We start from the raw sequence: 54,965 nt of genomic DNA on the forward strand, positions 1-54,965 counted from the left end.
GCCGCCCCACCACGGCGAAGCCCTGCCCGTTGTATGTGCCTGCGGTGCCGATTTGGATGGGGCTGAAATCTTGCAATAATGCGCTGTCGCGCCCCGTGTCTTTTAGCGTGCCGTCTTGCAACACGAGCATGCTGTCGCAATAGCTGCATACAACGGTGATGGCGGTGGGGCTGTAAACTTGGACGGGTGCGCCGCAGCTGGGGCAGCCGGTGTGGAAAAATGGCTCAGACATGATGCAATGGATGGGATGGCAATGGGGAAATCATAGCATAAAGGCAGCCTGAAAACGTGTCGGATGCGGGTTGCCACTGCGCGGGTTTTCAGGCTGCCTTGCGGGCGGACAAGGGCTGCGATGCGTTTAGCGAGTTGCGCGCATGGCGTTGGCGTTGAACAAAGGCAGCCTGAAAACGCCCAACCGTATTTTCAGGCTGCCCGATGGGCTGCAATCAATAGTCTGCAATCAACACCGCTGCGCCAGCTCAACCGCTTTGCCGATGTACGCATCAGGCGTGAGCGCCAACAATTCGGCTTTCGCGCCATCGGGAATCGCCAAGCCGTTGACAAACTGGCGCAAGGTTTCGGGCGTGATGCCGTCTTTGCCGCGCGTGAGCGCTTTGAGCTGCTCGTAGGCTTGCGGCACGGCGTAGCGGCGCATCACGGTTTGAATCGGCTCGGCAAGCAGCTCCCAAGTGGCGTTGAGGTCTGCCAACATGGCGGCGGGGTTGGCTTCCAGTTTGTTCAAACCGCGCAGGTGCGCCGCCCAGCCCAACAGCGCGTAGCCCGCGCCCACGCCCATGTTGCGCAGCACGGTGCTGTCGGTTAAATCGCGTTGCCAGCGGGATACGGGCAGTTTCTCGGCAAGAAAACCGAGTACGGCGTTTGCCATGCCGAGGTTGCCCTCAGAATTTTCAAAATCAATCGGGTTCACTTTGTGCGGCATGGTGGATGAGCCAACCTCGCCCGCTTTCACTTTTTGTTTAAAGTAACCCATTGATATGTAACCCCAAATATCGCGGTTAAAATCAATCAAAATGGTGTTGATGCGGCTGACGGTTTGAAACAGCTCCGCCATGTAGTCGTGCGGTTCAATTTGGATGGTGTAGGGGTTAAAGGTCAAACCCAATGATTTTTCTACGAATTTTTGGCAATGCTGTTCCCAGTCCACATCGGGGTAGGCAACCAAATGGGCGTTGTAATTGCCGACTGCGCCGTTGATTTTGCCCAAAAATTCCTGCGCGGCAAGCTGCTGGATTTGGCGTTGCAAACGCGCCAGCACGTTGGCGATTTCTTTGCCCATCGTGGTGGGCGTGGCGGGCTGCCCGTGCGTGCGCGACATCATGGGCACGGCGGCCAGCGCGTGCGCCATCTGTTGCAGCTTGGCGGCGATTTCGCGCAATTGGGGCAGCAGCACTTCATCGCGCGCTTGGCGCAGCATCAGCGCGTGCGACAGGTTGTTGATGTCTTCGCTGGTGCAGGCAAAGTGGATGAATTCGCCCACGGCGTGCACTTCGGCGTTGTGCGCGAAGCGTTGTTTGAGCCAGTATTCAATCGCTTTCACGTCGTGGTTGGTGGTGGCTTCGATGGCTTTGACTTCGGCGGCGTTGCTCAGCGAAAAGCCGTTGATTACGCTGTCTATTTCGGCAAGCGTGGTGGCGGAAAACGGGGCGACTTCGCCGATTTTCGGCTCGGCAGCAAGAGCTTTGAGCCATTCCAGTTCCACGCGCACGCGCGCTTTCATTAAGCCGTATTCGGAAAAGATGGGGCGCAGCGGGTCGGTGGTAGCGGCGTAGCGTCCGTCTAGCGGGGAAAGGGCGGATAGGGGGTTTATCATGTTGAATCCTTGTTGATAAGGGGAAAGGCGTTTCAGGCTGCCTCAATCTAACCATAGCCAAAGGCAGCCTGAATTGGGGTTTTCAGGCTGCCTTTGGTGGATTTATTTGTTTGCTGATGCAGCCGATGCGCCGGCTACACCGCTTGCGCCGCTGGCTTGGTTAGACGGCGCGCCAAACCATTGGGTGTGGATTTTGTCGTATGTGCCGTCTGATTTGATTTGAGCAAGCCCTTTGTTGATGGCTTCGCGCAAGCCGTCGCTGCGCCCTTTTTTGAACACAAAGCCGTAATGCTCTTGGATAAACGACGGGTCCACCACCACGTTTAACTTGGCATCGGGGTGCTGCTTCACATAAAACGCCACCACGCTGCTGTCGCCCACCACGGCATCCACGCCGCCTGTTTCCAGCTCTTTAAACGCCAAAGGCATGGTTTCAAAGCGTTTGATTTTGGTGCTGTCTTTGCCTTGCAATTTTTGCAAAATCAAATCGCCCGATGTGGCAGCCTGAACCGATGCGGTGCGGTTTTTCAAATCAGCAAAACTTTTCACCGCATTGCTGTTTTTGTTTTCCGTGATAATCATCTGCGTGGCAGTAAAATAGGGGTCGGAAAAATCAAGCTGTTGTTTTCGCTCGTCATTGATGGTGATGCTCGCCAGCCCCACATCGCTGTCGCCCTTGTCCACATTGGCAAACAAGCCCTCAAACGGCGTGTTCACAAATTCCAGCTTCACATTTTGCGATTTGGCCGCAGCATCCAAAATATCATGCGAAAAACCCACCACATGGTCGTTGTCCATGTATTCCATCGGCGGATAAGACGCATCGGTGGCAACAATATATGTTTTGCTCACATCCAAACCTGCGCTGCTGGCGGCAGAGGCGCCGGCGTTGCTGCTTGCGCCGCCATTGCCGCCCGAACACGCCGCGAGCAAAAAGGCAGAGCATAACGTTGCTGTAAGAATATGTTTTTTAAACATGATGTTATCCTTGTGTTGAAATTTCCATGCCGCCGCAAACACCACATCAGGCAGCCTGAAAAAGGTTTAGGTAGAGGTTTAAAAAAAACGTTAAAAAAACAAAAAACGGTTTGCAAATCACCAAGCCGAAGCCGCCGAAGCATCCGAAGCCGCATCCAAACTGCCCGGTTCGCTCGCCGCACCTGCCGTAGAGGCATCGTCCGCAGGCGCAGTCATGCCCTTTTCTTGCGAAGCCGCCCGCCGCGCCGCCCGCTCTTCCGCCTGCGCTTCCGAATCGGGAATCACGCCCGTATCCGAAGCCATCGGCGGTTCAACCGACTGCATCGCCGCCTGTTCGCGCCGATTCACGCCATACGACAGCAACACAATCGCTACCGCCAGCGCAAAGCTGATTGCCACCACCCGCCGCATATTAAACGGCTTGGGCGCAGGCGGCTGCCCGTTTTCAGGCTGCCCTTGCTGTTGCTGCTCCTGCGGCGCAGGATACGGGCGATGCGGTTTTTTCTGATGACGACTCATGTAGTTTCCAAATAAAGCGCGCCAATCAAACAACCGCGCGACAACATATGCCATTATATACAAACTCGCCGCAGATTTCTTAACAAAAACACACAATCCGCATGCCGCATTTCAGGCAGCCTGAAAATACAGTAAAATGGCGCGTTTTCAAATTTCCCACCATTGAACCATCATGCTCACCTTCCAACAAATCATCTTCAAACTGCAACAATACTGGGCCAACCAAGGCTGCGCTATCATCCAACCCTTCGACATGGAAGTAGGCGCGGGTACGTCCCACCCCGCCACCTGCCTGCGCGCGCTCGGCCCCGAGCCGTGGAACGTTGCCTATGTGCAGCCCAGCCGCCGCCCCAAAGACGGCCGCTACGGCGACAACCCCAACCGCCTGCAACACTATTACCAGTTCCAAGTCGCACTCAAACCCGCGCCCGCCGACATCCAAGACCTGTATCTAGGCAGCCTGAAAGAGCTGGGCATCGACCCCACCGTGCACGACATCCGTTTCGTTGAAGACGACTGGGAAAACCCTACGCTCGGCGCATGGGGTTTAGGCTGGGAAGTATGGCTCAACGGCATGGAAGTAACCCAGTTCACCTATTTCCAACAAGTCGGTGGCATAGATTGCACGCCCGTGCTTGGCGAAATTACCTATGGCATTGAACGCCTTGCCATGTATCTGCAAGGCGTGGAAAACGTTTACGATTTGATGTGGACAACCACCCCCGCAGGCGACACGCTGACCTACGGCGACGTGTACCACCAAAACGAAGTCGAACAATCTACCTACAACTTTGAATACAGCGACGCGGCTTGGCTGCTCGAACAGTTTAACGGCTACGAAGCCCAAGCCAAACGCCTGCTCGCGCTCGAAGATGCATCGCTCGCGCTGCCCGCCTACGAATTGGTGCTCAAAGCCGGCCACACCTTCAACCTGCTGGACGCACGCGGTGCCATCTCCGTAACCGAACGCGCCACCTACATCGGGCGTATCCGCGCCTTGAGCCGCCAAGTGGCGCAAGAATTTGTCGCCAGCCGCGAAGCGTTGGGTTATCCGCTGCTGAAACAGGGCAAATAATGCTTGCCCGTACCAAGCAAACCGCGCGCAAGCCCCAAGGCAGCCTGAAAACAATAATGCGCTCAGTAACCATCAACGCGCAAAACATCGCCTCCCAAAAAGCAACAATAGGCAGCCTGAAAACCTGTTTGCGCTTGCGGTGAAACCTTCGGTTTTCAGGCTGCCTCCCCCATACCAACCCAAAGAAACACACATGATAGAAAAACTCACCTTTGGACTATTCTCCAAAAAAGACACCCAAAGTTTCATGCGCTTGCTGCGCTACATCAAACCCTACAAAGCCCGCATCATCTTCGCGCTGTTGGGCATCGTAGGCGTGGCCGCCACCGAAAGCTACCTTGCCGCCTTTATCGCCCCCCTGGTCAACCAAGGCTTTGCCATGCCCTCCGCTCCGCCCGCGCTGAACCCCGACACAGGCATCCTCACCACGCTCGCCAACTGGAAAGACCAGTTCAACTATCTGATTTGGGGCACGGCGGAAAAAGTGTGGATTGTGCCCGTGTTCTTCATCATCTTGGTGTTGATTCGCGGCGTTTGCCGCTTTGCCAGCACCTATTTGCTCACATGGGTTTCCGTGATGGCCATCAGCACGTTGCGCCGCGATATGTTCAACAAAATGCTGCTGCTGCCCACCGATTTTTTCAAAAAAACCCCATCGGGCACGGTGTTAATGAGCATTGTGCAAATGACCGAAGGCTCCATCAGCAACGCCAGCAATGTGTTTATCGTGCTCACGCGCGACACCATGATTGTGCTTGGCTTGGTATGCGTGTTGCTGTATCTCAACTGGCAGTTGAGCTTGGTGGTCGCCCTGATGTTTCCCGTACTTTCGCTGCTGTCGCGCTATTACCGCAATCGCCTCAAAAGCATCATTGCCAGCGCGCAACTTTCCATCGGCACGCTGAACAACGTGGTCAACGAAGTGCACCAAGGGCATCAGGTGGTCAAACTGTTCGGCGGGCAACAACAAGCCGCCGGCCGCTTTGCCGATGTGAATAACACCATCGTGCGGCTGGGCAAAAAAATCACCCAAGCCACCGCCGCGCGTTCGCCGTTTAGCGAACTCATCGCCTCGCTCGCCCTTGCCGTGGTGATTTTTATTGCCCTGTGGCAAAGCCAAAACGGCGTAACCACCATTGGCGAATTTATGGCGTTTATCGTTGCCATGCTGCAAATGCTCAGCCCCATCAAAAATTTAGCCAATATCAGCATCCCCATGCAAAGTATGTTTATCGCATCCGATGCCGTGTGCGATTTTTTGGATGAACCCACCGAACAAGACACAGGCAGCAAAACGCTCAACCACGTTTCAGGCAGCCTGAAATTTGAAAACATCGATGTGCAATACAACCAAGAAACGCGCAAAGCGCTAGACAACTTCAACCTAGAAATCCAAGCGGGCGAGCGCGTTGCCCTTGTGGGGCGGTCGGGCAGCGGCAAAACCACCGTGGTTAATTTGCTGCCGCGCTTCGTTATCCCCAGCCAAGGCAACGTGCTGATTGACGGCGAAAACATCAACAATTTAACCCTTGCCAACCTGCGCGAACAGTTCGCCCTTGTGTCGCAAGACGTTTTCCTCTTTGAAGGCAGCCTGAAAGACAACGTGCAATACAGCCGCCCCAACGCCAGTGAAGAAGAAATCCTCGCCGCGCTCAAAGCTGCCAACCTCGCCGAACTCGTTGCCAACCATCCCGATGGCTTAAACCAACCCATCGGCGCAAACGGCAGCCTGCTATCAGGTGGGCAACGCCAGCGCGTTTCCATCGCCCGTGCCATCCTAAAAGATGCGCCTATTTTGCTGCTCGACGAAGCCACCAGCGCGCTAGACAACGAATCCGAACACCTTGTGCAAGAAGCACTAGAACGCCTGATGCACGGGCGCACCAGCATCATCGTTGCCCACCGCCTCACCACCATTGAAAACGCCGACCGCATCATTGTGATGGATGAAGGGCATATTATTGAACAAGGCACCCACCAAGAATTGCTAGAAAAACAAGGCTATTATGCGGCGTTGAACAATATGCCCAAGCTGCACAACCATAAGGCAGCCTGAAAACTGTGTTACCTCAATCTTCCCAAAGAAAGCAAAACATGACCCAAACCCTCCTCATCGAACTCCTAACCGAAGAACTCCCCCCAAAAGCCCTCAACAACTTGGGCAACCACTTTGCCCAATCCATTGCCGAAGGCTTGGAAAAAGCGCAACTGATTGACGGCGCAACGCAATACACCGCCTACGCTTCGCCGCGCCGCCTTGCGGTTTCGGTGGCAAATGTGAAGCCTGTGCAGGCAGACCAACACGTTGTGCGCAAAGGCGTTTCCGTGGCGGCGGGCATGAAAGACGGCGTGCCCACCAAGGCTTTGGAAGGTTTCGCCCGCTCGTGCGGTGTGGAAATCGGCAGCCTGAAAATCATCCACGATGGCAAGCAAGATGTGTACGCGCACGAATTTACCCAAGCGGGGCAAACGCTTGCCGCGCTTTTGGGCGAAATCATCAACACCGCCATTAAGAAACTGCCCATCCCAAAAGTGATGCGCTGGGGCAGCAGCACGCACACATTTGTGCGCCCTGTGCACGGCTTGGTGGCGTTGCATGGCGCGGATGTCGTGCCTGTGAACGTGTTGGGTTTGGACAGCGGACGGCAAACTTTGGGGCACCGTTTCCTGTCGCAGGGCGTGATTATATTCGCACAAGCGGATGATTATGCGCAACAAATCGCCGAGCAGGGCAAAGTGATTGCTTCGTTTGCCGAACGTCGCGCCGCGATTAAAACCGGGCTGGACAAGGTTTCAGGCAGCCTGAACGCCCGCGTTGCCGCCGATGATGCGCTGCTGGACGAAGTAACCGCGCTGGTGGAATACCCCGTTGTTTTGCAAGCGGAATTTGAAGCGCATTTCCTTGCCGTGCCGCAAGAATGCTTGATTTTGACCATGCAGCAAAACCAAAAATATTTCCCGCTGCTGGATAAAAACGGCAAGCTGATGAACCGCTTTTTGCTGGTGTCCAATTTGGAAACGGCAGACCCGAGCCACATCATCCACGGCAACGAGCGCGTGCTGCGCGCGCGGTTGAGCGATGCCGAATTTTTCTACAAGCAAGACCAAAAAGCCACGCTGGAAAGCCGCCTGCCAAAACTGGAACACATTGTTTATCATAATAAAATTGGCAGCCAAGCCCAGCGCATTGACCGCTTGCAAACCATCGCTGCCCACATCGCCGAGCAACTGGGCGCAGACCGTGCCACCGCCGAACGCGCCGCGCGGCTTGCCAAAGCCGATTTGGTTACCGAAATGGTGGGCGAATTCCCCGAATTGCAAGGCACGATGGGCAAATATTATGCCGTGCTGGATGGCGAGCAGCCTGAAATCGCCGCCGCGATTGAGCAGCACTACCAGCCGCGTTTTGCCGGCGACAAGCTGCCCGAAAGCCCGATTGCCACCGCTGTTGCGCTGGCGGATAAGCTGGAAACGCTGGTGGGTATTTGGGGCATCGGGCTGATTCCCACGGGCGACAAAGACCCCTACGCGCTGCGCCGCGCGGCGTTGGGCGTGTTGCGGATGCTGATGAACAGTCCCTTGTCTATCAACGACTTGCTCCGCACCGTTGCCGCGCAGTTCCCGCAAGATTTGCTGGCGGCGGATACCGTTGCCGAAGTGGCTGATTTTATGCAGGCGCGCTTGGCGGTGCTGCTGCAAAACGATTATGCGCAAGACACCGTTGCCGCCGTGTTGGCGCAGCGTCCCGACCGTTTGGATGACTTGGTGGATAAATTGCAAGCCGTTGAATCGTTTAAAAAATTGCCCGAAGCCGCCGCACTCGCTGCTGCCAACAAGCGCGTGCATAATCTGTTGAAAAAAGCCGATGCCGAGCTGGGCGCGGTGAACGAAAACCTGTTGCAGGAAGACGCAGAACACGCCCTGTTTGCCGCCACGCAAGCCCTGCGCCCCACCGTGCAAGCCGCGTTGGCGAAACACGATTTTCAGGCTGCCTTAACCGCGCTCTCGGCGGTAAAACCGCAAGTGGATGCGTTTTTTGATAATGTGATGGTGATGGCGGATGATGCCGCTGTGAAGCAGAACCGTTTGAATTTGTTGAACGAATTGTCGCAACTGATGAACGCGGTGGCGGATATTTCGCTTTTGGGCGAATGATGCCCGCTCGGCAATGTTTTCAGGCTGCCTCCATGCGCACCCGCAAGGCAGCCTGAAACAAACACCTCCAAAGGCAGCCTGAAATCTCTTTTTTCAGGCTGCCTGTTTTTGTTTACAATCCGGCATTCGCAACCCAAGGCAGCCTGAAAATGCACTACGACCACATCTCCTTTCACGCCGAAGCCCCCGACTACCCCGGCGACCTGCCCGAGCGCAACGCCGCCCACCACATCGGCTTTTACTACGCATGGGCGGTCTCGCAAAATCTCCACAGCCCCGCCGCCGCGCGCCTGCCGCAATTTCACGACTTGCAAATCGGCTTGATTTCGGGCACAGAATTTGTGCTAGAACAGCTCAACGGCGGCATAGACGACGGCTGCTTCAACGCCCTCGGCAACCGCTTCACCCAGTTTTACTACGCCGACGAAGAAGAAGGCTACGGCGCATTTCTCGCCGACTACTTCGCCGCGCTCGGCATCCGAAACCAAGCCCAGTTCTACCACACCCACGACACCCCCGAAAACCAAGCCAAGCTCAACGCCACTTTTCAGGCTGCCTATGAAATCTGGTTAGGCAGCCTGAAATCCTAAATCATGCCCCGCTCCATCCAATGCCCCCAATGCCACAGCCCCAGCTACCGCCATATTCAAGGCGATCAACACCAATGCAACCACTGCGGCAGCACCTTCATCATCCCCCACACCCCCGCGCCTGCGCCCGCATCCCTGCCCGAACCGCCGCGCGCCAAGCTCAAAGACTTCATCATCATCCTAGCCATCCTGCTTGCCGCCGCGTGGCTGTTAGAAACCATGTGGGCAGCCTGAAAACCCTTGCCAACCATCCACCAAAGCCATCACCATGAAACTCATCATCCTAGACCGAGACGGCGTGATTAACCACGACAGCGACCAATTCATCAAAAGCCCCGAAGAATGGCAGCCGATAGACGGCAGCCTCGATGCCATCGCCTTTTTAACCCAAGCGGGCTACACCATCGCCGTCGCCACCAACCAATCAGGCATCGCGCGCGGCTATTTCAACGTGCAAACGCTCAACGAAATGCACGCCAAAATGCACAAACTCGTGCGCCAAGCAGGCGGCGAAATCAGCGGCGTATGGTTCTGCCCGCACACCGCCGACAGCCAATGCGACTGCCGCAAACCCAAACCCGGCATGGTTTTGGACATCCTAGACCGCTTCCAAGCCCAAGCCGCCGAAACCTATCTGGTGGGCGACAGCCTGCGCGACTTGCAAGCCATCGCCCGCGCAGGCGGCAAACCCATCCTCGTGCGCACAGGCAAAGGCATGAAAACGCTGGAAAAAGACGGCGGCAACCTGCCGCCAGGCACGCAGATTTTTGACAGCCTGTTAGACTTTGCCGTGCAACTGGTGCGCCCCAACCAACCCGGCGCAAGCGCAGCCTGAAAACCCAATCTGCCCCAAACGCAGCCTGAAACCATGAAACGCAAGGCCAAACGCCCCGCCCAATCCCCCAACACCATGCCGCCCGAACGGCTCGCACCCATTTTGGACTACCTACGCCAACACGCCCAAACTTGGGACGACGCACGCGAAGCCGTCGCCATCCGCATCTGCCACGCCTTCGCCGAGACCACCTTGGGCGAAGGCATCGGCATACTGGAAGCCGACTGCTTGGACGATTATCTCAACGAAACCGACCCCGAATACCGCCGCTGCCGCGCCCAAGGCGAGCGCGAGCATTGGGAAAACGTCCTGTTCCAAGGGCATCTGGAAAACAGCCTGCCGCGTTTCAACCCCTTTTCCGCCATCAGCTTTATGGACGGCGCAGGCAGACGCTTCGCCCTGCCCTATTACCTGCTCTGGGCGTTGCAAAACCCCGATTGTTCCGCCCACGAAATCCTATCCTACGCCCTTGCCAACGACTTCCACACCAACAACCTGCCGCTCAACCCCGCCCAGCAGCGCGCCCTATACGCCGCCATCGCCTACCTCGCCGAAAGCGAAGCCGAAGAATACAACGATGGCTACTACGCCTGCCGCAGCAGCCCGTGGGACGACGCACTCACCCACCTCGCCCAAGCCCTGCCCGATTTAGAGGCAGCCTGAAACACAGTCCAACCAAACCCCCGCCATGACCACCTACCTTATCCTCTCCCACCAACCCCTGCCCCACATCGCCGCCCACGCCGCCCGCCACCCCCAAGCGCACTACTACATCCACCACGACGCCCAATCCCCCCGCCTGACAGGCAGCCTCACCACCCTGCCCAACGTCCACCTTATCAGCCACCGCATCCGCATCAACTGGGGCGGCTTCACCATGATAGAAGCCACCCTCGCCCTCATCCAAGCCGCGCTCGCCAACCCCGACACCCGCCACTACCACCTCATCAGCGGCAGCTGCGCCATGCTGCAAAGCCCCCAAACCCTCGCCGCCCAATGCCAAACGCAGCCTGAAAACACCCTCTGGCTATGCAGCCAACCCAGCCCCCACCTGCGCTACCGCACCCGCTTCAACGCCCCCCACGCCGACACCGCATGGCAACGCAGCCTGCCGGGCAAAATCCTCACCCGCAGCCTGAAAATCGCCGACCGCATCCTCCCCAGCCGCCAAATCTGCCTCGCAGGCAGCCAATGGTTTTCCGCCAACCGCGCCGCGCTGAAACTATTGTTTGACCACAGCCTCGGCGACAACGCCGCCCTGTTTGAAAAAAAACTCGTCCCCGACGAACACTTCTTCCAACACATCGCCCACCAGCTTTCAGGCAGCCTCAACCACATCAACGACAACCGCCGCCTTATCCGCTTCCAAGACCGAGCCAACCACCCCGACACCCTCTCACTCGACGACCTCTGGGCAGCCAAAAAAAACGGCGCATGGTTCGCCCGCAAAGTCTCCGCCGAAAACCAAATGCGCTGGTTGGAATACGAGCAAGATGTATAAAACATAGCGAATTAACTAGAATGCATATCCGTTGCAGATGGATAAGTAACACAGCAAAACTAGCTTTGTTCAAACCTACAATTTAGCAATAAACCATTTCGCAAAGCACAGGAGAAATGCCAAATGCTATCTCGTCTTATTAAAAAATTATGTTATTTAATCAAAGAAAAAAACTTACTGGGATTTCTATTTCTTGGAACCATGATTAGTTTTTCTATTTTTGCAGGAACTCATCAAAAAGATAACTGGTCGGATAGCAAATATAGAGTTAATAGGATATTTGATGAGATTTCATCCATAATAGAACCCTATCATTGGGACAAAAGCAAATCTTATAGAAAAGTATCTACTAATTTTGTTTACTTTGAAATACGTGATTTTGGAATAAGAGATACAGCATCAGATGCTCTTGGGGATGGAAAAGATAAAGTTGATGTTTTTTTTGATAAAGTTCATGAAAATTCAACCAAATTAGGATTTATTAATGGATGTAGAGATGGAGAATCGTTATCTATGATAGCATCATGGGATAAAATTACTATTGAATGGGTGTACCCAAGTGAGTCTTGCATCAGTAAGCAGAAAAAAGACAAATTCTGATTACAACTTGCAACGCATCTTTCCTTTCATCATTAAATAAATTAGTTTGTAATCGGGCAAATCATTACAGGTAATCAACTTTTAATGGTGCACAGTTGTTACACCAAATTTAACCAAATCTTTATCCCTCCATATTTTCAGGCTGCCTCAACCCACCAACCCACAGAAAGGCATCACCATGTCCCACCTCAACCCCCAATCCCGCTTTGCCGAATTTATCGACGACTTCGGGCAGCCTGAAACCAACCGCCCCATATCCGCCGCCACGCTAAACAAATACCGCGGCAGGCTGCCCGACCGCCTGCTGGAATACTGGCAGGAATACGGTTTTTGCCACTTCACCGACGGCTTGTTTCGGCTCACCAACCCCGAAGACTACGAAGACATCCTTGCCGAATGGCTGCCTGAAAACGTGCAGTAGGACGGGCGTGATTATTATGTGATTGCCCGCTCGGGTTGGGGGAGCTGTTTGTTTGGGAACCGACTTACGGCAACAAATACTGCATCATCCCGCATTTCGGCTTTATTACTGTTGGACGCAGCTATGAAAAAATGATTGAAAAAGGTGATGCAGATTTTGCGCTGGAATTGTTTTTCTTAGTAAAAAATCCGGAATATTTGGACATGGAAGACGATAAAGGCAAACCGCTGTTCCAGCGCGCCGTCAAAAAATTCGGCGCATTGGCAGAAGACGAAATGTTCAGCTTCGTGCCTGCGCTTGCTACGGGCGGCGAACCGCTAATCGGCAATGTGGACAAGGTGGATTTGTTTGTCCAATTTGACCTGCTGCGCCAACTCGTCGAGCCGCGCGTGTTTGACGATAAAGACATGATTGCCCACGGCTGGGGCGGCAAGCCGTTGTGAGCCAAAATAACCAAAGGCAGCCTGAAATCTGTGTTTTGCCGTTTCAGGCTGCCTCCAATACCGCCTGAAACCCCAAAGGCAGCCTGAAACCCCGTTCACCAACCCTCGCCCCTCCCCAATCTCATGCACTTCACCGCCCTGCTCTCCCTCTACGCCAAAGAACACCCCGACCACCTGCGCCAAAGCCTCGCCAGCCTTGCCGCGCAAACCCAACCCGCCGCCGAAATCCTCATCGTGTTAGACGGCGCGATTACCCCCGCGCTCGAAGCCGTGCTCGCCGAATTCGCCGGCCGACTGCCGCTCAACATCATCAGGCTGCCCGAAAACGTCGGGCTCGGGCGCGCGCTCAACCACGGCGTGCAACACGCGCGGCACGAGTGGATATTCCGCATGGACACCGACGACATCGCCGCCCCCACCCGCTTCGCCGACCAATGCGCCTACCTCGCCGCCCATCCGCAAACCGCCCTGCTCGGCGGGCAAATCGCCGAATTTGCCAACACCCCCGGCCAAAGCCACGCCAGCCGCCAAGTCCCCCAAACGCAGCCTGAAATCCTCGCCTATGCCAAAAAGCGCAACCCGTTCAACCACATGACCGTTGCCTACAAAAAAACCGCCGTGCAACAAGCAGGCGGCTACCAACATCATCTGTATATGGAAGACTACAACCTCTGGCTGCGGATGCTCGCGCAAGGCGCAACCGCTGCCAACCTGCCGCAAACGCTGGTGCACGCCCGCACGGGCAACGCCATGCTGCAACGGCGGCGCGGCCGGGCATACATCAAAAGCGAATGGCAACTGATGCGGCTCAAACACCGCCTGCGTTTTCAGGCTGCCCTGCCCGCCTTGGCCATCTTTCTGTTGCGCAGCCTGCCGCGCCTGCTGCCCGCCAAATGGCTGGGCAAGGTTTATGCCAAGTTGCGGACGTAACCACGCGGATGCGTTTGCGAGCCAAGGTTTCTGCCCGCAAAGGCAGCCTGAAAGCGAATTTTCAGGCTGCCTTTGCCGTTATCCGCTACAATACGCCACCTTTTTATTAACCCATCCTGCCGTGTTCCGATACCGCAGAAGAACGGTTTGGTTGCGCAAAAATTTGTTTTCAGGCTGCCTTAATGTGCTTAGCAAAGGCAGCCTGAAAACCGAACCCGACAAGCCGACCCCATCCCGCGAAGCCAAACCGTTACGGAGAGCCACCATGTCCAAAAAAAACCAACGCGCCTATCTCGACGACATTTCCGCCAACAAGCCCGCGCGCAAGCCCAAACCATCCGGCAACGCCAAAGGCAGCCTGAAAACGAGCAAAGCAAGTTTCAGCGAAGCTAAAACCCCCCCCAAAAAAAGGCAGCCTGAAAACGAGCGCAGCCCCAACGCCCAGCCCGCCAAACAGCGCGTAACCAAAGCCAAAAAACTCATCGTCCGCGCGCCCAACCAAAAAATCCAGCAACGCGCCGATTTCCTCAAAGAACAACGCGCCGACCTTTCGCGCCAAGAACCCGAACGCCTGCAAAAAATCCTCGCCGCATCAGGCGTAGGCTCGCGCCGCCAAATGGAAGAATGGATTGGCAACGGCTGGGTGCAGGTGAACGGCAAAACCGCGCAGCTGGGCGACAAAGTCTCGCCCGACGACCAAGTAACCGTGAAAGGCAGCGCCATCAAGCTCAAATGGGCCGACCGCCTGCCGCGCATCATTTTGTATTACAAGCAGGAGGGCGAAATCGTCTCGCGCGACGACCCGCAAGGGCGCGTGAGCGTTTTTGACCGTCTGCCGCAAGCCGCCAGTAGCCGCTGGGTTGCCATCGGGCGGCTGGACATCAACACCAGCGGGCTGCTGATTCTGACCACCTCGGGCGAGCTGGTGCAGCGGTTCGCCCACCCCAAATTTGAAGTGCAGCGCGAATACGCCGTGCGCGTGCTGGGCGAAGTGAGCCGCGAGCAAATGCAGCAGCTCACGCAAGGCATCATGCTGGAAGACGGCTTGGCGCAGGTGGAGCGCATCAGCGAGCAAGGCGGCGAGGGCGCGAACAAATGGTACAACGTGGTCATCAAAGAAGGGCGCAACCGCGAAGTGCGCCGCATTTTTGAACACATCGGGCTCACCGTCAGCCGCCTTGTGCGCGTGGGCTTCGGTCCCATCGGGCTGCCCAACCGCCTCAAACGCGGGCAGTTTTACGAACTCAACCCCGCCGAAGTCGCCGCCATTTTGAAATGGGCGGATATGGCGTTGCCCAACAGCGGCAAACGGCGCAGATAGCAAGGCAACAGGCAGCCTGAAACTTGTTTGCTTGGCTTTCAGGCTGCCTCATCCGCAACCCAATCAACCCGAAACCCAAAGGCAATCCCTATAACGAATGCGGTAGATTAGGCAGCCTGAAAGTGAATCTATCCAACAAAAAACCGCTTGGCATCGCACCAAGCGGTTTTTGTTTTTCAGGCTGCCTAAACGCTGTAATCGTAGTCGATGACCAGAGGGGCGTGGTCGGAAAATTTGGTTTCTTTGTACACATGGGCGGCTTGGGCGGTGGCGGCGAGCGCGGGCGTGGTCATTTGGTAGTCAATGCGCCAGCCTACGTCGTTGGCGTAGGCTTGCCCGCGGTTGCTCCACCATGTGTAGCCCGCCACATCGGGATACAGCGTGCGCCAAGTGTCCACCCAGCCCAAATCGGCAATCACGCGCCCAATCCATGCGCGCTCTTCGGGCAAAAAGCCTGAGTTTTTTTGGTTGCCTTTCCAGTTTTTGATGTCGATGTTTTGGTGGGCGATGTTCCAGTCGCCGCAGACGACGATGTCGCGCCCTGTGGCGATTAAATCGGCGAGTATGGGGTAGAACGCGTCTAAAAACTGGTATTTGTAGGCTTGGCGTTCTTCTGCGCTGGTGCCGCTGGGCAGGTAGAGGGAGATGACGCTGAGGTTGCCGAAATCGGCGCGGACGTATCGTCCTTCGTTGTCAAATTCGGGCTGCCCTAAGCCGATTTGCACGGTATCGGGTTGACGTTTGCTGTAAATGGCGACGCCGCTGTATCCGCGTTTTTGGGCGCAATGCCATACGCCGTGCATGCCGTGGGGGGCTTTCATTTCGGGGGCGAGGTCGGCTTCTTGGGCTTTGAGTTCTTGCACGCAGATGATGTCGGCTTGGGATTGGGCGATGTAGTCTAAAAAGCCTTTTTTGTAGGCGGAGCGGATGCCGTTTACGTTGGCGGTGATGATGCGCATGGGGTGTCCTTTGTGTGTGGGGGTTGAGGCAGCCTGAAAAGCGGGTTTGGGTTTTAGCTTCGCAACTCCGCTTCGCTCCTCAGGCTGCCTATTGTGTTTAGGGCGAATAGGCAGCCTGAAAACGGGCAACGCTATTCGTGATACGGATTGTGCTGCGTTTCCAGCAGCAGCCGATATTGCAGGCGGATGAATTCGTCCAACACGGCTTGTTGGATGTCCAGCCGCTGGGTGATGGGCGCGGCGAAGCGGATAACGAGCTTGTAGGTTTTGTCGTCGTGTGGCACGCGGTTGATGCGGGTGCGGGCAGCGGGGGTGAAGAAGAGTTGTTGCACTTGCACGGCTTCAAAGTATTGGATGATTTCGGGTGTGTAGGGGGCGCACCATTCGTCTAACACGGCGTGCAGCTTGGGCACGATGGCATCGGAATCCAGATGAATCGGCACGGGGATTTCAAAGGTGTGCACAACGTATTGCCCTAAGATGTGGTCGCGGTGCACGGTTTGGCTCAGCAGCAGGCTGTTGGGGAAGGAAACGGTGCGCCCTGATAAATGCCCAATCAGCGGGTTGTCCACGATTTGCATCATCAGGGTGTTGAACAGGTTGATGTCCACCACGCGCCCGCGGATGTGGGCGATTTCAATGTAGTCGCCCACGGAATATTGCCGCGTTACAAAGCGCAATAGGCTGCCTGAAAGGCACATAATCAGCTCTTTGGTGGCGACCACGGTGGCGGCAGCCAGCGCAACCATAGACAGGGCAAAGGTTTGGATTTGGCTGCCCCATACCATCAGCAGCCCGAGCAAAATGGCAATCAGCGACACATTGCGGCTCACCACAAGGGCGCGGCGTTTGTGTTCCAAATCCCAATCGGGGTGGCTTTTGAAATGGGCGTAGAGCCAGATTTCTTTGACCAGCCACACAAAGGGAAACAGCAGCAGGGTAAATATCCATTGCTCGGAGAGCGGGATTTTCGCGAGCCATTGGTGCAGGGTGTTGAGCATGGTGTGTCCTTAGTTTTTTGTTTTTCAGGCTGCCTTTGGCACGTTTAAAGGCAGCCTGAAACGCTTGTTGCCGCGTGGTGTGTTTCGCATCGTTTTCAGGCTGCCTCTACGGGCTTACCCGCATCACGCAAAGGCAGCCTGAAACGCCTGTTGCTGCGCGGCGGTAAGTTGGGCGATGCCTTGCTGCGCCAGCGCAATCAGCGCGTTCAATTCGGCAACGCTGAACGCCGCGCCTTCCGCCGTGCCTTGGATTTCAATGATGTTTTCCGCATTGAGCATCACAATGTTCACATCGCTGTCGCAGCCTGAATCTTCGGGGTAATCCAAATCCAGCAGCGGCACGCCGTTTACGATGCCTGCGGAAATGGCGGCAACGCTGCCCATCAGCGGGTTGGTGGGCAATGTGCCGTTATCCAGCAATTTTTGGATGGCGATTTGGAGCGCAACAAATGCGCCTGTGATGCTGGCGGTGCGCGTGCCGCCGTCGGCTTGGATGACATCGCAGTCAATCAAAATTTGGCGTTCGCCCAGCAAGGTTAAGTCCACGCAGGCGCGCAGGCTGCGCCCGATGAGCCGCTGGATTTCTTGCGTGCGCCCCGATTGCTTGCCCGCAGCGGCTTCGCGTTTCATGCGCGATTGGGTGGAGGCGGGCAGCATGCCGTATTCCGCCGTTACCCAGCCTTGATTTTTGCCACGCAAAAACGGTGGCATGTTTTCGTCCACCGTGGCGGTGCAGATGACTTTGGTGTTGCCGCACACCATCAACACCGAGCCATCGGCATGGGGCAGAAAGTTGGGTGTGATGGCGATGGGGCGCAGTTGGTGGGTGGCGCGGGCGGTGCGTTGGTAGCTCATGGTAGGCTTTCGGTGGGTTGAAATGGGCGAAATTATAGCGGGTTTGCTGGGTGGGCTAAACAGGCGAAGCAGAGGCAACCTGAAAATCATTTTGACAGCATTCAGGCTGCCTATCCGCTTTGTGTTACCATAGCCCCGTTTTTCAACGTTACACAAAGGAAAAAACATGACCGTCCGCAGCATGACAGGCTTTGCCAACGCCCAAGGCGAAATTGCAGGCAAACGCATAGAATTGGAACTTCGCGCCGTAAACCACCGCTTTTTAGACGTGCAATTTAAAATTCCCGACGATTTGCGCGTGCTGGAAGGCGCGATGCGCGAAATCATCAGCGGCAAAGTTTCGCGCGGCAAAATCGAATGCCGCATCCAGCTGGGCAACATCGCCAACGGCGCAGACAGCCTGCACATCAACCAAAATCTGGTGAACGAGCTTGCCGAGCTGAACAGCAAATGGCGCAAAAAGCACGGCGATTTGGGCAAGCTCGGCGTTGCCGATATTTTGAAGTTTCCCAATGTGATTGTCAGCGCCGATGTGGACAGCGAAGCCTTACAGGAAACGGTGTTGCGGCTGCTTTCGCAAGCGGTGGACGAATTTGTTGCCAGTCGCGAGCGCGAGGGCGAGAAACTGCAAGCGCATATTTTGGAGCGGCTGGATTTGATGCAGGCCATCATCGGCGCGCTGGAAGAGCTGTTCCCGCAGCTGTTGCAAGAGCATTTGGCGCGCAGCCGCCGCCGTTTGCAGGAAGCGGTGGCGAGCATTGACGAAGACCGCCTGAAACAAGAATTTGCGCTGTATATGCAAAAAGCCGATGTGGACGAAGAGTTCAACCGCCTGCACACGCATATCACCGAAGTGCGCCGCATCGTTACCCAACACGACGGCACCATCGGCAAGCGGCTGGATTTTCTGATGCAGGAGCTCAACCGCGAAGCCAACACGCTGGGCAGCAAAGCCATTGCCAACGAATGCACGCAGGTTTCGGTGGAGCTGAAAGTGTTGATTGAGCAGATGCGCGAGCAGGTGCAGAATATTGAATAAAGGCGCGGAATGGATAGGCAGCCTGAAAACGGGTATTCGTTTTCAGGCTGCTTTTTTGCTTGGGAGGCATTTCAGGCTGCCTTGGGTGAGCGAACAGAGGCAGCCTGAAATCCAATCCATCCGACAAAAAACCGTTTGGCAGTTCGGACCGCCAAACGGTTTTGTTTTCAGGCTGCCTCATCACATCAAGGCAGCCTGAAACCCCATCCCCAAAAACTAAAATTCATCATCATCCCCCAAATCCGGGCAAATCCCATACAGCAAACACAGCGGCGTAAACACAATGTATTCCGTTGCCCGCGTAACCTTGCGTGCCGTTTCGCCCGAGCCGAACGCGCCCGAGCCCGTGCTGGCGCAAGATGCCAACAGCAAACAAAGCACGGCGGCCAATCCTGTTTTTCGCATCACACGATTCCCCATCGTTTTCAGGCTGCCCCAACCGTCAAGATTAAGGCAGCCTGAAAACCGCATTACGATTGATTGGTTTGTTCCGCTTTTGCCTGCTTATCGCGCTCAAACTTCGCCGCCCAATAAGTCGCCAGCAACGCGCCCGAGATGTTGTGCCACACGCTAAAAATCGCGCTGGGCACGGCAACCACAGGCAGCGCGGCAAAATGCAGCTTCGCCAGCGCCACGCCCAAGCCCGAGTTTTGCATGCCCACTTCCACCGCCAGCGTTTTTTGCGCGTCATACGGCAAGCCCATCACGCGCGCCGCCAAAAAACCGAGCAAATAACCCAAGCCATTGTGCAAAATCACCACCGCAAAAATCAGCGCGCCGCTTTCCACAATCCGCCCTTTGCTCGCGCCCACCACCGCCGCAATAATCAACACAATCGACACCACCGATACCAAAGGCAAAACTTCCACCGCCGCATCGGTTTGTTTGCGGAAAAACTTGTGCAGCAACACGCCCAACACAATCGGCAAAATCACAATCTGCGCGATGGAAATAAACATAGAACCCGCGTTGATTTGCAGCCATTGATTAGCAAACACATAAAACACCGCAGGCGTGAGCAACGGCGCAAGCAGCGTGGACACCGAAGTAACCGCCACGCTCAGCGGCACATTGCCCTTCGCCAGATAAGTAATCACGTTAGACGCCGTGCCCCCGGGGCAAGAACCCACCAGAATCACGCCCACCGCAATATCGGGCGGCAAGTCAAACGCCCTGGCCAGCGCAAAAGCAATGCTCGGCATAATGGCAAACTGCGCAATCACGCCCACAATCACCGCCTTGGGCTGCTGCCCCAAAATTTTAAAATCGTCGGGTGACAAGGTCAGCCCCATGCCAAACATAATAATGCCCAGCAAATAAGTAACCAGCGGCAACACCCATTTAAACGCATCGGGCGACATAAACCCGACAAACGCAAACAACGCCGCCCACAAGGCAAACGTTTTCCCTACAAATTGGCTTAATTTTCGGATGGCTTCCATGATGTATCACTTGTGTTAAGAAATTTAAAGGAGCGCAAGGATACTACAAAAACAGCGCAGCAAAAAGATTTCAGGCTGCCTTTTTATCTGCCGCATTTAAGCGATGCAAAAACCCATTTGCTGCCTTTTTCAGGCTGCCGCAGTAAAATCGCGCCATCTTGCAACGCAAAATCATGTAAAATGCCCCCGTTTTTCACAACCCAAAATCCAACAATGGACGACCTCCCCAGTAGCACGTTCACATTGCATCATTCAACCCCAATCAATTAAACCTGCCTAAATGTCGCCCGTCGCCATCAGGCAGGCGGAGCATTTATGGAAAATCCCATCCACGACCACAGCGATTCCGAGCAACTGGCTGCCGATATTGAGCACATCCACAAACTTGCCGCGCATCTGCTGGAACACTATTCCGAAATCAGCGAACAACTCACCCTGCCCGAGCCGCACGCCAATGCCAAGCTGCAAATGCTGATTGGCATTTTGCACGAATTGCACCCAGCCGACGTTGCCGCGGTGCTGGAAAGCCTGCCGCCCAAAGAGCGCGTGCTGGTGTGGAAACTCGCGTCGCCCGAAGAAGACGGCGATGTGTTGCTGGAAGTATCCGACAGCGTGCGCGAAAGCCTGATTGAAGCGATGGACAAATCCGAGCTGGTGGCGGCGGTGGAAGACATGGAAGCCGACGATTTGGCAGACTTGGCGGACGATTTGCCCACGCACGTGGTGGACGAAGTGCTGCAAACGCGCGATGAAGAGGAACGCGCCCAAGTTCAGGCTGCCATGTCGTATGAAGACAGCCAAGTGGGCGCGGTGATGAACTTTGAAATTGTGAGCATACGCGGCGATGTAACCTGCGAAGTGGTGTTGCGCTATTTGCGCCGCTTTGACAGCCTGCCCGACCACACCGACAAAATCTTTGTGGTGGACGACAACGACATCTTGCAAGGCGTGTTGCCCATCCGCAAGCTGCTGGTTGCCGACCCCGAAGAAATCGTAGAAAACATCATGGCAAAAGACGTGGTGAAATTTCGCCCCGAAGACGACGTGGAAGAAGCCGCCGCCGCGTTTGAACGCTACGACTTGGTAACCGCGCCCGTGGTGGATGAAAACAAAAAACTCATCGCGCGCTTAACGGTGGACGAGATGGTGGACGTTATTCGCGAAGAAAGCGAAGCGGATATGTTGAGCATGGCGGGTTTGGACGAAGATGAAGATTTGTTCGCGCCTGTGTGGGATTCGGTAAAAAACCGCTGGGTTTGGTTGGCGGTGAATTTGGTAACGGCGTTTGTGTCCAGCCGCGTGATTGGGATGTTTGAAGGCTCTATCGCGCAAATTGTGGCACTGGCAACGCTGATGCCGATTGTGGCGGGCATCGGCGGCAACTCGGGCAACCAAACGATTACCATGATTGTGCGCTCGCTCGCCAGCTCGCAAATTTCCAATGCGCAGGCGTTCAGGCTGCTGAAAAAAGAATTGGGCGTGGCTTTGGTGAACGGCTTGATTTGGGGCAGCGTGATGGGGCTGGTGTCGTTTGCGCTGTATCACAATGTGGGCATTGGCTTGGTGATGGTGGCGGCGATGACGCTGAACTTGCTGCTGGCGGCGTTTTTGGGCGTGATGATTCCCGTGTGCTTGGAAAAATGGGGCAAAGACCCCGCACGCGGCAGCTCGGTGTTGATTACCGCGTTTACCGATTCGGGCGGGTTTTTGATTTTCTTGGGGCTGGCGACGATATTTTTGTTGTAAACCTGCGGGATGGTTTTCAGGCTGCCTTAATGCTTAAAGGCAGCCTGAAACCGTTTCTTGCGCGGGGCAAAATCTTGCCTTGCTCGCGGTATGCGGCAAACCTAAGCGACAAACCGCCTGCGCGGGCAAAATCCTCCGTAACCATATTTACATTTAAAGGCAGCCTGAAAATGAATAAACCCATTTTCAGGCTGCCTCACTTATTTTTATTCCCGTCTCACGACCGCATCTCGGGGCTTTCCACCGCGCCGAAAGGATGCTTATAGCGATTGTATGCAAACAAATACTGGCTCGGAAACCGCCGCACCCAATACTCCACATTGCGGTTGATTACCCGCGCATCATGCGCCTTATCGCCGTTAAAGCAGCCTGAAACAGGCGCAACGTGCAACGCAAAGCCCCGCCCATTGGGCAACCGCTCCCCCACAAAAAACAACGCCCGCACGTTCTTCACCTGCGCCAGCTTGCCCGCCAGCGTCATCGTGTAAGCAGGCTTGCCGAAAAAGTCCACCCACACCCCTTCGCCCCCCTCCATCGGGTTGGGCACATGGTCGGGCAACACAATCGTCGCCTCGCCCGCGCGCAACGCTTTCATAATCTGCTTCACCCCCTGCAAATTGGTCGGCGCAGTCCGCCCCTTACCGCGCACCCGCCCCGCCTGCATAATCGCATCAAACATCTTGATTTTGGGCGGCTTATACATCGCCGTCAGCGCAAACGGCAGCTGCTCGCTGATATACCGCCCCGCCAAATCATAGCTGCCAATATGCGGCGTAATCAGCAGCAAGCCCTCGCCCGCATTTAAGGCAGCCTGAATATGCTGCCAACCATGCACCTCGCGGAACAAAGCCACAATCTTTTCAGGCTGCCGAAAAAACGCCACAGGCAATTCCAAGCCACTTTTCACCGTCTCTTGGCACACCCGCAGCACATCGCGCCAGCCATGCGGCAAATCCGCTTGGCGCAAATGCCGCCGAATGCGTCTGCGCTCCTTGCCCAACACCGCATACATCACCCACCCCAGCGCATTGCCCAAGCCATGCAAAACGGGCAACGGCAACGCCGCAGCCCATTGAAAAAGCCATTTCAGCATCATTGTTTACTGCGCAGCAGGGCCAATATAATCAACCGAAGATTCAGGCGCGCTGGCATTGCGCTGCTCCAACGGATATTTCTCGCGCAATTTGTTAAAACGCATACATTTCGGGTCTTTCGGCTTGTTGGTGCAATAATCTTCCGTTTTTTTGCAACGCGCCGTCTCTTGCGCACTTAGCGACTGGCAGCCTTTTGCCGCACGCAAAGGATTGCCCAACGGTTGGGGCGCAGCCGAAGATGCAAATGCTGCCAGCAAAGCAGCCGCAGCCAATAAAGATTGCATGGTTTTCATCATCATTTCCTTACATTAGGTTGAACAAGGGCTGCGAGTATAAGCGTTTTCAGGCTGCCTTGCCTAGCCTGTTGCAATTTGCTATCATTCGCCCCGCATTAAGAGTTGGAAATTCCATGCCAACCTGTTGTTTATCAAACAATAAGGTGGACGGTTCAGAATTTATATTCATTATTTGCATATATGAAAATAGTGAATGCAGGTTCTCAATAAACCGATGTGGCTTGTTACTCATTACGACAAGCAATCCCAACCCGCTTTTAATGCGGGCATTTTTTTATCTATCGCATTTTTATCTATCGCCAATGCGCTTTACGCTAAACAAAATGCTCATCCCATTTTTATCAACATTCCCAATAAAGGAAAAACCATGAGCGAATACCTCTTCACCTCCGAATCCGTGTCCGAAGGGCATCCCGACAAAGTGGCCGACCAAATCTCCGATGCCATTTTGGATGCCCTTTTTGCCCAAGACCCCAAATCGCGCGTGGCAGCTGAAACGCTGGTGGCCACCGATTTATGCGTGTTAGCAGGCGAAATCACCACCACCGCCAAAGTGGACTACGAGCAAATCGCCCGCGACACCATCGCCCGCATCGGCTACACCGACCCCAGCTTAGGCTTTGCCGCCAGCACCTGCAAATTTTTGGTGAACTACGGCGTGCAATCGCCCGACATCGCCCAAGGCGTAAACGAAGGCGAAGGCATTGACCTAAACCAAGGCGCGGGCGACCAAGGCTTAATGTTTGGCTACGCCTGCGATGAAACCCCCACGCTGATGCCGTTTGCCATTTATTACAGCCACCGCCTGATGCAACGCCAAAGCGAAGTGCGCAAAAGCGGCTTGCTGCCTTGGCTGCGCCCCGATGCCAAAGCGCAATTAACCGTGGCGTATGACAGCGAAACAGGCAAAGTCAAACGCATTGACACCGTAGTCCTTTCCACCCAACACGCGCCCGAAATCGGCTACGAAGAGCTGTGCCACGCCGTGAAAGAACACATTATTTTGCCCGTGCTGCCCAAAGAATTGCTCACGCCCGAAACCAAATACCTGATTAACCCCACAGGCAAATTTGTTATCGGCGGCCCGCAAGGCGACTGCGGCTTAACAGGGCGCAAAATCATCGTGGACACCTACGGCGGCGCAGCCCCACACGGCGGCGGCGCGTTCTCGGGCAAAGACCCCAGCAAAGTGGACCGCTCCGCCGCTTATGCAGGGCGTTATGTGGCAAAAAACATTGTTGCCGCAGGGCTGGCAAGCCAATGCCAAATCCAAATTTCCTACGCCATCGGCATCGCCGAGCCCACTTCCATCTCGGTGGACACCTTTGGCACAGGCAAGCTCAACGAAGCCGAGCTGATTAAACTGGTGCGCGAACACTTTGACCTGCGCCCCAAAGGCATCATCCAAATGCTGAACCTGCTGCGCCCCATCTACGGCAAAACCGCATCCTACGGACACTTCGGGCGCGAAGAACCCGAGTTCACATGGGAAAAAACCGATAAAGCCGAAGCGTTACGCAAAGCGGCGGGGTTGTAATCGTTATTGGTAAACATAAGGCAGCCTGAAACGGATAAACCGCGTTTCAGGCTGCCTTATATTAGTTATTGAGGCAGCCTGAAACACCATTCCGCAAAACCAAAATCCACTTCAATCCTGTTAAAATTACTTCTTATATTCAACCCCTAACCCGCCAAAGGCAGCCTGAAAATGCTTATCAAAGAAATGGACGAACGAGCCCGCGAACGCGACCTTGCGGAACTCAACGCCCTGCTTCAACTACCCTACGTTCCCGCATATACCAAAGAACAAATTAAAAAAACCATCCGCAACATCCAATCAGGCTTAAAAGGCGAAAAAGATGCCGCCTATCACATCAATTTTTATTATGAAAATCACAAAAATTGGGCGGTTATTCACGATTTGCGCCTAGAAGTGGATGGACATTCTGCCCAAATTGACCACTTGTTGATAGACCGCTTTTTAGAAATCTATGTTTGCGAAAGCAAGCGATTTAATGAAGGCATTGGCATCAACGAACATGGCGAGTTTTTTTCGGTCAATGCAGACCGAAAACACAAAGCCATTGAATCGCCCATTGAGCAAAATAACCGCCACAAGCTCATTCTTAAACGATTGTTTGACAGCGATGAGATTATCTTGCCCACGCGACTTGGCTTAAAAATGAAACCGTCATTGCACAGCCTGATTTTGATAGCCAACACATCCAAAATCTATCGTCCCAAAAATGGCAAAAATGTGGACGATTTAGACAGAGTGATTAAAGTGGAACACCTGCGTAAACGTATAGAAAAAGATTTTATGGGCAATAGTCCATCTGAGCTAATACACCAATTCACATCCGCTGCTAAAATCATTTCTTCCGAAACCTTGGAAGAGTTCGCCGAAGATTTAGCCAGCTTGCATACACCATTAAAAACGAACTGGAAAAAGCGATTTGGCATTAGCGATAGGCAGCCTGAAATAACCGTTCGCGCATCTACCCCGCAAGCTGCTGCAACGATTGCGCCCAAGCCTACAAACGCCCCATCTGCACCAGCCATCACGCAACCTGCCGCGCCACAGCCCACACAGCCACAACGCCTATTCTGCGCCGCGTGCAAAAAAACCGTTAGCCCAAACGTTGCCAATTATTGCTGGAACAACCAAGCCAGATTTCACGGCAAAGTGTACTGCTACGATTGCCAAAGAAATGTGGGCAAAACCTAATTAAAGGCAGCCTGAAACCTGCAGCCAATGGAGCATCAGCGGCTCGCCGACATCTTAATCAATCAGTAAAGTCTGATTGAATGCAGCATTTGGCAACGAGCCGTCGCCGATCCATTTTGAATTTCAACTGTCCCTAGGGCTTGCGCAAAGGCAACCTGCGGAACATAGCGAAGTTGCGAAGCTAAAAACGCAAAAAACGACTGAACGCCATCTGCATTCAATCGTTTATCTATTCAGCACGGTTAAACCCAAAAAGGCAGCCTGAAAACGGATAAACCGCATTTCAGGCTGCCTTATTATTATGCTTTAACAATTACTTGCTCGCCGCATCAAACCGCCGTTGCGCTTCGTCCCAATTGGCAACGTGCCAGAAGGCTTTGATGTAGTCGGGGCGGCGGTTTTGGTATTTCAAGTAATATGCGTGTTCCCACACGTCCAACGTGAGCAGGGGCGTGCCGCTGCAACCTGCGATGGCTGCGCCCATCAGCGGGCTGTCTTGGTTGGCGGTGGACACCACTTTCAATTTGCCGTTTTCCAGCACCAGCCATGCCCAGCCGCTGCCGAAACGGGTTTGCGCGGCTTTTTCAAATTCGGCTTGGAAGGCTTCCACGCTGCCAAAATCGCGTTCAATCGCAGCTTTCAGGCTGCCTGAAAGCGTGGTGCCTGTTTTTAGGATTTGCCAAAACAGCGTGTGGTTGGCGTGTCCGCCCACGTTGTTGCGCACGGGGGTTTGTTTGTCGGCGGGCAATTCGGCGATGCGGGCGATGAGTTCTTCCGCGCTGAGCGTTTGATAGGCTTCGGGCAGCGTTTCCACAATCGCGTTGGCGTTGTTTACATAAGTCTGATGGTGCTTGCTGTGGTGGATTTCCATCGTCATTGCGTCAAAATGCGGTTCCAAGGCATCGTAGGCGTAGCCCAGTTGGGGGAGTGTGTAAGCCATTTTGTTTTCCTTTTGGCGTGGTTATGAAGCGGCGGATAATAGCCGTTCATACGCTATTGGGCAAGCATTCGGCGATTAAAGATTTTTATAGCGCGAACCGTCGCGCAGCCTGTTGATGCCAGTATTGATGCAAAGATGCCCACGCAGCCGCATCGCCCCTTGATTCTCCCGATAAAGCAACCATTTAGGCAAGCTGAAACCACTCTCCACGCGAGTATCCGCCATGAAAAAAACCTTCCGCGCCCTTATCCTGATTGCCCTTATCGCCAGCGCATGGCACTACCGCGCCCCGCTGCTCGCGCTGGTTCACCGCATCACGCAGCCTGAAAGCCCGCATCAAATCATCAACCAAGCCAGCGTGTTGCGCCAAATCCAAGACCTCAACCGCCTAGAAAGCACCGCCTACCACATTGACACCATCATCAAAACCGAAAAACAAGGTAACTGGTACGCCCTGTGGCAAGACAGCCAAAAAGGCATTTTCACCGCACGCGGCAGCGTTATCGCAGGGCTGAATTTAAACCAGCTCACCGAGCGCAACATCCAAATCCTTGATAACCAAAGCATTATCATCAACCTGCCGCCCGTGGAAATCCTATCCGTGCAGCTAGACAAAATAGACGTGTACGACATCCGCACAGGCGCGTTCAACCTTTATCAGGCCGATTTAAACGTGCTGGGCGAAGTGCAATACCACGCCAAACAGCAAATCCTGCGCCAAGCCTGCGCCGACCAAATCTTGCAACGCGCCAGCGAGCGCAGCAAAAGCCAGATTGAGCAACTCTTCGCGCTCACGCCAATGAAAGTTTCCGTTTACACGCCTGCTGCCTTGCCCGAATGCAAGATTAAAAACAAGGCGCAAAAATAGTTTTCAGGCTGCCTTCAATCATCATCCATCCGATTAAGGCAGCCTGAAAATGGCAAATCTAATTTGGGCAAAATATGTATGCAAAACGTTTTCAGGCTGCCTCAACAGCATTATTGAGGCAGCCTGAAAACATTGTTGCGCGGCTTAGTGAACGTTCACTTTCAGCCCTGTATCCAAGAATCCTGTTTTCAGATTCCATTGCACATTGCCCGAATCGGCGTTGGCAAAGCGCAACGAGAAGCGCGTGTTGCTGGCAAGGCGTGCATCGGGATCGGGCGCGCCCAGCGAAACGCTGTATTCGCCTGCGCTCAAATTAGGCAGGGTAAGCGTGCCTTCCCATTGGGCGCTCGCGCCAGAATCCAGCGTGCGCAGGTTGGTGTTTTCCAACACCACGTCTTTGCTGCTGCCGCTGCTGGATGTGAAGCGCACCACGATATTGCGCGGATTGATGGGGCGTGCCCAGCCTTGGTTGCTCAGTTTCAATGCCCATTTCAGGCTGCCTGATGCGTTGGCTTGGCTGCTGATTTGGAATTGGCTCAGCTCTATGCGATAGCCGATATTTTTTTGCACATCTGCCATGCAGCCTTCTTTTGTCCAGCCGTCGATGAAGGTTTCGTGGTAGTCGTAATTCAGATACGCCAAGCGGAATTCTTTGCCTTCACGCAGGATGTCGCTGCAAGTGGTGCGGGCTTGGGCGATTGGGGCGCAGGTTTCGCCGCCAAACGAGGTATATTGAACGTGCTGGCGGGTGAACATGCGTTGCGCTTCAATGGTTTGATCGCGGCGCGGTTGGTAGGTACCTGTGTCGTCAATGCTGGCGAGATAGCAGTCGTTGTGGATGCCGATGCGCGCTTTTTCGCTGTTGTTGGCGAAATCTTCGGCGCTGGCGGGCGAGCCATACCATTTAATCAAATCATAGGGATAGCGCAGATTGAGCTGGCGATTGGCAGGCAATGCGGCGAGCAAGGCTTGGGCGATTTCTTTTTTGTTGGCATCGCTGTTGAGCCCGTTGGCAGAAGAATGCCATTCGCCCCATGCGCCGATAAAGCCACCTTGCCACACGGCGATTACATCGGCATTGCGGTTGATAATGGGTTTGAGCTGCTCAATATGGCGTTTCACTTGGGCAAGATTGGTGTCTTTGCCCGAAGCTTCGTAGTCGTAAGCAAAGCGCAAAACGGCTTTCACGCCGGCTTGGCGCATCAGCTCAAAGCCTTCGTTGAGCGCGTTCAGATAGCTTTGCGGCAAATCTTGGTTGCGCCATGCCGATAAATCGGCGGGGGTGTAAATCAGGCGGTAGCCGTCTTTGGCAACGGAATCGAGGTAATACGCGGTGAGCTTGGCGGGGTCGGCGGCGTATTTATAGAAACCGCGCTCGGGGTTGGGGAAATCCAGCGTGCTGGGGGCAAACTGCACGCTCAGCATGGGCGCGTTGTTGGGCGTGGGTGTTGGAGTGGGATTGGGAGTTGGCTGGGGCGTGGGTTGCGGCGTAGGGTTGGGCGCAGGCTGCTCGGGCGTAGGCGTGGGCTGGGGCTGCTCGGGCGTGGGCGCAATATTGGTGTTGCCGCCATTGTTTTGGCTGCCGTTGCCGCCCGAATGGTCGGGCGCGGGCTGGTTCGGCGTGGGTGCGGGGTCAGCCGAATCGTTGTTTTTATGCTTGCCCACCATGATGGCGGATTGGTTGGAGCCGGAACGGCCGGACGAATCGGTTGCCACGCGGTGGGACTTTTTGCAGCCTGAAACCGCGATGGCGCACACCAGCATGGCAATCAGCGTTTTATTCATCATGTTCTCCTGTCTGTAAAGTTGGGGTAAAAAATATTAAGTTATCATTCTACCGCAACCTTTGCCCGCCCGAAACAGGCAGCCTGAAAACGCCGTTTAGCGTGCCTTGGGCAGCCTGAAACCCGCTAAAATGCTATAATCCGCCCACTTAAATCAACCCAGTGCAACATTATGCCCCTTATCCAATCCCTTCCCGGTTGTCCGCTGGACATCATCGGCGACGTACACGGGCAATTTGAAGCCCTGCAAAACCTGCTGCACTATCTGGGCTACTCGCCCGCCGGCAAACACCCGCAAGGACGCAAACTCGTCTTTGTGGGCGATTTGATTGACCGCGGCCCCGATTCCCCCGCCGTAGCCGACTGGGCGAAACAAGCCGTTAACGCGGGCAACGCCTTCATGGTGCTGGGCAACCATGAAATCAACCTGCTCGCCCACGAACCCAAAGACGGCTCGGGCTGGTTTTTTGACTGCCGCGCCGGCAAAGACAGCCGCAACTACGCCCCGTGGCAAAGGCAGCCTGAAAACGGCAAAAAAGCCCTTGTGCAGTTTTTCGCCGAGCAGCCCCTCGTGTTGCAACGCCCCGACCTGCGCATCGTTCACGCCGCATGGCTGCCCGAATCCATCGCCAAGCTGCAAAACAACGCCACGCCGCTCATCCAGCTCATCCAAGAATGGGACGACGAGCTGCACTGCTGCATCAAACACGCCCCGTGGTACGACGACTACCTTGCCGAGCAACACCACCACGCCCACATTCTGGAAAACCCCGCCCAGCATCCCCCCATGCTGCGCGCCACCGCCGCCCACGACATCTACCGCAGCAGCCGCCACCCCATCCGCGCGCTCACCTGCGGCATAGAAAAAATCGCCCGCGAACCCTTTTTCGCAGGCGGGCGCTGGCGGTTTTCCATCCGCAACCCATGGTGGGACGACTACCAAGACAGCGCCGCCGTGGTTATCGGGCATTATTGGCGGCACTGGCACGACCGCAACCCCGTTCCCAAACACCGCCAAGGCATGTTCAACGTGCCCGCCAACGGCTGGCACGGCGCGCGCAAAAACGTGTTCTGCGTGGATTTTTCCGTGGGCGCACGCTGGCGCGACCGCAAAAAAGGCATCACCCCCACCCAATCGCACTACCGCCTCGCCGCCCTGCGCTATCCCGAAAAAACCCTGATGTTTGACAACGGCGATAGTGTGAAGACTATTGCGTGATGCAAAACAGCCGCCGTTTGCTTAATCTGTTTTCAGGCTGCCTTTGAGACGGTTGATTGCGCTGGCAAAGGCAGCCTGAAAACAAGCGAAGCCAAGTTGCGAAGCTAAAACCTGATGCTTGCACGCAAACATGTATTCCCCGTTTTCAGGCTGCCGATTGCTGTGGTTGGCACACAAAAATAAACACCATTCCACGCATTCGCGCCATCCATTATTCGCCCGATAAGCCCAACAATAGGCAGCCTGAAAACGCCCCACGCAATTTTCCACCCAAAAACAACGCCCCCCCATTTTCAGGCTGCTCACGCACCCCCAAAGGCAGCCTGAAACCCAATCCAGCCCATCCCTAATACCATGCCCTTCTCCCCACCCACCCTCCCCCAAATGGCTGCGCGGCGGCAACCGCGAAACGCTCTACGCCAAAACCCTGTCGCGCCCCGCCCCCGCCTATCGCCGCGAACTCATCCCCGACCGCTTCGGCGAAGACCTCGTCGCCTACGACTTCCTCGACGCGCCCGACCCCCAAGCCCCCTGCATCGTCCAACTGCACGGGCTAGAAGGCAGCAGCCGCAGCCACTACGCCGTAGAACTCGCCTGCGCCGCACAAGAACACGGCTGGCACAGCGTAACGCCCCATTTCCGCAGCTGCGGCGGCGTATCCGCCAAACGCATGTACCACAGCGGCGACACGCCCGAGCTCGCCCACATGCTCGCCGTCCTCGCCCAACGCTACGCCACCTTATACGTTGTCGGCGTATCGCTGGGCGGCAACGTGCTCGCCAAATACCTCGGCGAACAAAGCAGTGCCGCCCTGCCCCGCGCCGCCGCCACCGTCTCCACCCCGTTCAAGCTCACCGCCTCCGCCCACACCCTGCAACACGGCATCCCCTATCTGCTCTACACCCCCTATTTCCTGCACACCCTGCTCAAAAAAGTCCCGCCCGCCGACCACCCCATCCGCAGCCTCGGCGCATTTGACGATGCCTACACCGCCCCCATGCACGGCTACGCCGACCGCTTCGATTACTACCGCCGCGCCTCATCCCAGCCCCAGCTCAAAAACATCGCCATCCCCACCCTACTGATTAACGCCCAAAACGACCCCTTCTACCCCGCCACCTACCTGCCCCAACACCGCGACATCTCCCCCAGCGTGCAACTATTGCAACCGCAGCACGGCGGGCACGCAGGCTTCGTCAGCGGCAGCGGGCGCGGACACCTGCGCTGGCTGCCGCAAACCCTGCTGGCATGGTTTGAGCAGTTTGAGGCAGCCTGAAAGGCGAAGTTTCGGCGCAACCAAAACAAGCGCGCCCTTTTTCAGGCTCCCCATTCACACACCCCCCACCACAAGCCACCAATGGCACGTCGGCGGCTCTCCGACAAAAAACGGCGCACATCAGAACAACCCAAATGGCAACCAGCCGTCGCCGCTCCATAACGCATGACGGCAGCAAAATCCTGCAAAACCCGATAGAACGATAACAGCTTGCTGCCAACAGATTGCCTGCCAAGCACAACGCAAACGGCAAACCCATTCGCTACGCCAAACAGCGTTTCAGGCTGCCCCAACCGACCAAAAGCAGCCTGAAAACCAAGAAACAAAGAAAAGCAAATACCCGTCGGCACGAGACGCATGGTTAAAACGACGCAACTGCCAACCATAATCCCCCAGCCCGTTTTCAGGCTGCCCTCTCCAACCCCAACACAAGGAATCCCCTCATGACCTTCTAGCACGGCTTCATCCTAATCACCGGCATCCACATCCTCGGCGCGATGTCCCCCGGCCCCGACTTCGTCTTCATCTCCCAGCAAGCGCTCGGGCAAGGCAGGCGCATCGGCTTAATCAGCAGCCTCGGCGTGGCGCTGGGCTTAGGCGTGCACATCGCCTATTCCGTGCTCGGCATGGCGGCGCTCATCGCCTCCGCCGCATGGCTGCTCACCGCCGTCAAAATCATCGGCGGCGCATACCTTATCTACCTCGGCTACAAAGGCATCCGCGCTAAAGCCAAAGGCGAAATCACCGAAATCAGCGCCGCTAAAGCCGCCCCCCAATCCGCCCGCACCGCGCTGATTAAAGGCTTCCTGTGCAACGTGCTCAACCCCAAAGCCCCCGTGTACTTCGTCTCCATCTTCACCATCGTCCTCTCCCCCACCATGCCCACTTGGCAGCTTGCCGTATACGGCGCATGGATGATGGTGCTGCAATTTGCCTGGTTCGCCCTCGTAACCTTCCTGCTCTCCATGCCCGCCGTCAACCAACGCTTCCAAAAAGCAGGGCATTGGATAGACCGCGTACTCGGCGTAGCCATGACCGCGCTGGGCATCAAAGTCATCATCAGCTAACCCGTTTTCAGGCTGCCTCACTATGCCAAAGGCAGCCTGAAAAAACCCACCCACATCAACCCAAGGAAACAAAATGGCACAACCCACCCTTATCCAAATCTACGGCCCCGTTGGCAACCTAGAAACCCTCTACCTCCCCGCCCAAGGCACAGAACGCGGCGTTGCCGTGATTAACCACCCCAACCCCACCCAAGGCGGCACGTTTACCAACAAAGTCATCCAAACCGCCGCCAAATGCCTCGCCCAAATGGGCTTTCACTGCTACCTGCCCAACCTGCGCGGCACAGGCAACAGCGCAGGGCAATACAGCGAAGGCAAAGGCGAAACCGACGACTGCATCGCCGTCATCGACCACGCCCGCGCCCAGCACCCGCAAGCCGCCCTGCTCGCCATCGCGGGCTTCTCGTTCGGCGGCTACGTTGCCAATTTCGCCGCCCAAGCGCGCCGTCCCGACCTCTTGCTGCTCATCGGCGCCGCCCTCAACCACTACGCCCTGCCCACGCCCCCCGCGCCCGACGTGCAAAAAACCCTTATCATCCACGGCGAAAAAGACGAAGTGGTGGACATCGCCAAGCCCCTCGCATGGTGTGCCGCGCAAGACATCCCGCTCATCGTTATCCCCGAAAGCGGGCATTTCTTCCACGGCAAACTCATCGCCCTGCGCGACACCATCAACCGCTTTGCGCCCTGCATCATCGGTTAAACCCAAGGCAGCCTGAGCGCGGGCGCAAGAATTGGGCAGCCTGAAACCTTTGCCCCGCGCCCCTTTTCCCCAAAAATCCAAGCCCACCGCCCCATGACCCGCCACCCCATCTATCTATTCATCGCCCGCCGCGCCCAAGCCCTCGCCATCCTCTCCCTAATCGGCGCAACCCTCGGCGCGCTCGGCAACTTCCACTGGATAGCCGAACTATTCAGCCACTTCTGGGCATGGTACGGCGCATTCTTCGCCCTCGCCGCCCTGTTCGCCCGCAGCCACCGCCAACGCCTCGCATGGCTTATCCCCGCCCTATTCGCCGCCTATTGGCTGTTCACGCCCGTCTCCGTTGCTGTATCGGCGCAGCACACCCAGCGCGCCCTGTGGTACAACGTCAATCTTGACAATCCCAACCCCGCAGCCGAAATCGCCCTAATCCAACAACACAGCCCCGACCTCATCGCCCTCGCCGAAATCAACCTAGACGACCCCCGCTGGCAGCCCTTGAAACAAGCCTACCCACACGGCTGCCAACACCAAGAATCCAGCCCGTTTGCCCTCGCCCTCTGGTCAAAAACCCCGCTGCAAAGCTGCCACATCAGCTATATCAACAACCTGCCGCTTATCCGCGCCGAACTGCCCAATGGCACAGCCCTATACGCCCTGCACCCATCGCCGCCCATCAACGCCGAACTCGCGCAAACACGGCTGGATTATTTGCACCACGCCGCTGCCCAAATCGCCCGCGAAAACAGCGTGCTGGTATTGGGCGATTTAAACGCCAGCCCCTTTTCGCCCGTGTTCCGCGATTTCACCGCCACCGCCCAGCTCCACAACGCCATGCGCAACATCACGCCCACATGGTTCTTATTCGGGCTGCACATAGACCATGTACTGCACCGCCAAGCAGGCAACGTGCAAACCACCGCCCTGCCGTGGGGCGAATCCGACCACCGCGCTATATTGATTGAACGGCAATTTTGATTTGACCCGCGCAAGCAAAGCCAAGGCAGCCTGAAAACGCATTTGCAACGTTTTCAGGCTGCCTTTAAATATCGCCCATCTTTCGCCCGTGCAGGCGTTTCGCCGCCTACCACGAGCAGGGGCAAGCCCCTGCACCCCACGCGGGGATAGTTTCAGGCTGCCCAACCATTACACCCGCGCCCATAGGAACGCTAACTTATTACCCATCAAAATGCTTTCATTTACCGCTGGGCAAACCAGTCTCTCCCCTACTGCAACTTGCGTAGATCAAACCAAAACAGCCTGAAATCGCATCGCCCCATTTTCAGGCTGCCTCCTAATGCAACTGCATCACTTGGTCGCGCTGCACCTGCAACACTCCCTGCACCCGCTCAAAATGCGCCATCGCCGCATCCACATTCTTGCCCGCAGGCACGCGAATCGCTATGCCGTTTATCATCTGGTAACGATAAACCACCTCCGCGCCGTAAACCACCTCCGCGCCGTATTGTTTTACCGCAGCGACAACCGCATCGCCCTTGCCCTGTTCAAAAAAGATAATCAGCACGTTCGTGTTCTCCTGCGCGGCGTGAGCGGGCTGCTGGGCGGGCGATGATGTGGGCGCGACAGACGTGGGCGCGGCGGGCGATTGGCACGCGGCAAGGCAAAATGACAGCGTGGCGGCAATCCATAATTTGGTCATAACAATCCTTTCATAAGGCAGCCTGAAATCAATATGGTGTGTAGAACGTGCAAGCGGGTAACATAGGCGGGCTTTGCCCATTTCAGGCTGCCTCATGGTTTTCACAACAAGGCAGCCTGAAAACGATTAAACCCATTTTCAGGCTGCCTATTGTTCGCGGGTTTACAACGAATAATACATTTCAAATTCCAGCGGATGCGGTGCCATTTGCATGCGGCGCACGTCTTCCGCTTTAAACGCGATGTAGCTGTCAATCCACTCTTGGCTGAACACGCCGCCGCGCGTTAAAAATTCGTGGTCGGCTTTGAGCGCGTCCAACGCCTCGGCAAGCGATGCGCACACGGTGGGCACTTGCGCGTCTTCTTCGGGCGGCAAGTCGTAAAGGTTTTTAGTGGCGGGGTCGCCGGGGTGGATTTTGTTTTGGATGCCGTCCAAGCCCGCCATCAGCAAGGCGGCGAAGGCAAGATAAGGGTTTGCCATTGGGTCGGGGAACCGCGCTTCAATGCGCACGGCTTTGCTGCTGTGCACAGCGGGGATGCGGATGGATGCCGAGCGGTTTTTGGCGGAATACGCCAGTTTCACCGGCGCTTCAAAATGCGGCACAAGGCGTTTGTAGGAATTGGTGGCGGGGTTGGTGATGGCGTTCAATGCTTTGGCGTGTTTAATGATGCCGCCGATGTAATACAGCGCAAGGTCGCTCAACCCTGCGTAGCCGTCGCCCGCAAACAGGTTTTTGCCGTCTTTCCAGATGGATTGGTGAACGTGCATACCGCTGCCGTTATCGCCCATCAAGGGTTTGGGCATAAAGGTGGCAGTTTTGTTGAAATTATGCGCCACGTTCCAAATCACATATTTCATGTCTTGCGTCCAGTCGGCGCGTTGCACTAAGGTGCTGAATTTTGTGCCAATTTCCATTTGGCTGCCCGTTGCCACTTCGCCGTGATGCACTTCCACGGGAATGCCGATTTCTTCCAACACGCGCACCATCGCCGAGCGCAAATCTTGCCCCGCGTCCACAGGCGCAACAGGCGCATAGCCGCCTTTCACCACGGCGCGATGCCCTGTGTTTTGCCCATCATAATGATAGCCGCTGCTCCACGCCGCGCTTTCGGATGTGATTTCAAAGCGTGCTTTGTCCATGTGCGTTTCAAACGCCACGCCGTCAAACACGAAAAATTCGGGTTCGGGCCCAAAATAGGCGGTGTCGCCGATGCCTGTGGATTTTAAATACGCTTCGGCGCGGCGGGCGATGCTGCGCGGGTCGCGGTCGTAGCCTTGCCCGTGGGCGGGGTCGATCACGTCGCAAATCAGCACCACGGTGGCGTCGTCAAAAAAGGGGTCGATAAAGGCGGTGCTGGGGTCGGGGCGAAGCTGCATGTCGGAGGCTTGGATGCCTTTCCAGCCGCCGATGGACGAGCCATCAAACGCTTGTCCTGTTTCAAACCATTCTTCGGGGTCTTCTAACACAACGTGGGCGGGGATGGTGAAGTGGTGCTGCTTGCCTTTGGTGTCGGTGAAGCGCAAATCAACGAAGCGGGCTTCGTTTTCTTCAATTAGGTTGATGACGTTGTTAATGGCGTTAATGGACATGGCGTTGCTCCTTGCTGGACAGTTGGAAATGATGCGGTTGATTGTGCCATTTTTGCTGGGGGGCGACAACATTTATTTACAAAAGGCTGGGTTTTGTTTACAAATGGGTGCGGGGTGCGGTTTCAGGCTGCCTTTTGGTGTGGGTAAGATGAGGCAGCCTGAAAATGGGTTGGGGCTTTGTGGTGAGTATTTGAGGCAGCCTGAAAATGAGTTGGTGCTTTGTGGTTAGCGTTGGGTGTAGCTTTAACCATGCGTCTCGTGCCGACGGGGCACTTCCTTTTCTTTGCTTGGCCAAAGAATGAGAACCTGCATTCGCTATCTGCACGGCTGCTTTTGCATTCATTGAACACGCCTACTGCGTTGCCAAGCCAAGTTAATAGAACCACTATTAACTTGGCTTGTCGCCTTGTATTCGTATTCACTGAATACAAAATCCGCTCGCGCAGATAACGAATACAGGTTCTGGCAAAAGAAAGGCGACCCCGACGTGCAGGTCTGCTGCGCCAAACTTCCCTCACTGCGCATCCTTTTTTCGGCGCGTGCGAACTAGCCGCACTTCGTGCGTCGTCGGACAAGCGCACGCTTTTTCCCGAAAAAAGAATGCTGCGTTCGGCTGGACGTAGGGGAGGGGCAGCAACATTAACCATTTATGAAGCATTAGGCAGCCTGAAAATCAATCTATCTAGTAAGAAATCGCTTGGCTGAATATCAAGCGATTTTGTTTTTCAGGCTGCCTTCGATGATGAGATGGTCTGAGGCAGCCTGAAACTTGTGTAAACCGACACCCAATGGAGTTCGGTGGCTCGCCAATATTTTGCCAATTTGGCGACGAGCCGTCGCCGTTCCATTTTGGTTTTCAGCCTGCCTCTACCATTCCACAAAAATTTCAGGCTGCCTCCAATCCTCAAAGGCAGCCTGAAAACATCATTCCAAACTTCATTGCAACCTTTAACTTTCAGGCTGCCTCCCCCTCACTTCTTCCCACACTTCGCCTTCACCGCCGCCACCGCGCTATCCAGCTTCGCCCCGTCCACTTCGCCCAGCAAAGTCTGCTGCGCGCCGCATTTGGGTAAGCGCACCACCGTGTAAGGCAGGCCGCCCACCGTGTTGCCCAAATCGCGCATCATCGCGCGGCTGTTTGCGCCCGTATAACGCCAAATCGGATACGAAACAGGCGTGGCTTTTAAAAATTTGCTCACGTTTTCAGGCGAATCCACCGCAATGCCAACCAGCTCAATGCCTTGCTTTTTGCCTTTTTGTTGATACCATTGGCTCATCGCAGGCATTTCCTTGCGGCAAGGTTTGCACCAAGTCGCCCACAGGTTCACAATCTGCACCTTGTCGCCGCCGGACAACTGCTGCGGCTTGTTATCCGCGTGTGACACAAAATCCGCCGCGCCCGCAGGCAACGCCGCGCACAACGCCAAAACGGCCAAACTTTTCAATATTTTCATTCCGGTCTCCTTCAACACATTATGGACAAAAACAAACCGCGCTATTCTACCGCCAAACCGTTCACCTGTTGGCTTTTTTGCACCGTTATCGACAACTTTGGCGACATCGGCGTGTCGTGGCGGCTCGCGCAAGCCTTGCGCCAACGGCTCGGCTGGCAGGTGCATCTGTGGCTGGACAACCTTGCCGCGCTGCAAGCCATCGCCCCCGATGCGCCCGCCGTCCTGCCCTGCGTCCATCAAGGCATCCGACTGCACGCATGGCAAGAGGCGCAACATGCCGATTTGGATAACGCCCCCGCGCCCGATTTGGTGATGGAAACCTTCGCCTGCGCCCTGCCGCCCAATGTGCACGCCATCATCCAAACGCATCGCCCCGTGTGGCTGAATTGGGAATACCTGAGCGCGGAAGATTGGGCAATTCGTACCCACACCATGCCCAGCCTGCAAGCCAACGGCTGCGAGAAATATTTTTGGCAAATGGGCTTTGTGCCCGAGAGCGGCGGCTTGCTGCGCGAGGCGGATTATGTTGAACAGATGGATGCGTTTAAACAAAGGCAGCCTGAAAATACGCCCAGCCTCAAAACCGCCGCCCTGCATATTTTCGCCTTTGGCTACGCCAGCGATGTTTGGCAAAAATGGGTCGCCGCGTTAGCCGAACAAGAGCGCGAAATCGTGTTGCACTGCGCAGGCAAACCGCTGCAAACCAGTTTATCCGCATGGGGCAACGTCTCAGGCAGCCTGAAAACAGCAAACAGCAACGATACGCCGCCCGCCCGCACATTAGGCAGCCTGAAAATCATCAACCAAAACTTTGTGCCGCAAGCGCAGTTTGACCGCGCCCTATGGGCAGCCGATGTGCTGATTGTGCGTGGCGAAGACAGCTTTGTCCGCGCCCAACTCGCAGGCAAGCCGTTTTTCTGGCACATCTACCCCCAAGCCCAAGCCGCCCATTTAGACAAACTCAACGCCTTTTGGCGCACGCACCACCAACACGCCGCCCCCACCGCTGCCGTGCAACACGCCCACCAAGCCCTGTCCAACGACCTCAACGGCGCAGCCGATTTAACCTCCGCCCAACGCCGCCAACATTGGCGCACCCTGCTCGCCCACCTTGCCGACTGGCAACGCAGCGCGCGCGCATGGCAGCAGTATCTGCTCAGCCAAAACGATGCCGTCAGCAGGCTGCGCGATTGGTTGCACCGCCTCAACCGCATCTAATCGCGCACAAGGCAGCCTGAAAACCCGATTTACGCCATTGCACAACAAACCGTTATCGCTCCATTTCCCATTTCAAGCTGCCATTAGCTTGTAAAATTCCATCCTAAAATCCCACACACACCCAAAGGCCCCCCCATGTCCCAAGCCTACTGCGACTTCTGCGCCGCCCTACCCGCCAACACACAAAACCCCAACAAAGCCTACCACGACACCGAATACGGCGTGCCCGTGCAAGACGACAACCGCCTATTTGAACGACTGGTTTTAGAAATCAACCAAGCAGGGCTAAGCTGGACGACCATCCTCAACAAACGCCCCGCCTTTCAGGCTGCCTATGCCCAGTTCAACATCGCCGCCGTCGCCGCCTTTGGCGAAGCCGACATCGCCCGCCTGCTCGCCAACGCAGGCATCATCCGCAACCGCCGCAAAATCCAAGCCGCCATCCACAACGCCCAGCAAATCCACCGCCTGCAACAACAATACGGCAGCTTCAAAAACTGGCTAGATGCCCACCATCCGCGCAGCAAAGAAGCATGGGTTCGGCTGTTCAAACAGCAATTCAAATTTATGGGCAACGAAATCGTCGGCGAATTTTTGATGAGCACAGGCTATCTGGCAGGCGCACACGAAAAAAGCTGCCCACAATATCGGCAGCCTGAAAAAACCTAGCAAACCATGGAGCAGCGGTGGCTCGCTGCCAACCCGCATTACCACATTCAACCCAATCACACCCATTCCAGCGCACCCCAACCGCCCAAAAGCAGCCTGAAACCTTTGCCAAACCCCAGAGGTAGCCTGAAAAATAAGAAATGCCGTCATTCCCGCGCAGGCGAAAATCTTGTTTGATATTCAGAAATAATTGTAAAAACAATCCATTGCCGTAGGTCGGGCATTGATGCCCGACAAATGCTGACCTATTTATCTTAATCCACCACAACTAAAAACGTCGGGCATCAATGCCCGACCTACGGTTTTGCCAAAATTTCAGGCTGCCTCATCACACCAACCCCAGCTTCCGCAAAAACCCCGCCAATTGCTCCGCAAACAACCGATACCCCGCCGCATTCGCGTGCACCGCATCCGATTTCAAATCCTTATCCCCCAAAATATCCGCCCAAGCCCCTTTCAGCAACGGCACATCCAATTCATCCGCCAGCTCCGCATACAACGGATGCTCGCTCACCATACCCAGCAACGCCCCGGTCGTAAAATGCGGAATCGCCACCAACACCGCAGGCACATCCGCTGCCCGAATCATCGCCACCATCTTGCGGATATTCTCCCGCGTGCCGCTTTCAGGCTGCCGCTGCAAAAAATCGTTGCCCCCAATGCTCACCACCACCAACTTCGGCTTTTGCGCCAACAAATCAGGCAGCCGCGCCAACGCCTGCGCGCTCGTGTCCCCCGACACCCCGCCGTTAATCACCTTGCGTCCCAGAATCTGCGCCAACTGCGCGGGATAATCCGCCCCCTTAGGTGCGCCGAAACCCGCCGTCAGCGAATCGCCCACCGCCAAAATCGCATCGCCCGCCACCAGCTTGCGAAACCGCCTGCGCCCGCATCCCGCCAACAGCGCGCAAGACAAAACCAACCAATCACGCCTTGAAATCATCGTTCCATACCTTTTCAGGCTGCCTTATTGCAACACGGCAGCCTGAAATCCAAAAATCGGTTTACGCCGTCCGCCGCAAAACAAAAACCGCGCAGACAGCATCCCCAACAAATTTTCAGGCTGCCCATCCCGAAGAAAGGCAGCCTGAAACTCAATCCTCAGCCGTTTGCCCATGCTCCACAGCAGCCGCTTCAAACGCATCTGGCTCCGCATCCGCTTGCGCCGCCTTCGCAGCAGCCGCTTCCGCTCTGCGCGCATCCTGTTTCTCAATCGCCTCGCGGATATTCGGCTGCGACAGCGCATACTGCTGCTCCTGCTCGCTCACCTCCCCTTGGAAACGGTTGTTCAAATTAAACCGCTTGCCCCCACGCGCCACCGCCTTCAAATATTTCGGACGACGGCAATGGTTAGACAACACCCGATGAATCAGCGCCGCATCAAACTGCGGCAACGCCTCCACCAAATCTTTCTCAATGCCAATCGCCAGCGGTTTAAACCGCTTAAACACGTCGTACTTGCTATACAAATAATCTGCAATCATATCCGTTTGCTTTTTCTTGCTCATCGTTTGCACAGCCGATTTCAACGCCGCGCCCAAAGCCGTTTCTTGTGTCATAGTCGTATTCCAAAAATATCTAAGAACCCGTATTTACCATTTTCATGGGCTTCTTTTATGCCCTAAAAGCGTGGCTACTGCGTTAAAAATGCTCGCAAGGTGTTCAACCTTGCTGCGCTTTTTGCCTTGTATCCACGCTTTTAGGGCATAAAATCTACCTATGAAAATAGCGGATACAGGTTCCAACAAACCGCGTAGCGCGGGCATTGCCGCCCTGTTTACTACGCCAAATCCAATTTCAAGCTGCCTATTGTCTAAACAGCCGCTCCGTTCAATCAATCCGAAATAAAAGGCTGCAACGCATCCCGCAAAATCTGCACATCATCCAGCGGCGTTAAAACCGCCCGACCCAACGCAGACAAGGTAACAAACCGCATCGTGCCGCTTTCCACCTTCTTATCATGCCGCATATGCGCCAGCCAGCGTTCAAACGCAAACACGGGCGGCGCGTCAGGCAGCTTCGCCTGCCGCATCAGCGCGCGCACCCGCGCCGTATCTTCCGTTTTCAGGCTGCCCAACCGCTCCGACAGCAAGCACGCCAACACGCAGCCCGCCGCCACCGCCTCGCCATGCAGCCAGTTGCCATAGCCCATCTCCGCCTCAATCGCGTGTCCAAACGTGTGCCCCAAATTCAGCAACGCCCGCGCGCCCTGCTCCGTTTCATCCTGCGCCACAATCGCCGCTTTCATTTGGCAACAATGCAGCACCGCCTGCGCCAGCAAAGCCTTATCGCGCGCCATCAACGCCGCCATATTCGCTTCCAGCCATTGCAAAAAATCCGCATCGCCCAGCAGCGCATATTTAATCACTTCCGCCATCCCTGCCGATAACTCGCGGTCGGGCAGCGTATCCAGCGTATCCAAATCCGCAAACACCGCCTGCGGCTGATAAAACGCCCCAATCATATTTTTGCCCAGCGGATGATTGATGGCCGTCTTGCCGCCCACCGAAGAATCCACTTGGCTCAACAGCGTAGTCGGCACTTGCACAAATGGAATGCCCCGCTGATAAGTCGCCGCCGCAAAGCCCGCCATATCGCCCACCACCCCGCCGCCCAGCGCGATAATCGTGGTTTTGCGGTCGGCATGATGGCGCAACAAACCATCGTAAATCGCGTTCAACGAAGCATGGTTTTTATGCTGCTCACCATCGGGCAACACAATCGCAAACGCCTCCACCCCATTAGCCCGCAGCGTATTTTGCAGCGTATCCAAATAAAGCGGCGCAACCACATCATTGGTAACAATCGCCGCCTTTTTGCCGATATGCGCTTGCAACAAAACAAAATCAGCAAAAATGCCGCTGCCGATATAAATCGGATAACGATGCGATGGTGCATCCACCATCAAATTATGCCAAACCTTTTTCATATTCCGATGCATACTTCAAAATCTGCTCAAACGTCGCTTGGCAATCATCCGCCCCCACCTCAATCACAATATGCGCCGTTTCCCGATAAATCGCATCTCGCGCCCGATACAAATCCCGAAATTTCGCCAACGCATCTTGCACCTGCAACAACGGGCGGTTTCTATCCTTGCCCACACGCTCAAACAGCGTTTCAGGCTGCACATGTAAATAAACCACCAAGCCGCGTTGCCTTAAATAATCCCGATTTTGCTCGCGCAAAACCGCCCCGCCGCCCGTTGCCAACACAATATTCGGCAGCAAAGATAACTCATTGATAATATTGCTTTCCCGATGGCGAAAACCCGCCTCCCCCTCCATTTCAAAAATGGTTGGAATGTTTACGCCTGTGCGCTCGCAAATCACTTGGTCGCTATCAAAAAAAGTGCGATTCAAATGCTGCGCCAGCCGTTTGCCTTGCGTGGTTTTCCCTGCCCCCATCAAACCCACCAAAAATAAATTGCCTGCTATATGTTCCATAGCAGGCAATTTTAACTTAAATTTGCACAATATGCAGATTTTTTACATGATATTAATAGCGCATCACGCTGCTCTCGCTACCCATAATGCGGGGCGTAATAAAGAACAGCAATTCATTGCGGCTATTGTTGCGCGAACGTGTTTTAAACAAGTTACCCAACACAGGCAAATCACCCAGCATAGGTACTTTTTTCACGTTATTTTGAATCACTTCTTGATACACGCCACCCACAACCAAAGTGCCACCATCTTCAATCATGGCTTGTGTTTTCACCGATTGTGTGCGGATGCTTGGCTCGCCTTCTGAGCTTTGGTAAGTATTATCAGGCGTATCTTTGTTAATGGTAACATCCATGATAATTTTGTTATCAGGCGTAATACGTGGCAACACTTTCAAGCTCATTACTGCATCTTTAAACGAGGTTGTGGTGCTGCCATCGCTATCGCGTGTGGTGTAAGGCACTTGATAACCTTGTTTAATTTCAGCTTCTTGGCGATCTTGTGTTAAAACGCGAGGTGTAGAAATGGTTTTGCTGCGACCTTCGGCTTCGGAAGCGGAAAGTTCTAAGCCAAGTGTAACAGAGCTAAATGATTTTACAACCGCAATTGAGCCAACCGCCGATGCAACGGGAACGTTAATATTAGGCTCAAACAAAACTCCACTACTACCATTTCTAACACCACGAGAATTTCGTTCAGTAGCCAGCCCCCAATTGTTAGCCCACGAAGTGCTACCAGCGCGAACACCACCAAATTTCACACCCAATTCACGAGATAATGTATCCGATGCTTCCACAATCCGTGCTTCCACCATCACTTGACGCGCAGGCACATCCAACTCTTCAATCAACGCATTGAATTTTTGGATAACAGATTTCACATCATTAACAATCAATGTGTTGGTGGCAGGGTCAATTAACGCGCTACCACGAGAAGTCAAGATAGAGTTATTGGAGCTACCCGAGCTGCTTCCAGTATCAGAGATGCGCAGAATTTTCTTAAATTCTTCAACATTTTTATATTTCAATTGGAAACTTTGAGAAATCAACGGACCCAAATCATCCAATTCTTTACGCGCTGTCAATTCCGCTTTATCGCGTGCCAACATTTCAGCACGAGGCGCAACATTGATGATATTGCCCACGCGGCGCATATCCAATTCGCGCGCATCCAAAATCAAATCCAACGCTTGATCCCAAGGTACATCTTTCAACGAAAGTGTCATTTTGCCTTGCACGCTATCGCTAGCCACAATGTTCATGCCTGATTCTGTTGCCAAAATTTGCAAAACAGTTCGCACATCAACATTTTGGAAATCCAAAGAGATGCGTTTGCCTGTGAATTTTTGTTTGGTTTTATTTGCACCAATGCCCAATTCAGTAACATTTTTAGTTGGCGTGATTTGTATGCTTTGGCGACCATTTTTGCCTGTGATGGTATGCTTCCATGTGCCTTGGTTGCGCAAAGTGATTTGCGTATCGTTGCCCACACGGCGAACGCTAATTGTGCGAACAGGTGTAGAGAAATCTGTTACATCCAAATTGCGTTGCGCTTGTGCTGGCAATGGATAGTTTTTCAGTGTAATCACCAAACGATCGCTTTGTGAACGAACTTGGGGCTCGCCAGTGAAGTTTGATGAAAATTCAACTACGCCAGAATTATTGCCACCTTTGTGGAAATCAATATTAAAGGGAACTGAAGAAGAATAAGCACTTTGTGTTTGTGCGCTTCTTGCAGCAGGAACGGCACTTACCGGCGCAGAGTTAGATGAACGCGCTTCGCTCAATTGCACCCACACTTCGTTGCCTTTTACCTGAACATTGTATTGACCTTCTTGCCCCAATCCCAACAAAACGCGAGTGTTACCTTCGCTTTGGGCTGTGACAATTTGATTAAGTAGATTATCATTGAATGTTAAAGTAGGTTGTTTTACTTTCAAATCTGTATTTGAAAAATCTAGCGTAATACGGGCAGGAGATGAAGTAATAAAACCAGTTGGCTCTACCGCATCTTTAATTGAATTTAAACTTGATGACACGCTGTTTATTAGGCAAAACAGATACTTTAATATCGGTAATGCTGCCAGCATAAGCAACTTGTGCGAGCAAGCCAGCTACAAGTGCTGATAAAACTTTTACTGAATTCTTTTTCATAATTTAAGCCTCTTTAAAATTTACAATCTGATGATTTATTTACCCGAGTTACCAGAATCATTTAAAACTATTTCTGCTTCTCTGTTCGTCCAGTTGCCTGATGCATCTTCAACCACTTCCACAACTTTGATTACATCAGGAGTAATTCGAACAATGCGACCGAAGTTTTGCCCAACATGGTTACCAACATTAACGGTATAAACATGCCCTTCAACCTCAATCATCGCAGATAACGCCTTGCCCGCCCCAATTGAACCCACATAATTTAGATTCTCTAAACTATAATTTTCCAGTAATTCTTTAGGTCTATTCAAATCAGGTATTTGCGAATTTTGATAGGCCGCCCGCAATCTTTGTGTGCTAAACGCATTAGGACCAGATACTTCCGGAGGAAAGTATGCAACAGGTTCTAATTTAGCCGGCTCTTCAACAGGGCGCACCTTGGTTTTCGCCTCGGCTTTCTTTTGATTCATCCATTCTTGCAAATTTCCACCTTCTTCTGAACAAGCAGATAGCAAAATAATAGATGATAATAATAAAAGTTTTGCTTTCATTGTCATTTCCTATTCTTACACATTCATTATTCTGCTTGGCTAGCAGCAGAAGCAGCTTTTGCTTCTTTGGAAAGATCCATGGCTTTATATGTATTGGCAGTTGCCGAAAGCGTCAGCTTGCTACCATCATCTTTTGCAGATTTATTCGCGCTTGTAAGATTGATATTAGCCAATGTAACGATACGAGACATCTTGCCAACATCGCGAATAAATTGAGAAAGCTGCTCATAGCTACCCGAAACTGCAATAGCAATTGGCAAACGCTCAATCGGCTTCTCTGCCACAGCTTCGCCAGGTGTTACATTTGTCATGGTTAGATTATTTTTGGCAGCTGCTTGGTGTAATTCTTGGATAAGCGTTGGAATTTCAGCCGATGTTGGCAACTGTTTCAGCAACACATCTAAGGATGCCTCGATAAGTTCCAATTCTTTTTTCAGATTATCCAAACTGGCAGCCTGAACACTCTTGGCTTCAAAATCTGCTTTTAGCTTAACTTCTTCCTCTTGCTTTCCTTTGTATTCATCCCACTGACCTTGGAATAATACAAAATAACCTGCGACCACAATCACCAAAGCAATAACCGCCGCCAGTAAAAACTGTACTGCTTTACTTTGCAAATGGAGCTTATCCCATTGAATTTCATTTAAATTCATTATAATCACCTTATTCTGTTGTTGATGCCGCAGAAGCTGAGGCGGAAGTTGCCGTTGATTCAGCAGATACGGAAGATTGCGTTGCTGTTAGTTTTTTCTGCTCTAACAAGTTCGCAGTTATCTTAAATTCTTGTCCGTTATCCGTTTTATTGATGCTATCCAATTTAGGCGTATCAAACACACCTGTACTTGGCAATGCTGTCATAAACATAGCAACTTTATTATCACTAATTGCCTTGCCTACCAAAGTATAAGTATTGCTAATATTTGCATCACTGCCGCCAATATTTTGGATGCTTGTTAAATAAGCGCCATCTGGAACAAGTTGGTTCACAGTATCAACAATTCGAGCGCCCTCAAACCGTTTATTATCCAGCTCTTCAACTTTTTGCTTACGCTCCAAGAAACTTTGCTTTTGTGCTTGCAAATCTTTAACTTTTACAATTTGCGCATCAAGTTCTTTGATACCAGCATTCAGTTCTTCGTTTCTGCTTTCTTGATTTGTAATCAAGGCCGCCAGCGCACCCCAAATCAAGAATGCTGCAACACCACCCGCTATCACGCCAAAAGCCATAACCAACTGAAATTGTTTCTTTTGCTTTTGCTCTAATATCTCACGATATGGCAATAAGTTAATTTTAATTAAGTTCATTTTATACTAACCCTCTCAAAGCTAAACCGAATGCTGTTGTTAATGATGCCGCATCTTTGTCAAATCGTGTGCCATCACCTTTTAGCTTGTTGATTGCAAAAGAAGCCGGATTCAATTGCTCTGTTGCAATATTTGTTTGCGCATACACCACTTCTGAAATACCTGGTGCCGCGCAACCACTGCCGCTAATGTAAATATGCTTAACATTGGACATGCTATCCATATTTTGTGTTGCATAGAAGAACTGCATTACACGTTGCACTTCTTGGGCAATTTGCGCATTAAAACCATCCACAACCATCGCTTTATAATCGTCAGGACGTTTCATTTCACCTGTAATCATAGCCAACGCTTCGCCATTCGTTACTTGATATGCGCGTTGCACAGATTGCACCAATTGCTCCAAACCAAAATTACTTTCTTGTTTATAGAGAATCTGCCCGTTTTCTACGATGAGCGCTTTCAATACGGTATCACCAATATCAAACAATGCAATGCGCTGGCGACCAAAACTATCGCCATTTTGCATATCTGCATAAGCAAAAGCATTGGCAACAGCAAAAATATCCACATCAACATTAGAGGCGTTGATTCCTACTTCATCCAGCAAATCCGTTGCGCGCTCAACCGCTTCTTTTTTCGCCGCCACCATTAAAACGGTTTGTTCGCTACCCGGATTGCCTGACAAAACCTGCCAGTCGTAATTCATTTCATCAAGAGAACCGATATTAGACACTTCCAGCTCAACAAATTCTTGAAGTGTCATGTTGCTGCCTTCCGGTACGAAACGTAAGTTCTCCTCAATGGTTACTGCGCTTGCCGGCAATGCGATATTGGCTTGTTTACAATTTGTTTTCATTTTGCTGTAACACTGTTGCAAATGAGAGACAAGCTGGTCAAAATCCACCACCTCGCCGCCTGAAACCACGTTGGCAGGCAGGGTAGTAATCGCATATTTTTCAAGCTGAACTTGACTTAATTGACGACCAGATAGTTGCACCATACGAATATGGCTTGGGCTGATATCTACACCAATGACGCTACGCCCTGATGTAGCCATAGCTTTCTTATTGCTTGTTTTTTTCTCGGTTTTCTTTGAGCGCATGATTTAAGTCCTTACCTAACGCATAAAACATTTATAATGTCATTTGTCGCTTTGGTTTTCATCCAATAACAAATTCATTGCGATATTTTACTTTATTTAAAAAAACACATGGCGATTTTGTGCATTATCGCTGCGAGAAATTTTATGATTAAGAAATTGATTACGACGTTTTTGGGGCTGTTATTAGGTTTATTCCTATTTGCAGTCGGTTTGGTGACTGTTGCAATTTTAGTCACATACCCCAAACTCCCGCCGCTTGATGCGGTGAAATATTACCAACCACACGAGCCTTTAACGATTTATTCGGCTGAGGGCGTGGTGATTGGTTCTTATGGTGATGAAAAACGCGCCTTTACGCCTATTGACCAATTTCCCGAGGTTTTAAAAAACGCGGTGATTGCGGCGGAAGACAAGCGTTTCCGCGAACACTGGGGCGTGGATGTGATCGGTGTGATTCGTGCGGCGATTAGCAATGCGTCTGGTGGCGCAAAACAAGGGGCGAGTACGATTACGCAGCAAGTGGCGCGTAATTTTTATTTGACCAACGAGCGCACGATGACGCGCAAATTCAATGAAGCCTTACTGGCTTACAAAATTGAAAAAACGCTGACCAAAGACCAAATTTTGGAGCTGTATTTCAACCAAATTTATTTGGGGCAACGCGCTTATGGTTTCGCTTCGGCGGCGAAAGTGTATTTCAATAAAGAAGTGCGCGATTTAACGCTGGCGGAAGCCACTATTTTGGCGGGGCTGCCCAAAGCGCCTTCTACCTTTAACCCGATTGTGAACCCCGAACGTGCGCGTTTGCGTCAAGAGTATATTTTGAACAATATGGTGGAATTGAACATGATTACACCAGCCGAGCGCACGGCGGCGTTAAACGAGCAATTAACGTATGAGCGTTATCGCGTGGATGTGGACCAAAATTCGTTGTATGTGGCGGAAATGGCGCGTCAAGAACTGTTTGAACGCTATGGCGAAGATGCCTACACCAAAGGCTTGAAAGTTTACACCACCGTGAGCGTTGCCAATCAAAAGGCGGCAACGACTGCACTGCGCAACACTTTGCGCAGTTTGAGCGCGGGGCGTGCTTATGCGGGTGCGGAACAGCAGTTGGATTTTAGCTCGGTTGAACCCGAAGACATTGAAGATGCGGCGGAGCAATTTCTTGCCAACACTTATACCGTTGAGGGGATGGTGCCTGCGGTGGTGATTGAAGCGGGCAAACAGGGGATTGTGGCTTATATGCAAGGGGGCAAAAAGGCGACTTTGAAACTGGGCGACATGGGCATCGCTCGCAACGCCATTGGCAATAAAAAACTGGGCGACAAGGCAATCAAAGTTGGCTCGGTGATTCGTGTGATGAAATTGAAAAACGGCAGTTGGACGGTTACACAGCAGCCTGAAATTCAAGGCGCGCTGGTTTCTATTGATGCGCAAACGGGCGCGGTGCAGGCTTTAGTGGGCGGTTATGATTTCCACAGCAAGACGTTTAACCGTGCAACGCAAAGTATGCGCCAGCCTGGTTCTGCCTTTAAGCCGTTTGTTTACTCGGCGGCGCTGTCTAAAGGTTTTACTGCTTCTACGCTGGTGAACGATGCGCCGATTACGATTCGTGGCTGGTCGCCACAAAACTCGGACGGCACTTATTCGGGCATGATTACGCTGCGCCAAGCCTTAACTTGGTCTAAAAATACGGTATCAGTGCGGATTGCGCAAGCGATGGGCGTGAGCTATTTGCGCGCTTATGTGCAACGCTTTGGCTTTACAGCAGACCAAATCCCGCCTGCGCTGTCTATCGCGCTGGGCACGGCTTCGGTTACACCGATGCAAATGGCGGAAGGCTATGCCGTGTTTGCCAATGGCGGCTACAAAGTTGCCCATTATGTGATTGATAAGATTTACGACAGCAAAGACAATTTGCGCGCCGAAATGCAGCCTTTGGTGGCGGGCAAAACCGCGCCGCAAGTGATTGACCCGCGCAATGCTTATGTGATGACTTCTATCTTGCACGACGTTGCCACCAAAGGCACGGGCGCGGCAACCAACGCGCTCGGTCGCAGCGACATCGCGGGCAAAACGGGTACCACCAACGACTTTAAAGACGCTTGGTTTGTGGGCTACACGCCTAAAATCGTAACCGCTGTTTACATTGGCTACGACAAGCCGCGCACCATTGGCAAAGGCGCGTTTGGCGGCAAAATTGCGCTGCCTATGTGGATAAACTATATGCGCTTTGCCCTTAAAGGCAAGCCTGTGAGCAAGTTTGTTGAACCCAAAGGCGTGGTGAAACGCGATGGCGAAGTGTACTTGAAAGAACGCCAAACCACCGATGAGCACTTGCCGTTGGATAACACCACCGACCAACCCGAAGTGGTGCGTCCGCTGAACCCGCCCAAAGCGCAAGAGCAAGACTTGTCGCCTGTTGATAACGACAGCGGCGCGGGCGAGCGCGAATTGCGCCCCGTGCCAAGCAACGCGCCCAGCCGCAGTCGCGGCAACAGCGACGACGCAGCCAACGCGTTCTTTGAAGACTAAGCCGAAAACCATCGCCAAAGGCAGCCTGAAAACTGCTTTTGGCGATTTTTTTTGCCCGCCCGTTTTCAGGCTGCCGAATATCGTTGGTTAAAATACCAGACGAGACAAGGCGACAACGAGAAATGCGCCATCGGCAGCCTGAAATCCATTGCCCGCCTTGCCCAACCTCGTTTCAGGCTGCCCAAACCTGCTAAACTCCCCATCCTCAAAACCCAACCCACAAAGGAATAATCCCGCCATGTCTTTCGCCATCCAAATCACCCCCGACACCATCCGAATCAGCCACGCCGAGCAATATCAAGTGGAAATCTACCCGTTCGGCGCGCTGCTCAACCGCTTCGCCATCCGCCAAGCAAACGGACAATGGCACAACGCCGTCGCCGCCTATTCCTCCCCGCAGCACGCACAAGAAACGCTCACCCGACTTTTTCGCAGCGCAAAACTCAGCCCTTTTGTTTGCCGGTTGGATAACGCCCAATACACCCACCAAGGCAGCCTGAAAACCATCCGCAAATTCAAACTCGGCGACAGCGCCATCCACGGCTTAATTTTTGACGCGCCCTTTCAACTGCAAAGCAGCCACAGCAACGCCGACAGCGCCGGCATCACCCTCGCCCACACCTATCGCGGCGAAGATAGCGGCTACCCCTTCGCCTACCACATCCAAATCAGCTACACACTCGACACCCACGGCAAGCTCCGCATCCGCAGCCAAGTGCGCAACCTAAGCGACAGCCCCCTCCCCATCGCCGACGGCTGGCATCCCTACTTCGCCGTGGATGGCGACATGGCAAACTGGCGGCTTTGCATCCGCAGCCGACAACAACTCACCTTCAACGAGCGCATGCTGCCCACAGGCGAAACCATCAACAGCAACCCCTTTGCCCACAGCACGCCCATCGCCCAAACCGAGCTAGACAACTGCTTCGTGCTCACCGACGATTTCAGCCAACCCGCCGTTATCCTGCAAGGCGAACGCATCCAATTGAGCATCACGCCCGAAGCCTCCTACCCGTTCGTGCAGGCCTACACCCCGCCGCAACGCGACAGCATCGCGCTGGAAAACCTCAGCAGCGCGCCCAACGCGTTTAACAACCACATCGGCTTAATCCAGCTTGCGCCGCAGCAAGCGCAGGAGTTTGTTACTGTTTACCAATTAGAAAGCTGTTAAACCGTTTTCAGGCTGCCTCAACACCGTAGCCGTAGAGTGTGCAGCTTGCTGCGCACGCCGTTTGAGGCAGCCTGAAAATACAAAACCGTTTGGTATTCAGCCAAACGGTTTTTGTCGGATAGATTGAAACCTTTGCAAAGCCTGCAACCGATGGAGCGTTGGCAACTCTCCGACATTTCTTCAAGCCAATAACATCCTTTTTCAGGCTGCCCTTGCGTTTGGGGCGATGAAATGGTGAAGCAAGTTGAGTAAGATTGGGGGCGCATGGGGTGCAGGGGCTTGCCCCTGCTCGTGGTAGTCGGCGAAACGCCTGCGCTGGCGAAAAATTAACGATAGGCAGCCTGAAACCTCATTTTCGCCCCGCTTCAATCCACCGCACCACCCAAACCAGTTAAAATACCTCTCCTTTTTCAACCACCACCCCAAACAAAACCATGACCCCCACCCAGCTCAACCACACCGCCGCCGTGCTCGCCCAAATGCTCACCTTCGAGCAACCCGCCGATGTCGTCCTGTCCAACTACCTGCGCGACAACCGCAAACTCGGGCGCAACGACCGCCACGAAATCGCCGAAACCGCCTTTGCCGCCCTGCGCCATTATCAAAAAATCGCCGCCGTCCTGCGCCGCCCCGCCGTGCAATCGCGCAAAACCGCGCTCGCCGCGCTGATACTCGGGCGCAGCGTTAGCATCAGCCAAATTGAAGATTTGCTGAACAACGCCGACAACGAAAAAGAATTGCTCAGCAGCCTCAAAGCCCGCAAAAACGAATTTTCAGGCTGCCTCAACACCGCCGCCGAACTGCCCAGCTGGCTCATCGCCCGTTTGCAACAACACTACACCGATGAACAAATCCTCGCCTTCGGGCGCAGCGTCGCCCAGCCCGCCCCGCTGGATGTGCGCGTGAACACCCTCAACAGCAAGCGCGACAAAGCCCTCGCCCAACTGCAAACCGAATATCCGCAAGCCATCGCCACACCCTACGCACCGCACGGCATCCGCTTCCCCAACAAGCCCGCGCTCAACCAACACCCCCTGTTTTTAGACGGCACCATAGAAGTGCAAGACGAAGGCAGCCAACTATTGGTTCAACTGGTGGGCGCAAAACGCGGCGAAATCATCGTTGATTTTTGCGCGGGCGCAGGCGGCAAAACCCTCGCCATCGGCGCACAAATGGCAAACAAAGGGCGCATCTACGCCTTCGACGTTTCCGAAAAACGCCTCGCCAACCTCAAACCCCGCATGACCCGCGCAGGCTTAACCAACATCCACCCCGAAAAAATCCACAGCGAAACCGACCCCCGCATCGCAAGGCTCGCCGGCAAAGCCGACCGCGTGCTGGTGGACGCGCCCTGCTCAGGGCTGGGCACGCTGCGCCGCAATCCCGATCTCAAATACCGCCAATCGCCCGAAACCCTAGCCAATTTGCAAGCCCAACAGCAAAGCATCTTGCACGCCGCAGCAGAGCTTGTACGCGCAGGCGGGCGGCTGGTTTACGCCACTTGCAGCATCCTGCCCGAAGAAAACGAAAACCAAGCCGAACACTTCTTGCAAACCCACCCCGACTTTGAACTACTGGATTGCAGCGAACTGCTCGCCGCGCAAAAAATCCCACTCAACACGGGCAAATACCTGCGCCTAGACACCGCCACGCACAACACAGACGGCTTTTTCGCCGCCGTGTTCCAGCGCAAAAGCGCGTAAACATGATTTCAGGCTGCTTATTGTTCACCACATTCAGGCAGCCTGAAAATGGAGCGGCGGCAGCTCGCCGCCATAAACGCCAACCATCCAACCGCTGTCTAACCACAAAGCGCAATCCCAAAGGCAGCCTGAAACCAACACTCGTAGGTCGGGTATTCATGCCCGACAAACAACCATCACACC

Annotated in this window: 64 protein-coding genes and 1 pseudogene (2 of these 65 cut by a window edge); 32 read left to right on the forward strand and 33 right to left on the reverse strand. The window is 54.0% G+C overall.

Annotation, left to right across the window (positions count from 1 at the left end):
* The 5 genes from JDW22_RS09445 to JDW22_RS09460 all read right to left on the reverse strand — a co-directional run.
* Positions 1-232 carry the start of a DUF4178 domain-containing protein gene (locus JDW22_RS09445; protein WP_235965382.1) on the reverse strand. It extends 1,301 nt beyond the left edge of the window, so only the first 232 of its 1,533 coding nucleotides appear in the window; it begins with the start codon at positions 230-232; its stop codon lies beyond the left edge, outside the window.
* Between the two features lie 88 nt (positions 233-320).
* Entirely contained in the window at positions 321-446 is a 126-nt protein-coding gene (locus JDW22_RS13975; protein WP_268884232.1) for a hypothetical protein, read from the reverse strand.
* Positions 447-460: 14 nt separating this feature from the next.
* Positions 461-1,831, reverse strand: coding sequence for an adenylosuccinate lyase (purB, locus tag JDW22_RS09450; protein WP_200522854.1), 1,371 nt, complete (start codon positions 1,829-1,831; stop codon positions 461-463).
* A 102-nt stretch (positions 1,832-1,933) separates the two neighbouring features.
* Positions 1,934-2,809, reverse strand: coding sequence for a basic amino acid ABC transporter substrate-binding protein (locus JDW22_RS09455; RefSeq protein WP_182077701.1), 876 nt, complete (start codon positions 2,807-2,809; stop codon positions 1,934-1,936).
* 117 nt (positions 2,810-2,926) lie between these two features.
* Positions 2,927-3,328: a hypothetical protein gene (locus JDW22_RS09460; protein ID WP_200522855.1), complete on the reverse strand. Its 402-nt coding sequence runs from the start codon at positions 3,326-3,328 to the stop codon at positions 2,927-2,929.
* Between the two features lie 172 nt (positions 3,329-3,500).
* Between JDW22_RS09460 and glyQ the strand changes: the two genes are divergently transcribed.
* The 14 genes from glyQ to JDW22_RS09530 all read left to right on the forward strand — a co-directional run bounded on the left by glyQ (position 3,501) and on the right by JDW22_RS09530 (position 15,199).
* Positions 3,501-4,403 (forward strand): glycine--tRNA ligase subunit alpha, encoded by a 903-nt coding sequence (glyQ, locus tag JDW22_RS09465; protein ID WP_003797062.1) that lies wholly within the window; start codon positions 3,501-3,503, stop codon positions 4,401-4,403.
* On the forward strand, positions 4,403-4,546 hold the full coding sequence (locus tag JDW22_RS09470; protein WP_003797064.1) for a hypothetical protein: 144 nt from the start codon (positions 4,403-4,405) through the stop codon (positions 4,544-4,546). The genes glyQ and JDW22_RS09470 overlap by 1 nt, the downstream gene beginning before the upstream one ends.
* 50 nt (positions 4,547-4,596) lie before the next feature.
* The gene (gene msbA, locus JDW22_RS09475; RefSeq protein ID WP_003797066.1) at positions 4,597-6,459 is read left to right on the forward strand and encodes a lipid A export permease/ATP-binding protein MsbA; all 1,863 of its coding nucleotides are present in this window, start codon (positions 4,597-4,599) and stop codon (positions 6,457-6,459) included.
* A 38-nt stretch (positions 6,460-6,497) separates the two neighbouring features.
* Positions 6,498-8,558, forward strand: a complete 2,061-nt coding sequence (gene glyS, locus JDW22_RS09480) for a glycine--tRNA ligase subunit beta (protein WP_200522856.1) — start codon at positions 6,498-6,500, stop codon at positions 8,556-8,558.
* Positions 8,559-8,707: 149 nt separating this feature from the next.
* On the forward strand, positions 8,708-9,148 hold the full coding sequence (locus tag JDW22_RS09485) for a DUF7832 domain-containing protein (RefSeq protein ID WP_200522857.1): 441 nt from the start codon (positions 8,708-8,710) through the stop codon (positions 9,146-9,148).
* A 3-nt stretch (positions 9,149-9,151) separates the two neighbouring features.
* Positions 9,152-9,382, forward strand: a complete 231-nt coding sequence (locus JDW22_RS09490; RefSeq protein ID WP_200522858.1) for a hypothetical protein — start codon at positions 9,152-9,154, stop codon at positions 9,380-9,382.
* 34 nt (positions 9,383-9,416) lie between these two features.
* Complete coding sequence (gene gmhB / locus JDW22_RS09495; protein WP_200522859.1) at positions 9,417-9,983, forward strand: D-glycero-beta-D-manno-heptose 1,7-bisphosphate 7-phosphatase; 567 nt, start codon at positions 9,417-9,419, stop codon at positions 9,981-9,983.
* A gap of 33 nt (positions 9,984-10,016) precedes the next feature.
* Positions 10,017-10,646, forward strand: coding sequence for a DUF6714 family protein (locus tag JDW22_RS09500; RefSeq protein WP_200522860.1), 630 nt, complete (start codon positions 10,017-10,019; stop codon positions 10,644-10,646).
* A gap of 25 nt (positions 10,647-10,671) precedes the next feature.
* Positions 10,672-11,484: a beta-1,6-N-acetylglucosaminyltransferase gene (locus JDW22_RS09505; RefSeq protein ID WP_200522861.1), complete on the forward strand. Its 813-nt coding sequence runs from the start codon at positions 10,672-10,674 to the stop codon at positions 11,482-11,484.
* A gap of 123 nt (positions 11,485-11,607) precedes the next feature.
* A complete protein-coding gene (locus JDW22_RS09510) occupies positions 11,608-12,084 on the forward strand; it encodes a hypothetical protein (protein ID WP_200522862.1) in 477 nt (158 codons plus the stop codon).
* Positions 12,085-12,262: 178 nt separating this feature from the next.
* The gene (locus JDW22_RS09515) at positions 12,263-12,505 is read left to right on the forward strand and encodes a GAD-like domain-containing protein (protein ID WP_200522863.1); all 243 of its coding nucleotides are present in this window, start codon (positions 12,263-12,265) and stop codon (positions 12,503-12,505) included.
* A 131-nt stretch (positions 12,506-12,636) separates the two neighbouring features.
* Complete coding sequence (locus JDW22_RS09520; RefSeq protein WP_200522864.1) at positions 12,637-12,948, forward strand: T6SS immunity protein Tdi1 domain-containing protein; 312 nt, start codon at positions 12,637-12,639, stop codon at positions 12,946-12,948.
* 123 nt (positions 12,949-13,071) lie between these two features.
* Entirely contained in the window at positions 13,072-13,878 is an 807-nt protein-coding gene (locus JDW22_RS09525; protein ID WP_200522865.1) for a glycosyltransferase, read from the forward strand.
* A gap of 265 nt (positions 13,879-14,143) precedes the next feature.
* Positions 14,144-15,199, forward strand: a complete 1,056-nt coding sequence (locus JDW22_RS09530) for a pseudouridine synthase (RefSeq protein ID WP_200523031.1) — start codon at positions 14,144-14,146, stop codon at positions 15,197-15,199.
* A gap of 185 nt (positions 15,200-15,384) precedes the next feature.
* Here JDW22_RS09530 and JDW22_RS09535 read toward each other — a convergent pair whose 3' ends face one another.
* The 3 genes from JDW22_RS09535 to rph form a co-directional block, all read right to left on the reverse strand.
* A complete protein-coding gene (locus tag JDW22_RS09535; protein ID WP_200522866.1) occupies positions 15,385-16,158 on the reverse strand; it encodes an exodeoxyribonuclease III in 774 nt (257 codons plus the stop codon).
* Between the two features lie 131 nt (positions 16,159-16,289).
* Complete coding sequence (locus JDW22_RS09540) at positions 16,290-17,159, reverse strand: mechanosensitive ion channel family protein (protein WP_200522867.1); 870 nt, start codon at positions 17,157-17,159, stop codon at positions 16,290-16,292.
* A gap of 123 nt (positions 17,160-17,282) precedes the next feature.
* A complete protein-coding gene (rph, locus tag JDW22_RS09545) occupies positions 17,283-18,014 on the reverse strand; it encodes a ribonuclease PH (protein WP_200522868.1) in 732 nt (243 codons plus the stop codon).
* Positions 18,015-18,180: 166 nt separating this feature from the next.
* On the opposite strand from rph, the gene JDW22_RS09550 reads away from it, so the two are divergent.
* Both JDW22_RS09550 and JDW22_RS09555 read left to right on the forward strand, forming a co-directional pair.
* Positions 18,181-19,053 (forward strand): YicC/YloC family endoribonuclease, encoded by an 873-nt coding sequence (locus tag JDW22_RS09550; RefSeq protein WP_200522869.1) that lies wholly within the window; start codon positions 18,181-18,183, stop codon positions 19,051-19,053.
* The gene (locus JDW22_RS09555; protein WP_200522870.1) at positions 19,046-19,252 is read left to right on the forward strand and encodes a hypothetical protein; all 207 of its coding nucleotides are present in this window, start codon (positions 19,046-19,048) and stop codon (positions 19,250-19,252) included. The genes JDW22_RS09550 and JDW22_RS09555 overlap by 8 nt, the downstream gene beginning before the upstream one ends.
* Before the next feature lie 17 nt (positions 19,253-19,269).
* On the opposite strand, the gene JDW22_RS09560 is transcribed toward JDW22_RS09555, so the two are convergent.
* Complete coding sequence (locus JDW22_RS09560; protein ID WP_155803164.1) at positions 19,270-19,458, reverse strand: hypothetical protein; 189 nt, start codon at positions 19,456-19,458, stop codon at positions 19,270-19,272.
* Between the two features lie 65 nt (positions 19,459-19,523).
* Positions 19,524-20,495, reverse strand: a complete 972-nt coding sequence (locus tag JDW22_RS09565) for a bile acid:sodium symporter family protein (RefSeq protein ID WP_200522871.1) — start codon at positions 20,493-20,495, stop codon at positions 19,524-19,526.
* Positions 20,496-20,810: 315 nt separating this feature from the next.
* Here JDW22_RS09565 and mgtE point away from each other — a divergent pair, with 315 nt between their 5' ends.
* A complete protein-coding gene (gene mgtE, locus JDW22_RS09570) occupies positions 20,811-22,241 on the forward strand; it encodes a magnesium transporter (RefSeq protein ID WP_200522872.1) in 1,431 nt (476 codons plus the stop codon).
* 16 nt (positions 22,242-22,257) lie between these two features.
* Here mgtE and JDW22_RS09575 read toward each other — a convergent pair whose 3' ends face one another.
* The 3 genes from JDW22_RS09575 to JDW22_RS09585 are packed head-to-tail and all read right to left on the reverse strand — an operon-like array spanning position 22,258 to position 23,628.
* Entirely contained in the window at positions 22,258-22,425 is a 168-nt protein-coding gene (locus JDW22_RS09575; RefSeq protein WP_200522873.1) for a hypothetical protein, read from the reverse strand.
* A 33-nt stretch (positions 22,426-22,458) separates the two neighbouring features.
* Positions 22,459-23,334, reverse strand: coding sequence for a lysophospholipid acyltransferase family protein (locus JDW22_RS09580; RefSeq protein ID WP_200523032.1), 876 nt, complete (start codon positions 23,332-23,334; stop codon positions 22,459-22,461).
* Between the two features lie 6 nt (positions 23,335-23,340).
* Entirely contained in the window at positions 23,341-23,628 is a 288-nt protein-coding gene (locus JDW22_RS09585) for a hypothetical protein (protein WP_200522874.1), read from the reverse strand.
* A gap of 370 nt (positions 23,629-23,998) precedes the next feature.
* Between JDW22_RS09585 and metK the strand changes: the two genes are divergently transcribed.
* Positions 23,999-25,168, forward strand: a complete 1,170-nt coding sequence (gene metK / locus JDW22_RS09590) for a methionine adenosyltransferase (protein ID WP_200522875.1) — start codon at positions 23,999-24,001, stop codon at positions 25,166-25,168.
* A 171-nt stretch (positions 25,169-25,339) separates the two neighbouring features.
* Entirely contained in the window at positions 25,340-26,359 is a 1,020-nt protein-coding gene (locus tag JDW22_RS09595) for a nuclease-related domain-containing protein (protein ID WP_200522876.1), read from the forward strand.
* Positions 26,360-26,672: 313 nt separating this feature from the next.
* Here the strand turns inward: JDW22_RS09595 and sodA are convergent, their stop codons facing one another.
* Complete coding sequence (gene sodA, locus JDW22_RS09600; protein WP_200522877.1) at positions 26,673-27,299, reverse strand: superoxide dismutase [Mn]; 627 nt, start codon at positions 27,297-27,299, stop codon at positions 26,673-26,675.
* 223 nt (positions 27,300-27,522) lie between these two features.
* On the opposite strand from sodA, the gene JDW22_RS09605 reads away from it, so the two are divergent.
* Positions 27,523-28,167 (forward strand): DUF4230 domain-containing protein, encoded by a 645-nt coding sequence (locus tag JDW22_RS09605; RefSeq protein ID WP_200522878.1) that lies wholly within the window; start codon positions 27,523-27,525, stop codon positions 28,165-28,167.
* A gap of 144 nt (positions 28,168-28,311) precedes the next feature.
* On the opposite strand, the gene JDW22_RS09610 is transcribed toward JDW22_RS09605, so the two are convergent.
* The gene (locus JDW22_RS09610) at positions 28,312-29,955 is read right to left on the reverse strand and encodes a DUF4832 domain-containing protein (protein ID WP_200522879.1); all 1,644 of its coding nucleotides are present in this window, start codon (positions 29,953-29,955) and stop codon (positions 28,312-28,314) included.
* A 168-nt stretch (positions 29,956-30,123) separates the two neighbouring features.
* Between JDW22_RS09610 and JDW22_RS09615 the strand changes: the two genes are divergently transcribed.
* The gene (locus tag JDW22_RS09615) at positions 30,124-31,170 is read left to right on the forward strand and encodes a metallophosphoesterase (protein WP_200522880.1); all 1,047 of its coding nucleotides are present in this window, start codon (positions 30,124-30,126) and stop codon (positions 31,168-31,170) included.
* Between the two features lie 21 nt (positions 31,171-31,191).
* Here JDW22_RS09615 and JDW22_RS09620 read toward each other — a convergent pair whose 3' ends face one another.
* Positions 31,192-31,572, reverse strand: coding sequence for a hypothetical protein (locus tag JDW22_RS09620; RefSeq protein WP_200522881.1), 381 nt, complete (start codon positions 31,570-31,572; stop codon positions 31,192-31,194).
* Between JDW22_RS09620 and JDW22_RS09625 the strand changes: the two genes are divergently transcribed.
* Positions 31,520-32,446, forward strand: a complete 927-nt coding sequence (locus JDW22_RS09625) for a YheT family hydrolase (RefSeq protein WP_200523033.1) — start codon at positions 31,520-31,522, stop codon at positions 32,444-32,446. The genes JDW22_RS09620 and JDW22_RS09625 overlap by 53 nt on opposite strands.
* A gap of 41 nt (positions 32,447-32,487) precedes the next feature.
* On the opposite strand, the gene JDW22_RS09630 is transcribed toward JDW22_RS09625, so the two are convergent.
* Positions 32,488-32,904, reverse strand: a complete 417-nt coding sequence (locus JDW22_RS09630) for a hypothetical protein (protein WP_200523045.1) — start codon at positions 32,902-32,904, stop codon at positions 32,488-32,490.
* 39 nt (positions 32,905-32,943) lie between these two features.
* Here JDW22_RS09630 and JDW22_RS09635 point away from each other — a divergent pair, with 39 nt between their 5' ends.
* The 3 genes from JDW22_RS09635 to JDW22_RS09645 all read left to right on the forward strand — a co-directional run bounded on the left by JDW22_RS09635 (position 32,944) and on the right by JDW22_RS09645 (position 35,194).
* On the forward strand, positions 32,944-33,513 hold the full coding sequence (locus tag JDW22_RS09635) for a LysE family transporter (RefSeq protein ID WP_235965398.1): 570 nt from the start codon (positions 32,944-32,946) through the stop codon (positions 33,511-33,513).
* Positions 33,514-33,586: 73 nt separating this feature from the next.
* Complete coding sequence (locus tag JDW22_RS09640; RefSeq protein WP_200522882.1) at positions 33,587-34,216, forward strand: alpha/beta hydrolase; 630 nt, start codon at positions 33,587-33,589, stop codon at positions 34,214-34,216.
* Between the two features lie 93 nt (positions 34,217-34,309).
* Positions 34,310-35,194 carry an endonuclease/exonuclease/phosphatase family protein gene (locus tag JDW22_RS09645; protein ID WP_200522883.1) on the forward strand — a complete coding sequence of 295 codons (885 nt, stop codon included), beginning with the start codon at positions 34,310-34,312 and terminating at the stop codon, positions 35,192-35,194.
* A 316-nt stretch (positions 35,195-35,510) separates the two neighbouring features.
* Here JDW22_RS09645 and JDW22_RS09650 read toward each other — a convergent pair whose 3' ends face one another.
* From JDW22_RS09650 to JDW22_RS09665, 5 genes are all read right to left on the reverse strand, one after another.
* Positions 35,511-35,876 carry a hypothetical protein gene (locus tag JDW22_RS09650; RefSeq protein WP_200522884.1) on the reverse strand — a complete coding sequence of 122 codons (366 nt, stop codon included), beginning with the start codon at positions 35,874-35,876 and terminating at the stop codon, positions 35,511-35,513.
* 162 nt (positions 35,877-36,038) lie between these two features.
* Positions 36,039-37,466 (reverse strand): type I glutamate--ammonia ligase, encoded by a 1,428-nt coding sequence (gene glnA, locus JDW22_RS09655; RefSeq protein WP_200522885.1) that lies wholly within the window; start codon positions 37,464-37,466, stop codon positions 36,039-36,041.
* Positions 37,467-37,563: 97 nt separating this feature from the next.
* A complete protein-coding gene (locus JDW22_RS09660) occupies positions 37,564-37,809 on the reverse strand; it encodes a hypothetical protein (RefSeq protein WP_200522886.1) in 246 nt (81 codons plus the stop codon).
* 382 nt (positions 37,810-38,191) lie between these two features.
* Complete coding sequence (locus JDW22_RS13980; protein ID WP_268884233.1) at positions 38,192-38,314, reverse strand: hypothetical protein; 123 nt, start codon at positions 38,312-38,314, stop codon at positions 38,192-38,194.
* Between the two features lie 123 nt (positions 38,315-38,437).
* Complete coding sequence (locus tag JDW22_RS09665) at positions 38,438-38,920, reverse strand: TlpA disulfide reductase family protein (RefSeq protein ID WP_200522887.1); 483 nt, start codon at positions 38,918-38,920, stop codon at positions 38,438-38,440.
* A gap of 21 nt (positions 38,921-38,941) precedes the next feature.
* Between JDW22_RS09665 and earP the strand changes: the two genes are divergently transcribed.
* Entirely contained in the window at positions 38,942-40,138 is a 1,197-nt protein-coding gene (gene earP, locus JDW22_RS09670) for an elongation factor P maturation arginine rhamnosyltransferase EarP (RefSeq protein ID WP_200522888.1), read from the forward strand.
* Positions 40,139-40,273: 135 nt separating this feature from the next.
* The gene (locus JDW22_RS09675) at positions 40,274-40,807 is read left to right on the forward strand and encodes a DNA-3-methyladenine glycosylase I (RefSeq protein WP_200522889.1); all 534 of its coding nucleotides are present in this window, start codon (positions 40,274-40,276) and stop codon (positions 40,805-40,807) included.
* Between the two features lie 328 nt (positions 40,808-41,135).
* Here the strand turns inward: JDW22_RS09675 and JDW22_RS09680 are convergent, their stop codons facing one another.
* The 10 genes and pseudogenes from JDW22_RS09680 to pilM all read right to left on the reverse strand — a co-directional run bounded on the left by JDW22_RS09680 (position 41,136) and on the right by pilM (position 49,370).
* Positions 41,136-41,750, reverse strand: coding sequence for a GDSL-type esterase/lipase family protein (locus JDW22_RS09680; protein ID WP_207748830.1), 615 nt, complete (start codon positions 41,748-41,750; stop codon positions 41,136-41,138).
* A 24-nt stretch (positions 41,751-41,774) separates the two neighbouring features.
* Positions 41,775-41,924 (reverse strand): hypothetical protein, encoded by a 150-nt coding sequence (locus JDW22_RS09685; RefSeq protein WP_200522890.1) that lies wholly within the window; start codon positions 41,922-41,924, stop codon positions 41,775-41,777.
* A complete protein-coding gene (locus JDW22_RS09690; RefSeq protein ID WP_200522891.1) occupies positions 41,902-42,366 on the reverse strand; it encodes a ProQ/FINO family protein in 465 nt (154 codons plus the stop codon). The genes JDW22_RS09685 and JDW22_RS09690 overlap by 23 nt, the downstream gene beginning before the upstream one ends.
* A gap of 275 nt (positions 42,367-42,641) precedes the next feature.
* Complete coding sequence (aroB, locus tag JDW22_RS09695) at positions 42,642-43,736, reverse strand: 3-dehydroquinate synthase (protein ID WP_235965401.1); 1,095 nt, start codon at positions 43,734-43,736, stop codon at positions 42,642-42,644.
* Positions 43,717-44,253 (reverse strand): shikimate kinase, encoded by a 537-nt coding sequence (locus tag JDW22_RS09700; RefSeq protein WP_200522892.1) that lies wholly within the window; start codon positions 44,251-44,253, stop codon positions 43,717-43,719. The genes aroB and JDW22_RS09700 overlap by 20 nt, the downstream gene beginning before the upstream one ends.
* A 52-nt stretch (positions 44,254-44,305) precedes the next feature.
* A pseudogene (gene pilQ, locus JDW22_RS09705) lies at positions 44,306-46,406 on the reverse strand (type IV pilus secretin PilQ).
* 35 nt (positions 46,407-46,441) lie between these two features.
* Positions 46,442-46,960 (reverse strand): pilus assembly protein PilP, encoded by a 519-nt coding sequence (locus JDW22_RS09710; RefSeq protein WP_040558738.1) that lies wholly within the window; start codon positions 46,958-46,960, stop codon positions 46,442-46,444.
* A gap of 26 nt (positions 46,961-46,986) precedes the next feature.
* On the reverse strand, positions 46,987-47,613 hold the full coding sequence (locus tag JDW22_RS09715) for a type IV pilus inner membrane component PilO (protein WP_003797188.1): 627 nt from the start codon (positions 47,611-47,613) through the stop codon (positions 46,987-46,989).
* Between the two features lie 10 nt (positions 47,614-47,623).
* Positions 47,624-48,265: a PilN domain-containing protein gene (locus JDW22_RS09720; RefSeq protein ID WP_003797190.1), complete on the reverse strand. Its 642-nt coding sequence runs from the start codon at positions 48,263-48,265 to the stop codon at positions 47,624-47,626.
* Position 48,266: 1 nt separating this feature from the next.
* The gene (gene pilM, locus JDW22_RS09725; protein ID WP_200522893.1) at positions 48,267-49,370 is read right to left on the reverse strand and encodes a type IV pilus biogenesis protein PilM; all 1,104 of its coding nucleotides are present in this window, start codon (positions 49,368-49,370) and stop codon (positions 48,267-48,269) included.
* A 144-nt stretch (positions 49,371-49,514) separates the two neighbouring features.
* Between pilM and JDW22_RS09730 the strand changes: the two genes are divergently transcribed.
* Genes JDW22_RS09730 through JDW22_RS09740 form a run of 3 tightly spaced genes read left to right on the forward strand, consistent with a single transcriptional unit; the run spans position 49,515 to position 53,079 of the window.
* Complete coding sequence (locus JDW22_RS09730; RefSeq protein ID WP_200522894.1) at positions 49,515-51,908, forward strand: penicillin-binding protein 1A; 2,394 nt, start codon at positions 49,515-49,517, stop codon at positions 51,906-51,908.
* A 51-nt stretch (positions 51,909-51,959) separates the two neighbouring features.
* Positions 51,960-52,139, forward strand: coding sequence for a hypothetical protein (locus JDW22_RS09735; protein ID WP_200522895.1), 180 nt, complete (start codon positions 51,960-51,962; stop codon positions 52,137-52,139).
* 7 nt (positions 52,140-52,146) lie between these two features.
* A complete protein-coding gene (locus JDW22_RS09740) occupies positions 52,147-53,079 on the forward strand; it encodes an aldose 1-epimerase (protein WP_200522896.1) in 933 nt (310 codons plus the stop codon).
* A 17-nt stretch (positions 53,080-53,096) separates the two neighbouring features.
* Here the strand turns inward: JDW22_RS09740 and JDW22_RS09745 are convergent, their stop codons facing one another.
* Positions 53,097-53,345, reverse strand: a complete 249-nt coding sequence (locus JDW22_RS09745; RefSeq protein WP_200522897.1) for a hypothetical protein — start codon at positions 53,343-53,345, stop codon at positions 53,097-53,099.
* Between the two features lie 168 nt (positions 53,346-53,513).
* Here JDW22_RS09745 and JDW22_RS09750 point away from each other — a divergent pair, with 168 nt between their 5' ends.
* Both JDW22_RS09750 and JDW22_RS09755 read left to right on the forward strand, forming a co-directional pair.
* Positions 53,514-54,782, forward strand: coding sequence for an RsmB/NOP family class I SAM-dependent RNA methyltransferase (locus tag JDW22_RS09750; protein WP_200522898.1), 1,269 nt, complete (start codon positions 53,514-53,516; stop codon positions 54,780-54,782).
* A 20-nt stretch (positions 54,783-54,802) separates the two neighbouring features.
* Positions 54,803-54,965, forward strand: partial view of a hypothetical protein gene (locus tag JDW22_RS09755; protein ID WP_200523046.1) — the 5' portion only. 56 nt of this gene lie beyond the right edge of the window; only the first 163 of its 219 coding nucleotides appear in the window; the start codon lies at positions 54,803-54,805; its stop codon lies off the right edge, out of view.

It is taken from the genome of Kingella bonacorsii (assembly GCF_016623605.1).
Classification (GTDB): domain Bacteria; phylum Pseudomonadota; class Gammaproteobacteria; order Burkholderiales; family Neisseriaceae; genus Kingella_B; species Kingella_B oralis.

Coding starts and splice junctions, on each gene's coding strand:
- purB (WP_200522854.1), bottom strand. CDS start 1,831: ATGATAAACCCCCTATCCGCCCTTTCCCCGCTAGACGGACGCTACGCC.
- JDW22_RS09455 (WP_182077701.1), bottom strand. CDS start 2,809: ATGTTTAAAAAACATATTCTTACAGCAACGTTATGCTCTGCCTTTTTG.
- JDW22_RS09460 (WP_200522855.1), bottom strand. CDS start 3,328: ATGAGTCGTCATCAGAAAAAACCGCATCGCCCGTATCCTGCGCCGCAG.
- glyQ (WP_003797062.1), top strand. CDS start 3,501: ATGCTCACCTTCCAACAAATCATCTTCAAACTGCAACAATACTGGGCC.
- JDW22_RS09470 (WP_003797064.1), top strand. CDS start 4,403: ATGCTTGCCCGTACCAAGCAAACCGCGCGCAAGCCCCAAGGCAGCCTG.
- msbA (WP_003797066.1), top strand. CDS start 4,597: ATGATAGAAAAACTCACCTTTGGACTATTCTCCAAAAAAGACACCCAA.
- glyS (WP_200522856.1), top strand. CDS start 6,498: ATGACCCAAACCCTCCTCATCGAACTCCTAACCGAAGAACTCCCCCCA.
- JDW22_RS09485 (WP_200522857.1), top strand. CDS start 8,708: ATGCACTACGACCACATCTCCTTTCACGCCGAAGCCCCCGACTACCCC.
- JDW22_RS09490 (WP_200522858.1), top strand. CDS start 9,152: ATGCCCCGCTCCATCCAATGCCCCCAATGCCACAGCCCCAGCTACCGC.
- gmhB (WP_200522859.1), top strand. CDS start 9,417: ATGAAACTCATCATCCTAGACCGAGACGGCGTGATTAACCACGACAGC.
- JDW22_RS09500 (WP_200522860.1), top strand. CDS start 10,017: ATGAAACGCAAGGCCAAACGCCCCGCCCAATCCCCCAACACCATGCCG.
- JDW22_RS09505 (WP_200522861.1), top strand. CDS start 10,672: ATGACCACCTACCTTATCCTCTCCCACCAACCCCTGCCCCACATCGCC.
- JDW22_RS09510 (WP_200522862.1), top strand. CDS start 11,608: ATGCTATCTCGTCTTATTAAAAAATTATGTTATTTAATCAAAGAAAAA.
- JDW22_RS09515 (WP_200522863.1), top strand. CDS start 12,263: ATGTCCCACCTCAACCCCCAATCCCGCTTTGCCGAATTTATCGACGAC.
- JDW22_RS09520 (WP_200522864.1), top strand. CDS start 12,637: ATGATTGAAAAAGGTGATGCAGATTTTGCGCTGGAATTGTTTTTCTTA.
- JDW22_RS09525 (WP_200522865.1), top strand. CDS start 13,072: ATGCACTTCACCGCCCTGCTCTCCCTCTACGCCAAAGAACACCCCGAC.
- JDW22_RS09530 (WP_200523031.1), top strand. CDS start 14,144: ATGTCCAAAAAAAACCAACGCGCCTATCTCGACGACATTTCCGCCAAC.
- JDW22_RS09535 (WP_200522866.1), bottom strand. CDS start 16,158: ATGCGCATCATCACCGCCAACGTAAACGGCATCCGCTCCGCCTACAAA.
- JDW22_RS09540 (WP_200522867.1), bottom strand. CDS start 17,159: ATGCTCAACACCCTGCACCAATGGCTCGCGAAAATCCCGCTCTCCGAG.
- rph (WP_200522868.1), bottom strand. CDS start 18,014: ATGAGCTACCAACGCACCGCCCGCGCCACCCACCAACTGCGCCCCATC.
- JDW22_RS09550 (WP_200522869.1), top strand. CDS start 18,181: ATGACCGTCCGCAGCATGACAGGCTTTGCCAACGCCCAAGGCGAAATT.
- JDW22_RS09560 (WP_155803164.1), bottom strand. CDS start 19,458: ATGCGAAAAACAGGATTGGCCGCCGTGCTTTGTTTGCTGTTGGCATCT.
- JDW22_RS09565 (WP_200522871.1), bottom strand. CDS start 20,495: ATGGAAGCCATCCGAAAATTAAGCCAATTTGTAGGGAAAACGTTTGCC.
- mgtE (WP_200522872.1), top strand. CDS start 20,811: ATGGAAAATCCCATCCACGACCACAGCGATTCCGAGCAACTGGCTGCC.
- JDW22_RS09575 (WP_200522873.1), bottom strand. CDS start 22,425: ATGGGTTTATTCATTTTCAGGCTGCCTTTAAATGTAAATATGGTTACG.
- JDW22_RS09580 (WP_200523032.1), bottom strand. CDS start 23,334: ATGCTGAAATGGCTTTTTCAATGGGCTGCGGCGTTGCCGTTGCCCGTT.
- JDW22_RS09585 (WP_200522874.1), bottom strand. CDS start 23,628: ATGAAAACCATGCAATCTTTATTGGCTGCGGCTGCTTTGCTGGCAGCA.
- metK (WP_200522875.1), top strand. CDS start 23,999: ATGAGCGAATACCTCTTCACCTCCGAATCCGTGTCCGAAGGGCATCCC.
- JDW22_RS09595 (WP_200522876.1), top strand. CDS start 25,340: ATGCTTATCAAAGAAATGGACGAACGAGCCCGCGAACGCGACCTTGCG.
- sodA (WP_200522877.1), bottom strand. CDS start 27,299: ATGGCTTACACACTCCCCCAACTGGGCTACGCCTACGATGCCTTGGAA.
- JDW22_RS09605 (WP_200522878.1), top strand. CDS start 27,523: ATGAAAAAAACCTTCCGCGCCCTTATCCTGATTGCCCTTATCGCCAGC.
- JDW22_RS09610 (WP_200522879.1), bottom strand. CDS start 29,955: ATGATGAATAAAACGCTGATTGCCATGCTGGTGTGCGCCATCGCGGTT.
- JDW22_RS09615 (WP_200522880.1), top strand. CDS start 30,124: ATGCCCCTTATCCAATCCCTTCCCGGTTGTCCGCTGGACATCATCGGC.
- JDW22_RS09635 (WP_235965398.1), top strand. CDS start 32,944: ATGTCCCCCGGCCCCGACTTCGTCTTCATCTCCCAGCAAGCGCTCGGG.
- JDW22_RS09640 (WP_200522882.1), top strand. CDS start 33,587: ATGGCACAACCCACCCTTATCCAAATCTACGGCCCCGTTGGCAACCTA.
- JDW22_RS09645 (WP_200522883.1), top strand. CDS start 34,310: ATGACCCGCCACCCCATCTATCTATTCATCGCCCGCCGCGCCCAAGCC.
- JDW22_RS09650 (WP_200522884.1), bottom strand. CDS start 35,876: ATGACCAAATTATGGATTGCCGCCACGCTGTCATTTTGCCTTGCCGCG.
- glnA (WP_200522885.1), bottom strand. CDS start 37,466: ATGTCCATTAACGCCATTAACAACGTCATCAACCTAATTGAAGAAAAC.
- JDW22_RS09660 (WP_200522886.1), bottom strand. CDS start 37,809: ATGAATGCAAAAGCAGCCGTGCAGATAGCGAATGCAGGTTCTCATTCT.
- JDW22_RS13980 (WP_268884233.1), bottom strand. CDS start 38,314: ATGGAACGGCGACGGCTCGTCGCCAAATTGGCAAAATATTGGCGAGCC.
- JDW22_RS09665 (WP_200522887.1), bottom strand. CDS start 38,920: ATGAAAATATTGAAAAGTTTGGCCGTTTTGGCGTTGTGCGCGGCGTTG.
- earP (WP_200522888.1), top strand. CDS start 38,942: ATGGACAAAAACAAACCGCGCTATTCTACCGCCAAACCGTTCACCTGT.
- JDW22_RS09675 (WP_200522889.1), top strand. CDS start 40,274: ATGTCCCAAGCCTACTGCGACTTCTGCGCCGCCCTACCCGCCAACACA.
- JDW22_RS09680 (WP_207748830.1), bottom strand. CDS start 41,750: ATGATTTCAAGGCGTGATTGGTTGGTTTTGTCTTGCGCGCTGTTGGCG.
- JDW22_RS09685 (WP_200522890.1), bottom strand. CDS start 41,924: ATGGGCAAACGGCTGAGGATTGAGTTTCAGGCTGCCTTTCTTCGGGAT.
- JDW22_RS09690 (WP_200522891.1), bottom strand. CDS start 42,366: ATGACACAAGAAACGGCTTTGGGCGCGGCGTTGAAATCGGCTGTGCAA.
- aroB (WP_235965401.1), bottom strand. CDS start 43,736: ATGAAAAAGGTTTGGCATAATTTGATGGTGGATGCACCATCGCATCGT.
- JDW22_RS09700 (WP_200522892.1), bottom strand. CDS start 44,253: ATGGAACATATAGCAGGCAATTTATTTTTGGTGGGTTTGATGGGGGCA.
- JDW22_RS09710 (WP_040558738.1), bottom strand. CDS start 46,960: ATGAAAGCAAAACTTTTATTATTATCATCTATTATTTTGCTATCTGCT.
- JDW22_RS09715 (WP_003797188.1), bottom strand. CDS start 47,613: ATGAATTTAAATGAAATTCAATGGGATAAGCTCCATTTGCAAAGTAAA.
- JDW22_RS09720 (WP_003797190.1), bottom strand. CDS start 48,265: ATGAACTTAATTAAAATTAACTTATTGCCATATCGTGAGATATTAGAG.
- pilM (WP_200522893.1), bottom strand. CDS start 49,370: ATGCGCTCAAAGAAAACCGAGAAAAAAACAAGCAATAAGAAAGCTATG.
- JDW22_RS09730 (WP_200522894.1), top strand. CDS start 49,515: ATGATTAAGAAATTGATTACGACGTTTTTGGGGCTGTTATTAGGTTTA.
- JDW22_RS09740 (WP_200522896.1), top strand. CDS start 52,147: ATGTCTTTCGCCATCCAAATCACCCCCGACACCATCCGAATCAGCCAC.
- JDW22_RS09745 (WP_200522897.1), bottom strand. CDS start 53,345: ATGCGCCCCCAATCTTACTCAACTTGCTTCACCATTTCATCGCCCCAA.
- JDW22_RS09750 (WP_200522898.1), top strand. CDS start 53,514: ATGACCCCCACCCAGCTCAACCACACCGCCGCCGTGCTCGCCCAAATG.